Origin of the sequence: Flagellimonas sediminis, from assembly GCF_010500845.1 — a bacterium.
GTDB lineage: Bacteria > Bacteroidota > Bacteroidia > Flavobacteriales > Flavobacteriaceae > Flagellimonas > Flagellimonas sediminis.
In genome coordinates this window covers 633,809-691,479 of sequence record NZ_JAAAMI010000001.1, presented here as the reverse complement: position 1 = coordinate 691,479, position 57,671 = coordinate 633,809, and the positions used below count along the sequence as shown (strand labels likewise).

Annotated in this window: 53 protein-coding genes (2 of these 53 running past the window's edge); 29 read left to right on the top strand and 24 right to left on the bottom strand. The window is 44.7% G+C overall.

Annotation, left to right across the window (positions count from 1 at the left end):
- On the top strand, nt 1-627 hold the final stretch of the coding sequence (locus GTK07_RS03040; protein ID WP_313790665.1) for a tetratricopeptide repeat-containing sensor histidine kinase. The gene continues 1,341 nt to the left of window position 1, outside the view; the window shows 627 of its 1,968 coding nt (coding positions 1,342-1,968); the start codon falls outside the window, past its left edge; the stop codon is at nt 625-627.
- On the opposite strand, the gene GTK07_RS03035 is transcribed toward GTK07_RS03040, so the two are convergent.
- The gene (locus GTK07_RS03035; RefSeq protein ID WP_163632896.1) at nt 620-1,189 is read right to left on the bottom strand and encodes a DUF3109 family protein; all 570 of its coding nucleotides are present in this window, start codon (nt 1,187-1,189) and stop codon (nt 620-622) included. The genes GTK07_RS03040 and GTK07_RS03035 overlap by 8 nt on opposite strands.
- A gap of 121 nt (nt 1,190-1,310) precedes the next feature.
- Here GTK07_RS03035 and GTK07_RS03030 point away from each other — a divergent pair, with 121 nt between their 5' ends.
- Both GTK07_RS03030 and GTK07_RS03025 read left to right on the top strand, forming a co-directional pair.
- Nucleotides 1,311-1,895 (top strand): MarC family protein, encoded by a 585-nt coding sequence (locus GTK07_RS03030; RefSeq protein WP_163632894.1) that lies wholly within the window; start codon nt 1,311-1,313, stop codon nt 1,893-1,895.
- Nucleotides 1,896-1,904: 9 nt separating this feature from the next.
- Nucleotides 1,905-2,102 (top strand): hypothetical protein, encoded by a 198-nt coding sequence (locus GTK07_RS03025; protein ID WP_163632892.1) that lies wholly within the window; start codon nt 1,905-1,907, stop codon nt 2,100-2,102.
- Nucleotides 2,103-2,108: 6 nt separating this feature from the next.
- Here the strand turns inward: GTK07_RS03025 and GTK07_RS03020 are convergent, their stop codons facing one another.
- From GTK07_RS03020 to GTK07_RS03005, 4 genes are all read right to left on the bottom strand, one after another.
- Complete coding sequence (locus tag GTK07_RS03020; protein WP_163632890.1) at nt 2,109-3,737, bottom strand: S41 family peptidase; 1,629 nt, start codon at nt 3,735-3,737, stop codon at nt 2,109-2,111.
- Nucleotides 3,738-3,753: 16 nt separating this feature from the next.
- Complete coding sequence (locus tag GTK07_RS03015; protein WP_163632888.1) at nt 3,754-4,191, bottom strand: deoxycytidylate deaminase; 438 nt, start codon at nt 4,189-4,191, stop codon at nt 3,754-3,756.
- Nucleotides 4,192-4,277: 86 nt separating this feature from the next.
- Nucleotides 4,278-4,862 carry a HupE/UreJ family protein gene (locus GTK07_RS03010; RefSeq protein WP_163632886.1) on the bottom strand — a complete coding sequence of 195 codons (585 nt, stop codon included), beginning with the start codon at nt 4,860-4,862 and terminating at the stop codon, nt 4,278-4,280.
- A gap of 56 nt (nt 4,863-4,918) precedes the next feature.
- A complete protein-coding gene (locus GTK07_RS03005) occupies nt 4,919-5,656 on the bottom strand; it encodes a TerB family tellurite resistance protein (RefSeq protein ID WP_163632884.1) in 738 nt (245 codons plus the stop codon).
- Nucleotides 5,657-5,778: 122 nt separating this feature from the next.
- Between GTK07_RS03005 and GTK07_RS03000 the strand changes: the two genes are divergently transcribed.
- The 4 genes from GTK07_RS03000 to GTK07_RS02985 all read left to right on the top strand — a co-directional run bounded on the left by GTK07_RS03000 (nt 5,779) and on the right by GTK07_RS02985 (nt 9,148).
- Complete coding sequence (locus GTK07_RS03000) at nt 5,779-6,189, top strand: BrxA/BrxB family bacilliredoxin (protein WP_163632882.1); 411 nt, start codon at nt 5,779-5,781, stop codon at nt 6,187-6,189.
- An 84-nt stretch (nt 6,190-6,273) separates the two neighbouring features.
- Entirely contained in the window at nt 6,274-7,011 is a 738-nt protein-coding gene (locus GTK07_RS02995) for a lysophospholipid acyltransferase family protein (RefSeq protein WP_163632881.1), read from the top strand.
- Entirely contained in the window at nt 7,008-7,667 is a 660-nt protein-coding gene (locus GTK07_RS02990; protein ID WP_163632879.1) for an HD domain-containing protein, read from the top strand. Before GTK07_RS02995 ends, GTK07_RS02990 begins: the two co-directional genes overlap by 4 nt.
- A gap of 56 nt (nt 7,668-7,723) precedes the next feature.
- Nucleotides 7,724-9,148 (top strand): Gfo/Idh/MocA family protein, encoded by a 1,425-nt coding sequence (locus tag GTK07_RS02985; RefSeq protein ID WP_163632877.1) that lies wholly within the window; start codon nt 7,724-7,726, stop codon nt 9,146-9,148.
- Nucleotides 9,149-9,411: 263 nt separating this feature from the next.
- Here the strand turns inward: GTK07_RS02985 and GTK07_RS02980 are convergent, their stop codons facing one another.
- The 10 genes from GTK07_RS02980 to GTK07_RS02935 all read right to left on the bottom strand — a co-directional run bounded on the left by GTK07_RS02980 (nt 9,412) and on the right by GTK07_RS02935 (nt 23,562).
- Nucleotides 9,412-10,485, bottom strand: coding sequence for a PA0069 family radical SAM protein (locus tag GTK07_RS02980; protein ID WP_163632875.1), 1,074 nt, complete (start codon nt 10,483-10,485; stop codon nt 9,412-9,414).
- A 99-nt stretch (nt 10,486-10,584) separates the two neighbouring features.
- Nucleotides 10,585-10,815, bottom strand: coding sequence for a hypothetical protein (locus tag GTK07_RS02975; RefSeq protein ID WP_163632873.1), 231 nt, complete (start codon nt 10,813-10,815; stop codon nt 10,585-10,587).
- 231 nt (nt 10,816-11,046) lie between these two features.
- Nucleotides 11,047-11,634 (bottom strand): collagen-like protein, encoded by a 588-nt coding sequence (locus GTK07_RS02970; RefSeq protein WP_163632871.1) that lies wholly within the window; start codon nt 11,632-11,634, stop codon nt 11,047-11,049.
- A 190-nt stretch (nt 11,635-11,824) separates the two neighbouring features.
- Nucleotides 11,825-12,430, bottom strand: a complete 606-nt coding sequence (locus tag GTK07_RS02965; RefSeq protein WP_163632869.1) for a collagen-like protein — start codon at nt 12,428-12,430, stop codon at nt 11,825-11,827.
- 213 nt (nt 12,431-12,643) lie between these two features.
- Nucleotides 12,644-14,197, bottom strand: coding sequence for a hypothetical protein (locus tag GTK07_RS02960; RefSeq protein ID WP_163632867.1), 1,554 nt, complete (start codon nt 14,195-14,197; stop codon nt 12,644-12,646).
- Nucleotides 14,198-14,222: 25 nt separating this feature from the next.
- Nucleotides 14,223-15,005 (bottom strand): enoyl-CoA hydratase/isomerase family protein, encoded by a 783-nt coding sequence (locus tag GTK07_RS02955; RefSeq protein ID WP_163632865.1) that lies wholly within the window; start codon nt 15,003-15,005, stop codon nt 14,223-14,225.
- A 53-nt stretch (nt 15,006-15,058) separates the two neighbouring features.
- Entirely contained in the window at nt 15,059-16,465 is a 1,407-nt protein-coding gene (locus GTK07_RS02950) for a sensor histidine kinase (RefSeq protein WP_163633473.1), read from the bottom strand.
- Nucleotides 16,466-16,683: 218 nt separating this feature from the next.
- The gene (locus tag GTK07_RS02945; RefSeq protein ID WP_163632864.1) at nt 16,684-17,229 is read right to left on the bottom strand and encodes a CopD family protein; all 546 of its coding nucleotides are present in this window, start codon (nt 17,227-17,229) and stop codon (nt 16,684-16,686) included.
- Nucleotides 17,230-17,242: 13 nt separating this feature from the next.
- A complete protein-coding gene (locus GTK07_RS02940; RefSeq protein WP_163632862.1) occupies nt 17,243-20,365 on the bottom strand; it encodes a VPS10 domain-containing protein in 3,123 nt (1,040 codons plus the stop codon).
- 62 nt (nt 20,366-20,427) lie between these two features.
- Nucleotides 20,428-23,562 (bottom strand): WD40/YVTN/BNR-like repeat-containing protein, encoded by a 3,135-nt coding sequence (locus tag GTK07_RS02935; protein ID WP_163632860.1) that lies wholly within the window; start codon nt 23,560-23,562, stop codon nt 20,428-20,430.
- Between the two features lie 108 nt (nt 23,563-23,670).
- Here GTK07_RS02935 and GTK07_RS02930 point away from each other — a divergent pair, with 108 nt between their 5' ends.
- The 6 genes from GTK07_RS02930 (at nt 23,671) to GTK07_RS02905 (ending at nt 30,133) form a co-directional block, all read left to right on the top strand.
- Nucleotides 23,671-24,462, top strand: a complete 792-nt coding sequence (locus GTK07_RS02930; protein ID WP_163632858.1) for a 3-keto-disaccharide hydrolase — start codon at nt 23,671-23,673, stop codon at nt 24,460-24,462.
- Nucleotides 24,463-24,478: 16 nt separating this feature from the next.
- On the top strand, nt 24,479-25,906 hold the full coding sequence (locus tag GTK07_RS02925; protein ID WP_163632856.1) for a Gfo/Idh/MocA family protein: 1,428 nt from the start codon (nt 24,479-24,481) through the stop codon (nt 25,904-25,906).
- Nucleotides 25,907-25,925: 19 nt separating this feature from the next.
- Complete coding sequence (locus GTK07_RS02920) at nt 25,926-26,369, top strand: YybH family protein (protein WP_235932410.1); 444 nt, start codon at nt 25,926-25,928, stop codon at nt 26,367-26,369.
- A 110-nt stretch (nt 26,370-26,479) separates the two neighbouring features.
- A complete protein-coding gene (locus GTK07_RS02915; RefSeq protein WP_235932409.1) occupies nt 26,480-27,625 on the top strand; it encodes a DmpA family aminopeptidase in 1,146 nt (381 codons plus the stop codon).
- Nucleotides 27,626-27,730: 105 nt separating this feature from the next.
- Nucleotides 27,731-28,870, top strand: a complete 1,140-nt coding sequence (locus GTK07_RS02910) for an SPFH domain-containing protein (protein WP_163632854.1) — start codon at nt 27,731-27,733, stop codon at nt 28,868-28,870.
- Nucleotides 28,871-29,038: 168 nt separating this feature from the next.
- Nucleotides 29,039-30,133, top strand: coding sequence for a TFIIB-type zinc ribbon-containing protein (locus tag GTK07_RS02905; RefSeq protein WP_163632852.1), 1,095 nt, complete (start codon nt 29,039-29,041; stop codon nt 30,131-30,133).
- Nucleotides 30,134-30,267: 134 nt separating this feature from the next.
- On the opposite strand, the gene GTK07_RS02900 is transcribed toward GTK07_RS02905, so the two are convergent.
- The 4 genes from GTK07_RS02900 to hemH are packed head-to-tail and all read right to left on the bottom strand — an operon-like array spanning nt 30,268 to nt 34,713.
- Nucleotides 30,268-31,368: a lactonase family protein gene (locus tag GTK07_RS02900; protein ID WP_163632850.1), complete on the bottom strand. Its 1,101-nt coding sequence runs from the start codon at nt 31,366-31,368 to the stop codon at nt 30,268-30,270.
- 51 nt (nt 31,369-31,419) lie between these two features.
- Complete coding sequence (locus GTK07_RS02895; RefSeq protein ID WP_163632848.1) at nt 31,420-32,796, bottom strand: MATE family efflux transporter; 1,377 nt, start codon at nt 32,794-32,796, stop codon at nt 31,420-31,422.
- Nucleotides 32,797-32,852: 56 nt separating this feature from the next.
- Nucleotides 32,853-33,644, bottom strand: coding sequence for a DUF3050 domain-containing protein (locus GTK07_RS02890; protein WP_203583705.1), 792 nt, complete (start codon nt 33,642-33,644; stop codon nt 32,853-32,855).
- Nucleotides 33,645-33,666: 22 nt separating this feature from the next.
- Nucleotides 33,667-34,713, bottom strand: coding sequence for a ferrochelatase (gene hemH, locus GTK07_RS02885; RefSeq protein WP_163632846.1), 1,047 nt, complete (start codon nt 34,711-34,713; stop codon nt 33,667-33,669).
- A gap of 142 nt (nt 34,714-34,855) precedes the next feature.
- On the opposite strand from hemH, the gene GTK07_RS02880 reads away from it, so the two are divergent.
- The gene (locus tag GTK07_RS02880) at nt 34,856-35,914 is read left to right on the top strand and encodes a mechanosensitive ion channel family protein (protein WP_163632844.1); all 1,059 of its coding nucleotides are present in this window, start codon (nt 34,856-34,858) and stop codon (nt 35,912-35,914) included.
- Nucleotides 35,911-36,765, top strand: a complete 855-nt coding sequence (locus GTK07_RS02875) for an N-acetylmuramoyl-L-alanine amidase-like domain-containing protein (RefSeq protein WP_163632842.1) — start codon at nt 35,911-35,913, stop codon at nt 36,763-36,765. The genes GTK07_RS02880 and GTK07_RS02875 overlap by 4 nt, the downstream gene beginning before the upstream one ends.
- On the opposite strand, the gene GTK07_RS02870 is transcribed toward GTK07_RS02875, so the two are convergent.
- Entirely contained in the window at nt 36,751-37,497 is a 747-nt protein-coding gene (locus GTK07_RS02870) for a ThuA domain-containing protein (RefSeq protein WP_163632840.1), read from the bottom strand. The two genes, GTK07_RS02875 and GTK07_RS02870, sit on opposite strands and share 15 nt — an antisense overlap.
- A gap of 10 nt (nt 37,498-37,507) precedes the next feature.
- The gene (locus tag GTK07_RS02865) at nt 37,508-38,386 is read right to left on the bottom strand and encodes a helix-turn-helix domain-containing protein (RefSeq protein WP_119618605.1); all 879 of its coding nucleotides are present in this window, start codon (nt 38,384-38,386) and stop codon (nt 37,508-37,510) included.
- Nucleotides 38,387-38,595: 209 nt separating this feature from the next.
- Here GTK07_RS02865 and hemA point away from each other — a divergent pair, with 209 nt between their 5' ends.
- The 11 genes from hemA to GTK07_RS02810 are packed head-to-tail and all read left to right on the top strand — an operon-like array spanning nt 38,596 to nt 48,524.
- Nucleotides 38,596-39,852, top strand: a complete 1,257-nt coding sequence (gene hemA / locus GTK07_RS02860; RefSeq protein WP_163632838.1) for a glutamyl-tRNA reductase — start codon at nt 38,596-38,598, stop codon at nt 39,850-39,852.
- On the top strand, nt 39,849-40,775 hold the full coding sequence (hemC, locus tag GTK07_RS02855; RefSeq protein WP_163632836.1) for a hydroxymethylbilane synthase: 927 nt from the start codon (nt 39,849-39,851) through the stop codon (nt 40,773-40,775). Before hemA ends, hemC begins: the two co-directional genes overlap by 4 nt.
- Nucleotides 40,753-41,421 (top strand): uroporphyrinogen-III synthase, encoded by a 669-nt coding sequence (locus tag GTK07_RS02850; protein ID WP_163632834.1) that lies wholly within the window; start codon nt 40,753-40,755, stop codon nt 41,419-41,421. Before hemC ends, GTK07_RS02850 begins: the two co-directional genes overlap by 23 nt.
- Nucleotides 41,408-42,433 carry a uroporphyrinogen decarboxylase gene (hemE, locus tag GTK07_RS02845; protein WP_163632832.1) on the top strand — a complete coding sequence of 342 codons (1,026 nt, stop codon included), beginning with the start codon at nt 41,408-41,410 and terminating at the stop codon, nt 42,431-42,433. Before GTK07_RS02850 ends, hemE begins: the two co-directional genes overlap by 14 nt.
- The gene (locus GTK07_RS02840) at nt 42,430-42,921 is read left to right on the top strand and encodes a DUF6973 domain-containing protein (protein ID WP_163632830.1); all 492 of its coding nucleotides are present in this window, start codon (nt 42,430-42,432) and stop codon (nt 42,919-42,921) included. Before hemE ends, GTK07_RS02840 begins: the two co-directional genes overlap by 4 nt.
- A complete protein-coding gene (gene hemF / locus GTK07_RS02835) occupies nt 42,918-43,820 on the top strand; it encodes an oxygen-dependent coproporphyrinogen oxidase (RefSeq protein WP_163632828.1) in 903 nt (300 codons plus the stop codon). Before GTK07_RS02840 ends, hemF begins: the two co-directional genes overlap by 4 nt.
- A gap of 45 nt (nt 43,821-43,865) precedes the next feature.
- A complete protein-coding gene (hemB, locus tag GTK07_RS02830) occupies nt 43,866-44,855 on the top strand; it encodes a porphobilinogen synthase (protein WP_163632826.1) in 990 nt (329 codons plus the stop codon).
- Nucleotides 44,856-44,868: 13 nt separating this feature from the next.
- A complete protein-coding gene (locus GTK07_RS02825) occupies nt 44,869-46,173 on the top strand; it encodes a serine hydrolase domain-containing protein (RefSeq protein WP_163632824.1) in 1,305 nt (434 codons plus the stop codon).
- Nucleotides 46,174-46,209: 36 nt separating this feature from the next.
- A complete protein-coding gene (locus GTK07_RS02820) occupies nt 46,210-47,331 on the top strand; it encodes a CNNM domain-containing protein (protein WP_163632822.1) in 1,122 nt (373 codons plus the stop codon).
- Entirely contained in the window at nt 47,331-47,801 is a 471-nt protein-coding gene (locus GTK07_RS02815) for a methylated-DNA--[protein]-cysteine S-methyltransferase (protein WP_163632820.1), read from the top strand. The genes GTK07_RS02820 and GTK07_RS02815 overlap by 1 nt, the downstream gene beginning before the upstream one ends.
- A 9-nt stretch (nt 47,802-47,810) precedes the next feature.
- Nucleotides 47,811-48,524 (top strand): 3'-5' exonuclease, encoded by a 714-nt coding sequence (locus GTK07_RS02810; RefSeq protein WP_163632818.1) that lies wholly within the window; start codon nt 47,811-47,813, stop codon nt 48,522-48,524.
- Nucleotides 48,525-48,723: 199 nt separating this feature from the next.
- Here GTK07_RS02810 and GTK07_RS02805 read toward each other — a convergent pair whose 3' ends face one another.
- Nucleotides 48,724-50,238, bottom strand: coding sequence for an IPT/TIG domain-containing protein (locus GTK07_RS02805; protein WP_163632816.1), 1,515 nt, complete (start codon nt 50,236-50,238; stop codon nt 48,724-48,726).
- Nucleotides 50,239-50,403: 165 nt separating this feature from the next.
- Nucleotides 50,404-51,972 (bottom strand): Ig-like domain-containing protein, encoded by a 1,569-nt coding sequence (locus GTK07_RS02800; protein ID WP_163632814.1) that lies wholly within the window; start codon nt 51,970-51,972, stop codon nt 50,404-50,406.
- 193 nt (nt 51,973-52,165) lie between these two features.
- Between GTK07_RS02800 and GTK07_RS02795 the strand changes: the two genes are divergently transcribed.
- Entirely contained in the window at nt 52,166-53,098 is a 933-nt protein-coding gene (locus tag GTK07_RS02795; RefSeq protein ID WP_163632812.1) for a DUF3078 domain-containing protein, read from the top strand.
- Nucleotides 53,099-53,361: 263 nt separating this feature from the next.
- On the opposite strand, the gene hflX is transcribed toward GTK07_RS02795, so the two are convergent.
- A complete protein-coding gene (hflX, locus tag GTK07_RS02790) occupies nt 53,362-54,573 on the bottom strand; it encodes a GTPase HflX (protein WP_163632810.1) in 1,212 nt (403 codons plus the stop codon).
- 157 nt (nt 54,574-54,730) lie between these two features.
- Here hflX and GTK07_RS02785 point away from each other — a divergent pair, with 157 nt between their 5' ends.
- Together GTK07_RS02785 and GTK07_RS02780 are read left to right on the top strand one after the other, a co-directional pair.
- On the top strand, nt 54,731-57,460 hold the full coding sequence (locus GTK07_RS02785) for a M14 family metallopeptidase (RefSeq protein ID WP_203583704.1): 2,730 nt from the start codon (nt 54,731-54,733) through the stop codon (nt 57,458-57,460).
- Between the two features lie 56 nt (nt 57,461-57,516).
- Nucleotides 57,517-57,671: the 5' end (the start) of an endonuclease/exonuclease/phosphatase family protein gene (locus tag GTK07_RS02780; protein ID WP_163632806.1), read on the top strand. Its footprint extends 793 nt past the window's final position; 155 of the gene's 948 nt are visible here — the first part of the coding sequence; the start codon lies at nt 57,517-57,519; the stop codon falls past the right edge of the window.

The following is a 57,671-nucleotide window of genomic DNA, read 5'->3' as shown; positions in this document are numbered from 1 at the left end:
CAAAAGATGCTCCGTAGCCAAATGAATCCCCATTTTTTGTTCAACTCCTTGAACTCCATCAAACTTTATATCATAAACAACGAACAGAAGAATGCCGTTCACTACCTGAACAAGTTTTCCAAATTGGTTAGAAAGATCTTGGAGGCTTCTTCCCAAAGGGAAATTTCATTGGCGGAAGAACTGGAGACCGTGGAGCTTTACATGAACATCGAGAACATCCGGTTTTCCAACGAAATCGACTTCAGCATCAATGTAGACAAGGATATTTTTATCGATAATATCAAAATTCCATCCCTCACCTTGCAACCATTCTTGGAAAATTCCCTTTGGCACGGACTATCACCCAAAGAAGGGGAAAAGAAAATCCAAATCCACGTAAAGAGAAGAGATAAAGGCCATGTGACCATAGAGATCATTGACAATGGCGTGGGCCGAACCATGGCCGAAGCCAATAAGGAGAACAGGGTGCTCAAACGAAAATCTGTAGGAATCCACATCACCAAGGAGCGCTTGGCCAACTTCTCCAAAGATTACCAGAACAAATTTGACGTGGATATTGTGGACCTATTTGACGAAAATGGCAACCCCAACGGCACCAAGGTCATTTTGGACATCCCGACTATTTAGGATTGCCTTTTGCCACTTCTTCCAACTCATTGTACCAAGCCTTGCCAAATTTCCGTATCAGGGCATCCTTCACAAATTTATAGATTGGGACCTTTAGCTCCTTTCCCAAACTACAGGCAGGATCACAAATTTCCCATTTATGATAATTGACGGCCGTAAACTCGGAATACTCCCGGGTCCTAATCGGGTATAAATGACAGGAAATGGGTTTTTTCCATTTGGTTACACCATCATTGTAAGCTGCCTCCAGTCCGCATTTGGCAATCCCGTCATTCGAAAAAACCACATAGGCGCACTCGTTATTGTTCACCAAAGGGGTTTCCCATTCACCGTCCTCTCCCTTCACAAAGGCTCCTTGTTCCTCAATGGCCTGAATGCCTTCCGGCCTTAGATAGGGCTTTACATCACTGTACAGGTTTACCAGTTTATCCGTTTCCGAATCCTCAAGTGGGGCTCCATATTCCCCACCTACACAACAGGCTCCTTTGCATGCATTAAGGTTGCAGACAAAATCGTTCTCCAAAATCTCTTCGGAAACTATGGTTTTTCCAATTTGGAACATAGGGTTTACTTTTGGGGCAAAGGTAGTTTAAAACCCAAAATTTGACATTTTATAAACCTTATTATGTCATCCAAAAGGCTTTTTTACACGTACATTTGCAGTCCGAAAAAAATAAGGTGCCATGAATTTCAATTTTAAGGAGATAGCTACAGCGGGAATGATTCTTTTTGCGGTGATCGATATTTTGGGAAGTATCCCCATCATCATATCGCTCAGGAACAAGGTAGGCCATATTCAATCGGAAAAAGCTTCCATAGTGGCGGCCTGTATCATGATTGCCTTTTTGTTCGTTGGGGAAAAGATCCTGAAATTGATTGGGATCGATGTAAATTCCTTTGCCGTGGCGGGGGCTTTTATCATTTTCTTCTTGGCCATTGAGATGATCTTGGGGATTACGTTATACCGGGATGATGTGGCGGAAACCGCTTCCATTGTCCCCATTGCATTTCCCTTGATCGCCGGAGCGGGCACCATGACGTCACTTTTGTCACTCCGTGCAGAATATCATGTGGAGAACATTATCGTTGCCATTATACTAAACATTATCTTTGTATACATCGTTCTTAAATCCAGTGCTAAAATTGAACGGGTGTTGGGCAAGAATGGCCTCAACATTATACGAAAAGTGTTTGGTGTGATCCTAATGGCCATCGCAGTAAAGCTTTTTGCATCCAACATCAATCAGTTGTTCAACCATGGACTTTAAACCAGTGTCATGAACAAAACTCTTAACATTATCATCATTATTTTGGCCATGGGCCTCATCGTTTACAATGTGACCTTGGTAGATTTTGACAATCCGCTTCAAGGGGATAGTACCATAGCCCTGATAGGCATTGTGGCATCCTTATGTGCCATTGTGTTGTTGCTGATCTTTATGGGCTCTAAAAAAATTGAAAAGAAACTGAAGTAGGCAACCCTAAGGTTTAGAACCTGCTGAACCAATTTGTTTTGGATCGATAATCGATTCATCCAGTTCTTTTACCCTTTTCAGCATGGGATCAAAATCGCCCTTGATCTGTGCCGACATGTTAGGAGAGTACAGCTGCTCTGCAATATTGGCCTTAAGATAGGCCTTGATCTTGTCCTCATAAGCGTAGAAATCCAATCGCACTTTTCTATCCAACACAAATTGGATAAAATTGTCGAATAAGATATCATCTACCTTGAATTCGTCCAAAAATTGATTTTGGGTGTAATCCGAATAGCGAGTACGGTCTTCTTCCAAATGCTCAAACACGAACCTAGCGAAGAATTGATAGGTATCGTCCATGCTGTCAATTGCTTCTTCCTCGTTACTGCCAATGGGAACAAAAACATCGGGAATGATACCTCCGCCACCATAGACCACCTTACCTTTTGGGGTAACAAATTTTAAGGAGTCGGCCACCTTAATGCTATCCGCAGAAACAAGCTCACCATTGGTATACCGTTCCATGAATTTTTGGTAATAGTCGTGGTTGCCATTCTTGTATGATTTTTGAATGGAGCGACCTGTTGGGGTATAATAACGACTAACCGTTAACCGAACGGCTGAGCCATCCCCAAGATCCATTTCACGCTGTACCAATCCCTTCCCGAAGGAACGTCTTCCCACAATGGTCCCGATGTCGTTGTCCTGCAAGGCCCCGGCGATAATCTCACTGGCAGAAGCGGAACGCTCATTGATCAATACGTAAACGGGCCTGTCTTCAAAATCGCCTTTACTGGTGGCATAAGCTTTTTTTACCCTCCCCTTTTTGTTCTTAGTGAACAGGATCAATTTGTCCTCCCCCAAAAATTCATCGGCCAGTTTTTCGGCAATGCCCAAATAGCCACCAGGGTTATCCCGAAGGTCCAACACCAATTTTTCTGCCCCCCTCAATTTTAGCTTCTTGAGGGCATCCTTAAATTCATCAAAGGTAGATTCTGCAAAACGATTGATCTTGATGTAACCCATATCCCCTGTCAACATATAGTACGCATCCACACTCCGGATCGGCACACGGTCGCGGGTAACGGACATGTCCAATACTTTGTTCTCCGATTTTCGGAAAACCTTTAGGTTTACCTTGGTCCCGACTTTTCCTTTAAGGGTTGTAACCACATCGTCATTGGGAATCCTTTTGCCATAAAGGGTGTCGTTATCTGCCATTAAAATACGATCACCGGGCTTAATACCACTGATATAACTGGGCCCGTTCTTTATGGTACGGATCACGGTTATAGTATCCCGGAACATATAAAAACTTACACCGATTCCGGCAAAGTCTCCCTTCATATTTTCGGCAACCTCGTTCATTTCACTTTTGGGAATATAGACGGAATGAGGATCTAATTTGCCCAAAATGTTGTTCACGGTCACATCTACAATGCTGTCCGTGTCAATTTCATCCACATACTCATAGTCGATATAATCGATGAGTCTGTTGAGTTTATCCTTTTTGGAATTGGTGGAAAAGAGCTTTTCGGGTGAATCGTTAAAATGGAGTTTGCCCCCAATAAATATGCCGATGGCTACTGCCAGTGCCAACAAGGTGGGCCAAATATATCCGTTGATCTTTTTCATAATAGCATTCTGGTGTTTAGACCATTTCTTCCAAAATGGGCAGGTGGCGCACTTCTACCCCGGCCCGCTCCAGAAATTTCAGCCCGGAGTCATCTTTATAGGCCTGTTGGTAAACCACACGTTTTATGCCAGCCTGATGTACCAACTTGCTACACTCCCTGCATGGGGAAAGTGTAATGTACAAAGTAGCTCCTTCACAGGACTGTGTGGAAGAAGCCACTTTTAATATGGCGTTGGCCTCGGCGTGGAGCACATACCATTTGGTATATCCTTCATCATCCTCGCAAATATTCTCAAAACCTGTTGGGGTACCGTTATAACCGTCTGAAATGATCATTCTATCCTTTACGATGATGGCACCCACCTGTCTTCTCTTGCAATAGGACAGTTTACCCCATTCCTGGGCCATCCTCAAGTATGCCTTATCGTACTTTTCTTGTTTGCTCTCCTTCATAAATCCATGAATAAGCTGATAATTAAATAAATATACCTGCTTTGGAAGACCCTTACAACCTTATTCGATTAAATTTAACGGTGCCCTTAGATGGGAAACGTAGCAATGAGCAAGGGTATTGTAATGGCAATGATCAAAATTGAGGCCACCGCAATAAAAACGTATCGTTTGACCTTCAACAAATCCAATACCACAAAAGCTATGCCCAAAACAATCAGGATGATGGTCACTTGGGACAACTCAATTCCCGTAGCAAAACCCAAAAGTGGTGTGACCTTGTTCTCTTCCTCCGCCATCAACATCTTGAAATAGTTGGAAAAGCCAAAACCGTGGATCAAACCAAAAAATCCAGTGGCCACATAATGCAATAGCTCACCCATATTCACTCCCTCCTTGAACACGTAGGTAAAGTTGAAGATTGCGGTTACCAAAATGGTTACCGGAATCAAGAATTCTATGAGTCCCACATCCACGGCCACCACATCATAAACGGATAGTGCCAGCGATGTACAATGGGCCGCGGTAAAAATGGTCGCCAACACCAATACATGCTTCCAATTTTTGAACGTAAAGGGCACGGCCAAGGCGGAAAGGAACAAAATATGGTCATAGGCCCCAATATCCAACACGTGGTGGAGTCCCATTTTAACGTAGAAAAAAAACTCTTGCATTATCCTGTTTATAAATTAATCATCCTATTCCAACCAACTCCTAACTCCTAACAACATTATGAAATCCCTCGCTCCTTTTGAATGGTCTCGTAGGCCTTTTGTACTTCTTTGAACTTTTCCTCGGCCCCTTTCCTAATAGCCTCGTTTTCGGTCACCACACGATCGGGATGGTATTTTTTGGCCATGGTACGGTACGCTTTTTTCACCTCATCGTCCGTGGCGTTTCTCTCAATTTCCAAAATTCTATAAGCATTGTCCGCAGACTTCACGAACATGGCCATGATGCTTTCAAAATCATGTGCGCCCACCCGCAAATAACCTGCTATCTCTCTCAGTTTTTGAATTTCCAACGGGCTCAATTGTCCATCGGCCTGGGCGATACCGAACAAAAAATGCAGCAACTGCAACCGAACTTCGTAACGGGTTCTCTGAACCATGTAGGTACAGATACGCTCCGCGGATATCTCCCTTTTTTTAATGACCTCGTTAAAAGTTCGGAAAATGGCATTGGCCTTATCCTTTCCGTACGTGCTCAAAAAATACTGCCTTACATAATCGAGCTCGGTTTGGTCCACCTTGCCATCGGCCTTTATGATAATGGAGCACAGGGAAAGAAGGTTCAATTCAAAATCCGCAGGTGAAACGGTTTGGCTGCCTGCGTTCTGGAAAACGGTTCTACCTCCATTATTAGTACTTCCCCAACCATCCAAAAGACTTCCCACGATAAATCCCAGTACTGCTCCCGGAAACCGAAAGACTAAATAACCGATAAAGGCGGCCGCCCATTTGATCATCTTTCAAAATTTAAACCCCAAATATAGGGCATTGCATAGGAAACAAAGCTTTAAGCAATGTTAAGGGTGATGAAAAAAACCATACAATACCGTATCTTTGGATTCTAATTAAAAATAAGCCTATGTATCCCGAAGAATTGGTAAAACCTATGCGAGCGGACTTGGCCAACGCCGGGTTTGAGGAACTACATACAAGTGAGGCAGTAGAAAATGCCCTAAAACAGGAAGGAACCACCTTGGTAGTGGTCAATTCTGTTTGTGGATGTGCCGCTGCCAATGCCAGACCAGCCGCCAAATTAAGCCTGCAAAATGAAAAGACTCCAGACCACTTGGTGACCGTATTCGCCGGGGTGGACATGGAAGCCGTTGCAACGGCCAGAAACCATATGGTCCCTTTTCCTCCATCGTCGCCAAGTATGGCCCTTTTTAAGGATGGGGAGTTGGTTCACATGATCGAGAGACACCATATTGAAGGAAGACCCGCTGAACTGATTGCGGAGAACCTGATGGAAGCATACGACGAATTTTGCTAATGCTTTTGATTATCCAAAAAAGACAGACCACCCTTAAGGGTGGTTTTTTTATTTTTACGCTGAACTAAATATAAAGTCCCTGCCGTGCTTAAATTGCTATCCTATCCATTGACCATCCTATTTTTTATCTGCTTTGGATTGGTTTTGGTCATTTTTCATCCCATCCAATGGTTTTGCTTAAAGATTTTTGGGTATGACGCCCATAAACGGAGCGTTTCCATCCTTAACTGGTTCATCATGGCCAGTACAGGCATCTTGGGAACCCGTTACAAGTTTGAAAACACACACCAGATTCCAACGGACAGGCCTTTGATCATTGTCACCAACCACCAGAGCATGTATGACATTCCGCCCATCATCTGGTTTATGCGCAAGTATCACCCCAAGTTTGTGAGCAAGATCGAACTCGGCAAGGGTATTCCGAGTGTTTCCTTCAACCTAAGAAACAGTGGTTCTGCTTTAATCGACAGGAAGGATCCCAAACAATCCATTGAAGAGCTGCAAAAATTGGGAAAATATATCCAAAAGCATAACCGAAGTGCGGTGATTTTCCCCGAAGGGACCCGAAGTCGAACGGGGGAACCCAAACCTTTTAGGGCAACAGGGTTAAAAGTTTTGATGAAACACGCGCCATCGGCATTGATTATACCCATCAGTATAAACAACTCGTGGAAATTGTTGCGCTATGGTAAATTTCCTATGGGATTAGGTTCTTTTGTACAATTTAAAGTACATGCCCCTATGGAAATTCATGGTAATGCCGATGCCGTTATCGCCGAAGTGGAAAAACAAATTGTATCAGGCATAAACCCCACAAAATGACTCCGGACCAATTGCTACAAAACACCATCCATTTTGTCAAAAAAATGCTCGTTAACGCCGAAGGAGGTCACGATTGGTTTCATATTGAAAGGGTTTACAACACTGCAAATCTCATTTTAAAAAATGAAAAGGCCGATGAGCTCATCGTGAAACTTTCAACCTTGTTACATGATATTGCAGACCCCAAGTTCCATGATGGGGACGAATCAATCGGACCTAAACTAGCCCAAGAATTTTTAAAGGGGCAAAATACATCGGAAGACACAGTGGACCATGTAGTGAAAATCATCCAACACATGTCCTTTAAAAATAGCCTTGACAAAAGCCAAGTTTCATTTATAACAAAAGAAATGGAAATTGTACAGGATGCCGACCGATTGGATGCCATGGGAGCCATCGGTATTGCACGTGCTTTTAATTATGGCGGGTTCAAGAACAGGACGCTCTACGACCCCAATATACCCCCTAAACCAAACATGACCAAGGAAGAATACAAAAGTTCCCATGCGCCTACCATAAACCATTTTTATGAAAAACTGCTATTGCTCAAGGATGGTATGCACACTGAAACTGGTAAAAAAATTGCCTTGGAAAGACATCGGTTTATGTTGGAGTACCTAGATCAGTTTTACAAAGAATGGAATGGATGGGAATAACCATCGATAATCCCTTACATTTTGTATCTTGGTAGAACATAATCAAACTAAACAAAATGCAAAGAAGAAATTTTTTGAAGAATGCCGCTGCTGCATCGGCTGCATTTTCCATTGTACCCAGCTATGTTTTGGGAAAGACCCATGTTCCTCCAAGTGATACCTTATATGTTGCCGGCTTTGGTGTTGGTGGAAGAGGAAACAGTGTAATTCGCGGTTTGCACGAAACCGGTCGTGTCAAATTCGTATCGTTATGTGATGTAGATGCACGTCGTGCCAAGGAAACTTTTGAAATGTTCCCTGATGTACCACGCTACAAAGATTTTAGAAAAGTATATGATGAGCGATTGAGCGACATCGATGCCATTATGGTGGCCACTCCTGACCACATGCATGCTACCATTGCCTTACCTTTTATGCGTGAGAAAAAGCACGCCTATGTTGAAAAACCTCTGACCCATAATATTTATGAGGCCCGTTTGATGACCAAAGTAGCCAAGGAAAACGGAATTGTGACCCAAATGGGAAACCAAGGTGCCTCAAGTGATGATAGCCGAATTGCCCGCGAATGGGTAGAATCTGGCATCATCGGAAAAGTGCATACCATTGATTGTTGGACCAACCGACCTGTTTGGCCACAAGGGGTACCCATGCCTACCCAAAAACAACGAGTGCCCAAGGAATTGGACTGGGATCTTTGGTTGGGCGTAGCCTCCGAAAGGGATTACAACGAAGCCTACCTTCCCTTTAAATGGAGGGGTTTCTGGGATTTTGGTACCGGTGCCTTGGGCGATATGGGCTGCCATATCATGGAAACCCCTTTCAGCGTGCTGGATTTGGGCTATCCTAAAGAAGCGGAAGCCAGTTGTACCACGGTTTGGGTAGGCGATTTTGTGGAAGCCGATTATAGCCATTCCTGTCCTCCATCCTCCAAAATACATTTGAAGTTTGACCATGAAGACCACGGGGAAATTGCCCTCAACTGGTATGATGGGGGCCTTATGCCCGATCTACCGGATGAACTTAAGGATGGTGAGACCATTGGTGATTCTGGAGGTGGAACCGTTATGTATGGGGACAAGGGTATCTTGGTTTGTGACACCTATTCCAGCAACGCACGCTTATTGCCTTCTGATATGATGGATCTTTATAAGGCCCCCGCTCCAAAATATCCGAGGGTACCTGGTAGTGTAGGCGGACATATTGCCAACTTTGTAGATGGCTGCCTGAACGGTACACCGACCTCTTCCAACTTTGAAAAAGCGGGCCGATTGACCGAAACCGTGTTGATGGGCAACCTTGCCGTAAAGGCCTACCAGTACAAAGAATTAAAACCTGGTAAAAAGGTTACTGATTGGGATCCTTACCATTCTCCAGGTAGAAGAAAGCTGATGTGGGACGGTGAGAACATGAAAATCACCAACTACGATAAGGCCAACGATTGGGTAACCCGAGATTATAGAAAAGGATGGGAATTGAAATAATATTCCTCATCATTATAAAAAGCCGCCAAAAGGCGGCTTTTTTATTTGCCCTTGGTGATGTGGGAAGTTCGGAGGATCACTCCCACATTAGATTTCCCTGTCACAAGTTTCCTCGAAGTGATATTGATCCTTGTGTCATTCTGAACAAAGCGAAGAATCCACTTGGATTAAAGCAATAAAAAATATGCCTCAACAGATTTCTCGATTGCAGGCTCCCTCGAAATGACCTCATTCAGATTGTTATTGTAAATTGATGATTTCATCTAAAACAATTTCAATTGGCCATCCTTGTATCGTTGATGGAGCTCCATATTCAATTTGGGGAAAGTCCTCCCTTCAAAATACCTTCTTCTGGCCAACCTAGCCATTTCGTGTATCTGTTCTGCTATTTTCCCTTCTCCTTTGCTCCGAACTCCAAATCGACTATCATTAAGGGAGCCGCCATGACATTCTTGGATCTGGTGCAAAATTTTATCGGCTTTATCCGGTAAGGCCTTTTTTACCCAATCAGAAAACAGTTGTCCAATGGCTCCGTTCAAACGTACTACCGTTAACCCAAAGGAAAGAGCACCGTGTTCTGAAACCGCCTTGGCCAATTGTAGCAATTCGTGACTGTTGATACCCGGAATCATGGGTGCGAGCATGGCATTGACCGGAATCTTGTTTTCAGATAACATTCTGATGGTATCCAATCTCTTTTGGATCGATACCGTTCTTGGTTCCAAAATCCGTCTTGTATTCTCGGAAAGAGAAGTCACCGAAATATTGACCGCAATCAATTGATGGGTATTCAATTCTTTCAAAATATCCAAATCTCTTAATACCAACGCATTTTTGGTAATGATTCCCACAGGGTGACGGTACTTTAAAAATACTTCAAGGCACTTTCTTGTTATCCCGAATTTTTGTTCTGCGGGTTGATAGCAATCCGTGTTGCCCGAAAGCACAATCGTCTGGGCCACCCAGTTTTTGTGCTTTATCTTGGCTTCCAATAAGTGGGGAGCCGATTCTTTCACCAAAATCTTTCGCTCAAAATCCAACCCGGCACTATAACCCCAATATTCATGGGTGTTCCGGGCGTAGCAATAGATACAGCCGTGCTCACACCCTTGGTAGGGGTTCATGGAATACATCATGCCCACATCCGGGCTATCCACTTTGTTTACAATGGTCTTGGGAAAAATGGGAATATATTGGGTCTTATTGCTTTCGGCCTCTTCCCCTTCCAATCTACAGAATTCCAAAAAGTCTTCCCGCATTTCATACATATGCTGAAGAAATTTATTGGGTGTATTCTGTTGGGCGCCCCTTCCCTTTAAAATAGAATCTTTTTCCATAAAATGGATTTATTCCAAATATATGGATTTTATCCATTTTTCAATTGGGTTTCTCAAACAAAAAACCCCTTAAAAAAAGGGGCTTTTTATATACATGTTTTATTGTCCAGCACAGTCTTTGTTATCAACTTTGCCGTCCTTGTTCTTGTCTTCCTCTTGATCTGCGACACCATTTTTGTTCAGGTCCCAGCATTTGACTTCAACTGCTTCTCCCATACTGACAATAATTCCAGAGCCGTTGGTAGGTTCGGTGTCAATTTCTTTGGAGCAAGCCATAAAAAAAATTCCAAGGGCCAACATACCCATGGTAAGCAGGTTAAGTTTTTTCATGATAATGATTTATAATTTGGGCTAAAATAGACCCGCTTGCCATTTATTCTTATAAGTGGTTGACCTATGGCCTTTTAGGGTTGATGGATTCCGAATACCAGTTGATTGGAAAACAATGACTTTCTTAAAAAATACATTTATGATCATATGGTCCGAAAAGAAAAAACTGGGCCAAAGCCCAGTTTTCCGGTAGTGTTTAGGATCCCCGTTTTGGGAAGGGTAATTTAAATGTTATTCAAGGCCAAAGTACTTGGCAACGGCATTATAGTCTGCAATATCAACTCCAGCAGCTTTAAGCTCATCTTTTACACTTGTGTACACTGATTTTGAAGTAGTGTACGGGGTACTTTCTATAAGAACGATCCTCAATGATTCCAAATGATCATTGGCAGTCACAGGATAGCCAGTGCCATCATAGTTGCTAAAATAAATTTGCACCAATTGTGTTTGGGCGTATACTTGGGTTAAAAAATCTGCAGATACAGGCCCTGGAATTGAATAATACTGTGTTCCAGCTAAATCATCTTTGCCCAAGTAATATAGGATGGCATAGTTTGAAATGACCTCCTCTGTCAATTCTGGAACGGTTTGGGCAAAAATGGTTCCCGTATGACCTGTCATGTCCAGAACTACATGGTGAACGTTGGCATTACCATCTTCGCCATCTTTACCATTGGTTCCGTTTACTCCATCTTGGCCATCCACTCCTGCTACCCCTTGGTCACCTTTCGGCCCTTGTTCCCCGTCATCACCTGTACAGGAACCCAAACATAGGCCCACAACAAATAGGGCCATCATCAATACTTTACTCTTTTTCATAGTCTTTATTTTAATGTTTTGAAAGCCAAATGTATTAAGGCATATGAGGGTTTTGGCACTCAATTAACCAGAGGTAGGTTTAAATTGATGTATGCTTACTTAGGATTGACCGGTAAATTTTAAATGTTTCCTTTAAAATTGAAAGGAGCCTCAAAGAGACTCCTTCTTTCATTATATATTCTGCTATATGTTATTCCAGGCCAAAGTATTTTGCCACGGCATGGTAGTCGTTAGTGTCCACCCCATCGGCCTTTAATTGATCCATGGCGTTTGCTTGAGTGGCTTTGGCACCTGTTGTGTTAATCTCAACGGCAATGATTATTAAATTGATGTAGGAACCTGCTGGAACATCAAAACCTACACCATTATAGTCCCTAAATGAAATATATCCACTCGGACTTGTATCGTCGTTAATGTAGTCAACATAGGCCATAAAAGAAGCAAAACCAGAGCCTCCAGGAACCGCATGTATAGCGGTGCTACCCCCAGCTACATATTCCAAGTAGAAAAGGTAGCCATAATTGGCCCTTTCTTGCGCCGCAATAGGCATATCAAAGGGGAAGAAGGTCCCTCCTACCCACTCGGTCATATCCAATTTAAAGGCCTGTACATTGGCATTGCCATCCTCTCCAGGTACACCTTGTTCACCTTGTTCGCCCTGAACACCCTGAATTCCTTGTTCACCTTGAATTCCTTGATCTCCTTTCGGCCCTTGTTCCCCGTCGTCACCTGAACAGGAAACCATACTCATTGCCATAGCTAGTATGGCGATACTCAATAATTTAATTGTCTTCATAATATTTTTATTTGGGTTTTTACCAAGCCAAAAGTAGGCTTAGCCCAAGTGTATTTTTGACCTTAACTAACCAATGCTCCCTGCGGTTTGATGGATGGGGTATGGGAATTGACATCCATTCAAAAATTGTAGTCTTTTTCTTTCTTTTTATGCAATTTGACCTATAAAAAAAGGCTTCCCAAGGGAAGCCTTTTAATTTATTTTTTTGGTGATTTAGTTGAAATCTACTTTTACCAATTGCTTTTTACCTCCACGTTTGGCATAAAAGAGCATTTTGTTCTCTTTTGCGTCCTTTAAGGGCATGGACACCATAAAGGGCAATCTGGCCTCTTGTTGGTCAATAATTTTTTCATAGTCCATGACACCGTTTTCATCCAACGAGATCAAGAACACATTCCGGTTTCGGCTCAGACCCTGTTTAAAGATCAATCGTTCGTTGTTGATCAACTGGGGGTTGTCCGCCGCGGTGCAGATAAAGAAATAAGACTTGCCATCCTTACAATAGGAACTGTAAGAGGCATAGGCCCCATCGCCTTGGGTAACTTCCGTTTTGTTGATATTCCTGGCCCATTCCATGTTGCCATCTGGTGAAAGCTTTACGCTCACAATGTCGTTGTAGTGGTAACGTTCTATTTTGAGGCGTTGTCCTGCCCCTGTGGATTCCATACTCGAAGTGACAAAATATTCTTCGGCATTGAAGAAAATCTCTTCCTTCGGGGTCACTTCCACTCCCTTGAATATCAAGTTTTTGATGTCCTTGTCTTCTTCCCGTCCAAATTTATCGTCCATGAACTGTTGGGAAAAAGGATTATATCGATTGGATCTGATATCCAACGATTGTGCATCCAAATCAAAATAGGCGATACCATTGTACCGATTATCCTTTCTATCCGCATAAAACCCCACACAGACCAGTCTGTTTTTCAATAGGATGGGATACAAGGCTTCTGGATACTTGCCGGGGTCCACAAAAGATTGGGTCTGACTACTATTTTGGGTAAGTTTAATCAATTCATATTGGAACTTGCGTTCATCTACCTGAAATCGTTTCTTTTTGAAATAGGCCTTACCTACAATATAAGCGATCTGCAGGTCTGGAGAGAAGGTAACGTTCTCAAAAGCATAGTTCTTCTCCTCTATTTCGGCGGAAAAATCATACTCAAAGCGTTTTTTCAAAGAAGTGTCATAAAGATGGATGATGTGCTTTTCCTCTTTTCCTTTTTTATGATGGGTACTGATGATGAAGCCCGACTTTTGCTCATTGAACAAAATGGCCGTGGTAAACCCGCTGGAAAAATTCCGGTTGTAATAGTTCTTGTTAACGGGCTCATTTACCTCCTCGGAAGCAATGGAAAGGAGTTTTTCGGTAGTAAAGTTGTAATTGAAAATAGGACTTCTGTGCACCCAATACTCATATTCCCCCCTGTCATAATTATAGTTGAGGAACAAAAGGTTCAATTGGCCATTTTTCAGGAAACCATCCACAAAATCCAATCCCTTGATCTTGTAATTGTATTCGTTTACAAGCTCCAGGTTGCTATTGTAATGTTCAATCAGGTATCCTTTGGGTTTTAGGATCAAACCTTGATAGTAGGCCCGCACCAAAATGTATCCTCCATCACCATCTTCATCAATGGTCATAAGATTGGAATACCGGTAACGGTCATCGTATTTTTCGCCAAATTCATAGCTCACGGGCATTTTTTGGGCGGATGCCAACATCCCCATAAAAGCTATGCAAAGCAAGGCAATCTGTTTTTTAATCATGGTCTGGCTTGGTTAAGGCCAACGGTCATGAACCAGGGAAATCCGCTTTGCGCTTTTCCAAAAAGGCAGAAGTGCCTTCTTTAAAATCGTCGGTACCAAAGCAATGCCCAAAGGCATCGATTTCCACGGCATAGCCATCGGCGTCATACTTAAAACCAGCATTTACCGCTTTTATTGCATGTTTTATGGCCACGGTGGAATTATTCGATATCCTGCTCGCCAATTTGTGGCATAGGGGCAATAATTCCTCAGGGGAAACCACATGGTTCACCAGTCCGTAGGCGAAGGCCTTATCGGCATCGATCATGCTGGCGGTCATAATCAGTTCCAGTGCCCTTCCCTTACCTATCAGTTGGGGCAATCGCTGGGTACCCCCATAACCCGGGATCACTCCAAGGGATACCTCGGGAAGTCCCATTTTGGCATTGGTACTGGCCACCCTAAAATGACAGGCCAGGGCCAGCTCCAATCCGCCACCCAAAGCAAATCCGTTGATGGCGGCAATAACGGGTGTAGAAAGGCCTTCAATTAAATTGAACAGGTTCTTTTGTCCCATGGCTGCCAATTGTCTGCCTTCTTTGGGTGAAAAATGGGCGAATTCTGAAATATCGGCCCCGGCAACGAAGGCTTTTTCCCCACTTCCGGTTATAATGATTACCTTAATGTCGGGGTCTTCGTCCAATTCCTTGAAAGCCACGTTCAATTCCTCAATGGTCCTTTGGTTCAGGGCATTCAATTTGGAAGGACGATCTATGGTGATGGTGGCCCAACTTTTTTCTTCCTCAATGTAGATGTTTTCGTAGTTCATAACTGTTGTTTTGAAATAGGTCTGAATGATCCTTCCTATCACATTTATCTTTTTTATTCCTTGGGAAACCGAATCGTGAACACGGTGCCTTTTCCCAACTTAGAAGTAAAGTTAATGGTTCCTCCATAGTTTTCCACTATGTTCTTGACCATTCCCAGCCCAAGTCCCGTACCGCTCGATTTTGTGGTGAACTTGGGTTCGAAAACCTTTTCGCGGTTCTCATCGGATATGCCAACCCCATTATCGGCCACAGAAATTTTTACCTGGGATCCCTCCGTTGCCACGGTTACCAAAATCCTGGGTGACTCTACTTCGGGCACCGCTTGAATAGCGTTTTTCACCAAATTGGTGATGACCCTAATCAATTGTGTACGATCCAACTTGGCTATGATCTCTTCCTCATCGGTAATAAAATGAATATAGTCCTCATTGAAAATTTCCAAGGCCAATTTTACCACCTTTACCACATTAAGCGTTTCATTCTGCTGTGCGGGCATATCCGCAAAACTGGAAAATGCCGTGGCAATGTTGCTCATGGTATCGATCTGTTGGATCAACGTTTTGGAAAACTCGTTCACCTTCTTTTGTATGTCGGGATCATTGGGGTTGAATTTTCGTTCAAAACTTTGTACCGTAAGTTTCAGCGGTGTCAAAGGGTTTTTGATTTCATGGGCCACTTGTTTGGCCATTTCTCGCCATGCCTGCTCTCTTTCGCTCCTTGCCAATTTTACGGCACTTTCTTCCAATTCGTCGATCATGCGGTTGTAAGAATCCACCAATTTGGCAATCTCATCCCCCGGATTGGCCAAATAGATCTTTTCGTTCTGGCGGGTAAGGTTGGTTCGGTTGATCTTATCTGAAATGGTCTGCAATGATCTGGTAATGTATTTAGAAATGAAATAGGCCAAAACAATGGCAAGTCCGAGCATCAAAAGATAGACCATCCCCAATCGGAAAAGAAACTCCCTGAGCTCCATGTTGTTGAAGGTGTTATCTTCAAAATAGGGCAGGTTCAAAATACCGATAGGCTTAAATTTGAGATCGTTGATATAGGTATACGTCGACTGATAATTGTCCCCCGCGGCCCTTTTCTCCTCCACGAACCTCGACTCCCCGGTTTCTCGAAGATAGTTCAGTACATTGGAATCCAGGCAGTTGGCAATGGAATCTGCCTCAAAACTGGGCCGGGAACTTTTGATCAGGTTACCTTCAAGATCATAAATGTTGAAGTTGACGTTCTCCACATTGGCGATCTTGTATATCTCGTCCCTAAAGATGAGCCCCAGGTTTTCCGTGTTTACAGGATAGGTGGTCTCCTTCAGCGTATACCAAATGCTCTTGAGAATCTGCTCCTCCTTTCGCTGCAGCCTATCGTCATGATAGTCCTTTCCCTGCTCCTTATATTGATAGATGGTAACCCCTGCGATCAACACCGAGGCAATGACCACCAAAGTGATCATGCCAAAGAAAATACGGGACCTTAGGGATAATTTAGTGAACAATACTGCCTGATTTGATGATAAATGTAATCAATTATCGAGTCAACTAAAGACAAGTTACAAGAACCAAACGCAAGTTACAAGTTCAAAGACAAGCCAAAGTACAAAAGCAAGTTTAAGTACATTGATTGGCTAAAAATCCAAATCGTATTTGGATTTGAGACTTTTACTTGCACGTATCAAGAATCTGGGTTTTTCTCCCGATACCGTTTGTACATTTTTATCCCCAACATTAAAAGAGCAACCAAAGCGAACATGCCTATAATGCCATAGATCCAATCGAAGGTGGTCTTCAAAATCACCAGAAACACTACGGCAAATAGGATGATGGTGGCCACCTCGTTCCACATACGCATAAAGTTGGAGGTATATCGGATATCATCGTTTTGCATCTGTTTAAAGATTTGATGACATTTTAAGTGATACACAAAAAGAACCACCACAAAGGCCAATTTTACGTGCATCCAAGGTTGTTGGAGCCAGCCGGGCATCAAGATTAACAGCCAGATAGCGAAAAGGGTGCACAAAATGGCCGAAGGCCATGTGATGATATACCACAATCGCTTGGTCATCAATTTTAATTGTTCCGAAAGGATTTCCTTATCGGGTGAGGGTTTCTGCCATGCCTCAATATGGTAAATGAACAATCTGGGGATGTAGAACAGCCCGGCAAACCAGGTCACCACAAAAATGAGGTGCAACGATTTTATGTAATTGTACAACACGGTCTTCTATATTTTACATTCTGATGGCGCCCACCCCATTTTCCCAAAGTTTTTTGTTGAAGTTGGGAATATCGGTCTTCATCAAGGTCTCTGCTCTCTGTTTCAATCCTACCCACTGGGCATCCAGTTCCTTTCTTCTGTCCTTGGAAGATTGGTTCACCCTGGGCAGGGAACTGTTGCTTTGGTTCATCAAAAATAGGTACTCGGCCGTAAACTTGTTCGGAAAATTCTCCACATCATCATAGGCCTGCGATTTTCGTTGTACCATATCCTCGTCCCAAGCCTTCAACTTATCCAGAAGTGATTGCCCTTCTTTTTTGAGGTCTTCGTTATCCAAATCTTTCAGCAAATCTTTTAATTGGCCCTGCACCTTGAACAACGCGTTCAACTTGTTGTGCATATCCGTGAGATTGGCCTCAAGCTCATTCATAAACCGGTCCTGCTCCTCAAACCGTTCCTGGGTCATATCGGTGTTGGGTGCGGGTACAATCATCCCCTGGGTACTGACCGTTTGCCCATCCGCTTTTAAATTGATGGTATAATTTCCGGGAGGTACTTTGTGTCCTGTAAAATTGGCTTCAATATAAACATTGGGAATCCCGGGCAGAATAGGGGTCTTTAAATCCCAAACAAATCGGTTAAGGCCCTTATCCGTTCCCAAAACAGGAGCAGGGGGTGCACCTCCACCATTATGGGGGATATAGCTTTCATCCTTTTTAGAGCTGAACGTACGGACCACCTTGCCCTGACCGTTCTTGATTTCCATGGTGATTTCGGTGCTATCCATGGCCTTGGGCAAATTATAATAGATGACCATGCCATTGGCGGGGTTTACCCCTTCGTAAGGATTGGTCCCCTCCACCTTTTTGGAACTACTGTTGAGTGGGCTTCCCCAAAAACCATGAACGGTGTCCTCTGGCTTAAACAGTTTCAGTGATGCGGAATCCCCCTTGTATTGAGATAGCGTAGTGATATTGTCCAAAATCCAAAAGGACCTTCCTGAGGTTGCCACGATGAGATCCCCTTGATGCACTTTTAAATCGGTGATCGGGGTCTTGGGCAAATTCAATTGCAAGGGCTCCCAACTTTTTCCATCGTTCCAAGAAACATAAAGCCCCTTTTCGGTTCCAGCATACAAGAGTCCCTTCTGTTCTTGGTCTTCCCTGACCACCCGAGTAAAGGCTCCATAAGGAATACCGTTGCTGATATTCGTCCACGTTTTGCCATAATCCGAACTCTTGTAGAGTGCAGGGGTATAGTCGTTGAATTTGTACCGGGTGGTGGCGATATACACCGTGGCCGAATCGTGGGGAGAAACCTCAATGGCGTTTACCAAACATTCCTTTAACCCCTTTGGGGTTATATTTTCCCAGGTCTCCCCACCGTTTTTGGTAATGTATACCAACCCATCGTCACTACCGGTGTACAACACTCCCTTTTCATGGGGTGATTCGATGATATAAGCCAAGGTTCCATAGTTTTCGGCCCCAACAGCTTCGTTGGTATAAGGTCCGCCGCCGTTGCCTTGTTTATCATCTTGATCCCTGGTCAAATCAGGGGATATTTCCTCCCACGTAAGTCCATTATCACGGGTACGCAATACCAATTGTGCTCCGTGGTAAAAAGTGCCCGGTTCGTGTTGGGACCAAATAATGGGGGCGTTCCAGTTAAAAAGGTACTTCATGTCCCTAGCCTCTCTTCCCAAATATTGAATAGGGGCCGCCATAACATCGGTGGACATTTTGGATTCCATGTCCAATAACTCAATGGTCCCCAAATAACTGCCTCCCATCACATATCTTGGATGATCCGGGTCAAAGGCCAAAAAGGCACTTTCCCCACCTGCGGCATAATGCCAATCTTCTTGACCAATACCCCATCTGCCTACGGAAAGGCTTGCTATTTTCACCGAAGTATTGTCCTGTTGCCCGCCATAAATATTGTAGGGAAAAAGATTGTCGGTGTTGATGCGATAAAACTGTGCCGTGGGCATATTGTACGGAAGGGTCCAGTTTTTTCCATAATCATATGTAATGGTCGCCCCACCATCATCTGCCATGACCATATTTTTGGAGTCATTGGGGTTGATCCAAAGGTTGTGGGTGTCCCCATGGGGCACGGAAATGGATTCCCATGTTTTCCCGCCATCTTCCGAACGGAATATTTCGGCACTGAGCACATAAACGGTATCCTCATCATTGGGGTCCGCAAACACTTCAATATAGTACCAAGCGCGTTGTACCAAGCGGTTATCTCCACTGGCCATGCTCCAGCTTTTGCCCGCATCGTTGGAAACGAACAAACCGCCTTTATCCTGATTGGAGTCGCTCTCGATGATGGCATATACCTTATCCGAATTGGCCGGACTTACTGCAATACCCATCTTTCCTTTTTCTTTGGGAAGGCCTTCGGTCAGTTCCTTCCAAGTATTTCCTCCATCCGTACTTTTATAGAGTCCACTGCCTGGCCCACCACTCATAACGTAATTGGGTTTTCGTTGATGTTCCCACATGGCCGCATACAATACCAACGGATTGTTGGAGTCCATGGAAAGTTCGGCCGCACCCGTGCTTTCATTCACAAATAGAACATTCTCCCAAGTTTTGCCCCCGTCCATGGAACGGTATACCCCTCGTTCCTTGTTCGGGGCAAACAGGGCACCTTGCGCTGCGACATAAACGATATCGGGATTGGTAGGATGTATGATGATCCGTGAAATATGTTGTGTCTGTTCCAATCCCAATTTGATCCAGGTCTTGCCCGCATCGTTGGATCGATACACACCATCTCCATAAGAGGTCATGACCCCACGAGGAGCATGTTCCCCCATACCGCAATACACAATATTTGGGTTGGATTCCGAAACGGAAACAGCCCCAACGGAACCCATTTCAAAAAAGCCATCGGAGATATTGTCCCATTTGCCTCCCGCATTGGTGGTCTTCCAAAGTCCGCCCCCAGTGGTGCCCATGTAATACGTAAGCGGATCACCGACCACACCGCTGGCCGTTACGGAACGCCCTCCGCGGAACGGTCCGATGTTCCTGAATCTCATGGTCTCGAAATATTCATTGGCGGTTTGGGCCATGGCCATTGTACAGGACAACAGTCCCAAAATCAACATTGACTTTTTCATCCTTCTGATTCGTTTGTGTTCTAAAAATAAACCCCTTACCGGATGGCAAGGGGCTTTGACGTTTATTCTTCTATGCTCAAATAATCCAGATTGAGCTTGTTGAACTCTGCGTTGAATGCGGCAACCTCATCATCCACCAATTTATCAAAATCGGCCAATTGTGCCTTTATACCAGCTGACAATTCCTCCTTAACGGCAATATCCTGTTCCGTTGGTGGAAAATCATCCATGGAAACCAGACTGTTCAGGTGACCTAACTTATTGGTCAATCGAATGGGGAAGTTCAAAGGATCTTGTCCACTTCGGTTTTGGGTCTGGTAAAGTTCTTTTTCTATGGTCCCGAATTTTTCCTTCATGGCCTTTGCTTTTGCCACCACATCTTTTGTAGCATCATTGTCTTTGTATTTGGCAACGAACTCATCCAATTTTTTGTTGATGTTCCTAATCTTTTTGATGGATTGGTGAGCCAGGTCAATGGTCTCATTTATTTCTGAAATGAAATCGTACTGCTTTTGCATATCGGCAACGGAAACCTCTGCCCTAGGATCCGGAAGGATCTTGAATTCTTGGGTTTGGGTAGTTCCCATAACATTCAAATGGACTTGGTAAGACCCTGGAACAGCTTTTGGACCATTTAGATTGGCCCACCAAAGGATCATCCCGTCCAAACGTTCGGCGCTTTTTCCACGTGTATCCCAAACATGGGTGTTCCCTCCTTTTTTCACCTCTAGTTTTTTATCCTTCTCTTTGGAATAGGTACTGTAGGTTGCCAAGGTGTCCCCGGAAATGCTGGTGTAGGTCAATGCCACACTATCCTTTTCTGCAAAATCCTTTAAGTAGAAATGGGTAATCACTCCGTTGGCCAAGTTTGTTCCTTCGGTCTTGGAAGGTCTTCTGGCCACATTGCCTTTGGTACGGTAGCTCTCCCTAGGTTTGTACAAGATGGCACTGGCCGATTTTTTGGCATCATCCAATTGGTGAAGTACGGTAAGGTCGTCTATGATCCAAAGGCTTCTACCTTGGGTGGCCACGATCAGATTATCATCCTTAATAGTCAAATCCGTAATGGGCACAATGGGCAGGTTCATTTGGAATTTTTCCCATTTGGCCCCATCATTGAATGAAATGTACATGCCGGTTTCGGTACCGGCATATAACAACCCTTTGCGTTTTGGATCTTCACGCACCACACGGGTAAAATGTTCATCATCAATACCGTTAGTGATCAACGACCACGTTTTGCCATAATCGGTGGTTTTGTACAAATAGGGTTTAAAATCTCCCAATTTGTATCGCGTAGCGGCCACATAGCAAGTGCCTTCATCAAAAGCAGAAGGTTCTATGCTGTTGACCATGTTCCATTCGGGCATGATGGATGGGGTTACGTTCTCCCAAGTTTTGCCACCATCCTTACTTACATGGATCAAACCGTCATCACTACCTACCCAAAGCAAGCCTTCTTTTAAAGGACTTTCATTTGCAGCAAAAATGGTACAATAATATTCTACACTGGTGTTGTCCTGTGTGATGGGTCCACCGCTGGAAACCAATTTTGTAGGGTCGTTTCTGGTTAGGTCACCGCTCAACAATTCCCAGCTCTGCCCTTCATTGGTGGTCATGTGTACATGGTTGGAGAAGGTGTACAGTTTTTTGGGATCGTGCTTACTGAACATGATGGGGAAGTTCCATTGAAAACGATATTTCATCCCTTCGGCTCCATAACCCATAGGGTTATCCGGCCAAACGTTTACTCCCCTGACGGTATTTTTTGCATGGTTGAGGCGAACCAAAAAACCATCATAACTACCGCCATATACAATATCATCATTGGTGGGGTCCACCGCTATATGGGCAGATTCCCCTCCTGCTGTTTCTTCCCAGTCATCTTCACCTATGGCAAAACCATCGCTTCTGTGTTTGATCCTCAAAGTAGAATTATCTTGCTGAGCCACATAGATCCTATATGGGAATGCATTATCGGTAGTCACCCTATAAAATTGCGCGGTGGGTTGGTTGTAATAGGTACTCCATGTTTTACCGCCATCATAGCTTACTTGTGCCCCACCATCATCTGCCATGATCATACGATTGGAATCCTCAGGGGCGATCCAAAGATCATGGTGGTCCCCATGCGGTGCATTGGAAGATTCAAATGTTTTACCGCCATCCGTGCTCTTATGGTAACTCACATTGAGTACATATACCACATTCTCATCTTGGGTGTCGGCATAGACCCTTGTGTAATACCATGCCCTTTGTCTAAGACTTCTATCGCTATTGACAAGCGTCCATTTGTTACCTCCATCATCTGAACGGTACAAACCACCCTTATCCTTGTTCTCTACCATGGCCCAAACGCGGTTGCTGTTTTTAGGAGAAACGGTTACTCCAATAATCCCCAAAGTATCTGATGGGAAACCTTCGTTTTTGGAGATTTCGGTCCAGGTTTCGCCACTATCGGTACTTTTCCAAAGGGCGGAACCTTCACCACCACTGCTTAAACTATAAGGGGTACGTTGCACCCTCCAAGTAGAGGCATATAAAATTCTTGGGTTATTGGGATCAAAGATCAAATCCACGGCACCTGCCAAATCGTTGGCATAAAGCACTTTTTTCCAGGTTTTACCACCATCGGTAGTTTTGTAAACGCCACGATCTTGGGTGGGTTTGTATAAGTTGCCCATAACGGCGGCATACACCGTATTGTAATCGGTTGGGTGAATCCTCATCCGAGAGATATGCCTACTATTTTCCAAGCCTATGGATTGCCACGTTTTTCCGGCATCTTCGGTTTTCCAGGCACCATAACCGGAAGACACGTTCCCACGAACGGTTTCTTCCCCGCCTCCAACGTAAATCACATTATGGTCGCTCTTCGCTACCTCAACGGCACCGATACTTCCACCAAAAAAACCATCAGAAATATTCTCCCAAGTGGTACCTCCATCGGTGGTTCTCCAAACACCTCCTCCGGTTGCTCCAAAATAGAATAGATTGGATTGGCCTTCAACTCCGGCCACCGTACCGGAACGACCACCTCGGAAGGGTCCGATCAATCGGTATTCCAAGCTGGAATACAAGGCTTCCGGATATTCGGGAGCACTCTGGCTTTTCTTATTTCTTTGGGAATGGATCGGGGTAACGAACAAGGTACTAGCCAGCATAAGCAAGCTAATCTTGAAAAAGCAAGTCTTCATTTTTAAAGTGTTGAGTTAGTCAGGCTTAAATGTAATGAAAATGGTGCAAAAAAAGTTAATCAATATTTTGTACTTTAACCCATCAGAATAAATACCAACAACTAAACCATGTCTAAAATTTTAAAGCTTTCCCTTTTTTTATTGCTTGTTATAGCCTGTAAGAATCAATCCAAGCCCGCGGATGAACCTGAAACCACCAATGCAAATACCGAAAAGGAGTCCGAATGGATCTCTCTTTTTGATGGCGGCAGTCTGGAAGGTTGGCGCGGGTACAACATGGATTCCCTTCCACCCGGATGGACCATAAAGGACAGCACCCTCACCTTTGATACGGAACTGGGAATGGAGCAAAACTATACCGGTGGAAAGGACATTATCTACGGGGCGGAAGAGTTCGATAATTTTGAATTGTACCTTGAATGGAAAATTCCCGAAGGAGGAAACAGCGGTATTTTTTACCATGTGAAGGAAGGCTATGACGGTCCGCCTGTTGTGGCCCCAGAATATCAGTTGATCGATGACGAGAACTATGCCAACATCCATGATCTGGTGGGCTACAACTCGCAATTTGGTGCAGAACACCCTGAGTTGCTCCAGGATTGGCAGAAAACCGGTGCCGATTACGCCATGCACGTAGCGGACGAATCGCAAAAGCAGCTGAACCCGGTCATGGAATGGAACACCACCAAGATCGTGTTTACGCCCGAAAAGGTGGAGCATTGGCTCAACGGCAAAAAATTATTGGAATTTGTACCGTGGTCCGAAGAATGGAATGCCAAAAAGGCTTCCGGAAAATGGGATAACGCCCCGGATTATGGCAAATTCAAGACAGGCTATATTGCCCTGCAGGACCATTCGAGTCCTATCTGGTTCCGAAATATCAAAATCAAAAAATTATAAATTACCTGAACAAACCATGAACAAACGCGAATTCATTAAAAAAAGTAGTGTCGGAGCACTGGGAATCATGTTGGCCCCATCCATTTTAAAAGGCTCCATGAACAAAGAAAGATTACGTACGGCCCATATCGGTGTCGGGAATATGGGAGGTGAGGACCTCAAGGCGATTTCATCACATGCCGCCGTAGACGTGGTGGCCCTCTGCGATGTGGATGCCGTTAACCTGGCCGCTGCCCACAAATTACACCCAAAGGCCCGCATCTTTTTTGATTATCGCGCCATGTTGGAAGAAATGGGGCATGAAATTGATGCCGTGATCGTTTCCACACCCGATCATACCCATGCACCAGCCTCCATGATGGCCATGGAAATGAACAAACCCGTGTACTGTCAAAAACCGTTGACCCACTACGTATCCGAGTCACGGGCCATGAAAAAAATGGCCGCCGATAAAGGCTTGGTCACCCAAATGGGAATCCAGGTGCATTCCTTTTACGATTACAAACTAGCGACGTTGCTCATTCAATCCGGCATCATAGGCAAAGTACATACCGTACATGCTTGGTCACCTAAGAACTGGGGATATGATGGCCCGCTTCCACAAGGGGAAGACCCGGTTCCTACCCAATTGGACTGGAACCTGTGGTTGGGCACTTCCAAGGAAAGACCCTATAAAGATGGTATGTACCACCCAGGCAATTGGAGAAAATTGATGGATTACGGTTGTGGCACTTTGGGCGATATGGGCGTTCATATTTTCGATACCCCTTACAATGCCCTGCAATTGGACGTTCCCCGAACCATCACAACGGAATGTAGGCCCAGCAATGGTTTTGGATATCCGGAACACAATACGGTGACCTATGAATTCCCACAAACCCCTTACACCACCGAGACCCTAAAATGGGTCTGGTATGACGGTCCTGGGGCTCCTGCTTTGAGTGAAGACCTTTTGTTACCTGGTATGACCATGGGCAAAGACGGCAAAGTTTCCAAAGAGGAAAGCATGAAGGATAAAATGTCGTTGGATGCCAAGGTTGCCGCCGAAAATGAGCTTCCCGATCAAGGGGCCATGTTTGTCGGTGAAAAAGGACGATTGTTGCTTCCGCACTTTATGCAATTGCCCAAGAAAATCAGAAAGGGCAAATATGTGGATATCTCCAAGGAAATAGCCAAAGTGTCTGCAGCGAATAATCTGGGCGAGCCCATCCGAAACTACGAAACCGAAGGTCCAAAACATTACCACCAATTTGTGGATGCCTGTTTGGGAAAAGGTGAAACCACTGCCCCGTTCGATTATGCGGCACGGTTGACCGAGACCATTCTTTTGGGCACCATTGCAGGTCGATTCCCTGGTGAAACCTTGCATTGGGATGCGGAAGCCGCCAAGTTCAAGGAAGAAAAGGCCAACCAATATTTGGCCGGCGATTACCGGAAGTTTTAAAATTTGAAATAAAGCATCAATGATGAAAAAAGTGTTGTTCCTCCTCTTGGTTCTGCCCTTGTTTGGTATTGCACAGACAACGACAGAACAGGAGGATAGGGCCGCTATAGCGCAAGTGCTATCCACCCAACAAACAGCTTGGAACAATTTTGATATAGAATTGTTCATGGAGACCTATTGGAAATCCGAAGAACTGACCTTTTACGGCAGTGCTGGTGTGGTAAAAGGTTGGCAAAAGACTTTGGAGCGATACCAAAAAAGCTATCCGACCCAAGAACATTTTGGCCATCTGGAATTCGTCACCAACGACATTTCCAAAATCACTGACGGTGCCTATACCGTCATGGGGGAATACCATTTGACCCGACCGGTGGGCGATACCCATGGCATTTTTATGTTGGTGCTTAAAAAAATAGATGGGGCGTGGAAGATTATTGCGGACACTTCGTGTAAAGTGGAGTAACCGCAGTACATTTTCACAAAAATCATATAGGGGCCAAGGCCCCTTTCTTTTTTAATGCCATTGACTTTTGGGTTTCCTTTTTGATGGAGAATAGTTAAATTGAAGGCCATATGCCATCAACCCAAATGACAAGAAAACACCATACCTTATTTTTTATTTTTCTGATCCTATTTCCATTGTTCACCATGTCACAAAACCGACTTAGAGACCACGGAGTAGCCATTGGGGTGCTCCACCCAGGAACCTTCAATGCCATTACCGATGTTCCTGGGGTTCAGGTGGGCCATACAACTTTAATTGAAGGAGATTCCATCAGAACGGGGGTAACCGCCATACTTCCGCACACAGGAAATATATTTCAGGAAAAAGTGCCTGCGGCCATTTATGTGGGAAACGGATTCGGTAAGTTGGCCGGTTATACCCAAGTGAAGGAACTGGGCAATCTGGAAACCCCCATCATTTTGACCAATACGCTGAGTGTCCCCACGGCCGTTAACACAGTCATTGGATACACCTTAAACCAATCCGGGAATGAGGAAGTCCGGTCCGTGAATGCCGTGGTGGGCGAAACCAACGACGGCTACCTCAACGATATTCGGGGGCGACATGTGACCGAAGCTGATGTGCTGCAAGCCATTCAAAATGCTAAGACAGGACCTGTTGCCGAGGGCAACGTGGGTGCAGGCACCGGAACCATTTGTTTTGGTTTTAAGGGAGGTATCGGCACATCTTCTCGAGTCTTGCCGAAACAATCCGGAGGCTACACCGTGGGGGTGCTGGTGCAGACTAATTTTGGCGGGGTATTGCAGGTGGCCGGAGTGGAAGTGGGCAAAAAATTGGGGCTGTATTCCAACAGTTTTAAATATTCCCCAGATGGTTCCTGTATGATGGTGGTATTGACCGATGCGCCTTTGGATGCCCGAAACCTGGAACGCTTGGCCAAAAGGGCCATGCTGGGCCTAGCTCGAACAGGAGGCATTGCCAGTAACGGCAGTGGTGATTATGTGATTGCCGTTTCCACCGCGGAGGAATGCCGTATTCCCTACCAAAGCGAAAACCCGATTCAGACGGTACCTACTTTGCGCAATGAAGCCATGACCCCTTTATTTTTGGCCACCATCGAGGCCACGGAGGAAGCCATTCTCAATTCCCTTTTTGCTGCCGAGACCATGACCGGACGGGATGGACACCAAATCGAAGCCCTTCCCAAGGAAAAAGTGCTGGAAATGTTGAAGGAAGCGGGGAAGATGGATTAGTTTTTTACTTATCCTGTAACATTCCCCCTCAATTTCACACTAACCTAACGGAAACCTTCCACACTTTTTTTAACTTTAAACGTCAATAATCAAAAACACTAGACCATGGATATTTTTGGAAAGATCAAGGAAAAACTCAGTAACGAGTTTATTGATATTATTGAGTGGTTCGACTACACCGACGACACCATCGCGTATCGGTTTGAGCGCTACCAGAACGAGATCAAGAACGGAGCAAAACTGATTGTCCGTGAAGGACAGACCGCCGTTTTTATCAACGAGGGACAACTCGCCGATGTGTTCACCCCCGGCACGTATGACCTCACCACCCAAAACCTGCCTATTTTGTCCACGTTGAAAGGGTGGAAATACGGGTTCAACTCCCCTTTTAAAGCGGAAGTTTACTTTGTGAACACCCATTTGTTCACCGATGAGAAATGGGGCACCAAAAGTCCGATTACGTTGAGCGATGATCGATTCGGACTGGTAGAGATCAGGGCCTTTGGTACATACGCCTATAAAATTTCGGATGCCGGTAAGTTCATCAAGGATATTGTGGGCACCGATAGCAATTTTACCAATTTCGAGATCAACGAGCACCTAAAAAGCTTAATCGCCACCCGCTTTACCGATACTGTGGGCAAGGCCAACCTTCCCATTGAATTATACGCTGCCAACACCACCGAACTTTCCGATACCTGTCGCGAGGTGATGGCCCCCGAATTTCAAACGGTGGGTATCTCCTTGGAGAAATTCTACATCGAGAACGTTTCCATGCCCGAAGAACTCAAAAAAGAGATTTTCGAATACAGCCGAATCGATAAACTGGACCTGGACAAATTGGCCAAGTTCAAGGCTGCCAAAGCCATCGAGGCCGCGGCCCAAAATGAAGGTGGCACCGCTGGTGCCGGTATGGGCATGGGTATGGGCTTTGTGCTTGCCCAACAAATGGGGAACCTGATGGGCGGTGCCACACAAGCGGCACCACAAGCCACAGGACAACCCGCTGCCGGGGCCGTACCTCCACCAATGCCTGCCCAGACCCTATATTATTATGCCACAAATGGCACGCAACATGGTCCTGTAACCTTTGAACAGTTGCAATCCCTTTTTGCATCGCGCACCGTTAACCGCGACAGTTTAATCTGGAAACAGGGCATGGCTGCTTGGACCGCTTTAAAGGAGGTAGAGGAACTGAAATCGTTCTTGGGTGGTAATACTCCACCGCCATTGCCTGGACAATAATTTTACATTGTCATACTGAACGAAGTGAAGTATCTCTTTTCAAACGTAAATAACAGATTCTTCGCTTCGCTCAGAATGACATAGAACCACGTTAAAGGCATCGTATCAAATATAAGCAGCCAGGTATCCAAACAAAAATTAGATTCCCGCTTTCGCGGGAATGACAACATGGAAGAACCTACCATCCAAAAATCGGAACTCAAAAAAACCTGCGTCAACTGCGGGGCGGAACTCACATACAAACCTGGGACCACCAGCATTACCTGTGAGTACTGCGGCCATGAAGAGGCCATTGCCCCAAAAGAAAATGGTTTTGAGGAATTGGAACTGTACCCCTACCTCAAGGAAATGGGGTCGCAGAGGCACAGTGAGGAAATCTCCATGCTGCATTGCAAGAATTGCGGCGCCGACCAACATGTGGAGGAAAACTATAAATCGCTTTATTGTGTGTACTGTGGCCAACCTTTGGTAGTGGAAGATGCCTACAAGGAGAATTGGATCTTGCCCGGGGCCGTGTTGCCGTTTCAAATCGATAAAAACCAGTCGTTCCGCATTTTTAAAAACTGGGTGAAACGGCTGTGGTTTGCCCCAAATAATCTGAAAAAGGCCGCTTTGGACCCTCAATTCACCAAAGGGCTCTATCTACCCTATTGGACCTTTGATGCACAACTGTATGCCTCTTATATCGGTCAGCGGGGAGAATACTATTATGAAACGCGAAGGGTTCGGAATGCAAACGGTAAAATGGTGACCCAACAAGTCCGGAAGACACGTTGGTACCCTGCTTCGGGGGAAGTTTCAGGGTTTGTGGACGATACCTTGATCAAAGCGTCCAAGCAAAAATCAGGGAGGATTCCCGGCAAAATTGCCTATTGGGATTTGAAAAAATTGCAACCGTTCGACAGTGGATATCTATCCGGTTTTGTGACCGAAAAGTATACCATTTCGTTGAACGAAGGTCACCTGCATTCCAAGGAAGTGGCCCGCGATATTGCAACCCGTTGGTGTATGCAGGACATTGGAGGCGATACCCAAAGGGTAACCTCCATGGACATGAAACTGACCGAAGAAACCTTTAAACACATCCTATTGCCCGTTTATGTGAGTGCCTATCGCTACAATGGCAAGGAATACAATTTTTTCATCAACGGGGAAAACGGGAACATTTCAGGTACGCGGCCTTATAGTTTCTGGAAGATTTTCTTTGCCGTGCTGTTGGGCTTGATTGTGATTGGGGTGATTGTTTTACTGGCTAAAAAATAAATATTTTTCTCCTGACCTGAATAATAATCAGTGTAGTTCCTTTACAGCGTTTTTGTCATACTAAGGATTAGGGATGACGAAGTATCTCCTAACTAATCCAGAAATTCTTCGCTTTGCTCAGAATGACAGCGAGACTATTCCTCAAACACCAAACACACCGGATTGGGCAATACGGTCTCGTTCAAATAGGTAAGGGTACCCTTTTCAACATCCCTTTTGAACACCGTAATGTTGCTCGACTTTTGATTGGCCACCAATAAAAATTCCCCAGTGGGATCCATCGAAAAATTACGGGGCCAATCCCCGTGCACGGATTCCCTTCCCACCAAGCTCAAAGTTCCAGATTCAGGATTTACAGCAAAAATCACAATGGTATTTTCTCCCCTGTTGGAACCGTACAAGAATTTCCCGTCGGGGGATAAATGAAGGTCTGCACAGGCATTGTTTCCTTGATAATTGGGGTCTAAGGTTTTTACCACTTGGATTTCTTGGTAATCCCCTTTCGTGTCTTTTTCAAAAACGGAAATGGTGCTGTTCAGTTCGCTGATTACATACAGCATCTTTCCTCCTTCACCAAAGGTGAAATGTCGTGGACCTGCGCCTTCAGCAAAAGGTAACGATGGCTGGGGACCAGGAACAAATTCCCCATTTTCCTCTTTGTATCTTTTAATGGCATCAAGCCCTAAATCCGTCACCATCAATCCATCAGAAGTAAATTGGGCCATATGGGCGTGGGATGTTTTGGTGCTATCCAAAAGTTTGTGATCTATGATCTGGGGATGTTCCCCCAAAGAACCATCATCGTTCAGGTTGAAGAGGGCCACATTGCCACCGGTATAATTGGCCACGGCCAAATGTCCATCCCCGGAAAGCGAAACATGACACGGATGCGCGCCTTGGGTTCCCATGCTATTCTGGATTTCCAATACGCCATTAGTTAGGGAAAAAGCGGTAACCCCACCACCTAAACTATCAAAATCGGCGGTTTCTTGAACAGCATACAAGTTTTTATGGTCTTTGGAAAGGGCCAAATAGGAAGGATTGGCCAATTTGGCCGCCAATTGTTTATTGGTCAACTCGCCCGTTCCAGCATCGAAGGTATAGGTATAAATGCCTTCGCTATCGCCATCGGTATAGGTACCAACAAAAAGGGTGTACATGGGTTTTTCTTCAGGTTTTTCTTTACAGGCCAATACTAAAAGAATTATCAGACTGGCAAAAAGTGCTTTTTTCATGTTTGTTACGTTACGACCTCCAAATTAAACATTCTTTGGGAATGCCATTCTTTAAGTGAGTTCCTTCTTCATCTCTTTACCCAAATAAATGCCCGTGACCACCGTGGCCAATACATCGGCTATCGGAAATGAAATCCACACCCCGGTTTCTTGGAAGAAATGGGGTAACAACAAAATCAATGGGATAAAGAAAAATCCTTGCCGGGTCAAGGTCAGCAATAAGGCCGGAATGGCTTTCCCCACTGCTTGAAAATAAGCTGCCCCGATCAACTGGAGCGCAATGATGGGCGTAGCGGCAAATACCAATCGCATGGCAAATGGTGTGTGCTGCAACACAAATTGATTGGTAGCCAGTTCCTCTGCGGATAGTCCGGGTCTGTTACTCAAGAACAAAGCGGCAAATTCTCCTGGGAAAAGCATCAACACCACAAAAACCAACGTCGCTACCAAGGCGGCATATTTGATTGCCGTAAAGATGGACTCCTTGACACGGTCGTAATAGGCAGCTCCATAGTTGTACCCTGCAATGGGCAAAAAGCCCTGTGTGACGCCAAAAACAGGGAATAAAGCAAACATCAACATACGACCGATAATGGCGTAGACCGCCACCATAGGTTCCCCACCCAAATTGAACAATATATTGTTCATGAGCAGGTAGGTGATACTGGTGACCGCCTGTCTTGCAAGGGTTACAAATCCTAAAGAGCTTATTTCACGAAGAATGGCTGGATCCAACCCAAAATGGGACGGACTTATTTTCAATTCGGAATTTTTGGATAGAAAAAAGTAAAGGATGTACCCAAAACACAACAGGTAACCCACGGTTGTGGCCCATGCTGCGCCTTCCATACCCCAGTCGAAAATGTAGATGAACACATAGTCCATCAAGAGGTTGCCAACGGAAGGAATGATCATGGCAATCATGGCAAACTTGGGTTTCCCTTCGGCACGTATTACCGTGTTTCCCATCATACAAAGGGCCAAAAAGGGCACTCCGTACAAAATGATGGTATAGTAGATTTTTGCAGGCTCAAAAATGGCTCCCTTACCGCCAAATGCCGGAATCAGGTTGTCCACGTAGTACAGTCCAAGGGCCACCATGGTCACGGTGACCAAAAGTGTCAGCGTAATCTGGTTTCCGAACGTCTTTAGAGCCTTTTCATGGTTGTTGGCACCCAGGGCGCGGGAAATGATACTGGAACCCCCAATACCGATGGCCATCCCCAAAGCGGCAATAAAAAAGGAAACGGGCAACACTACGTTGATGGCGGCAATGGCAATGGATCCTATCCAATTCCCTACAAAAATGGAATCGACCAATACGTTCAGCGACATCACCAAAATACCGATGGATGCCGGAACGGCCTGCTTGATCAATAATTTTCCGATGGGTTCCTTCCCGAGTTCTTCAGAGGTAACTTTGGCCATGCCAAGGATTGTTCTTTTGGTGTAAGACTAGCGTGAGCTGAATGGTTCCTTCAAATCTACAACGCATCCACCAAATTATCCTTGTTCTCGGTGAGTTTTTTGGCAATGCTGTCCCAAAGTCCAATTCTGCGCTCCAAAGCTTTTTTGCTATAGGTCAAGACCTCTTCCCATTTCCGCTCATCGGAACCGCACAAAGCCTTGATCATTTTAACCGCCAAGGGTCCATGTTCGTCCCCGTCCAATTCAATATGTCTTTTCAGGTAATAGGAAAGTTTGGTGTATTTGCTTGGGCCATTTTCTCCGGATTGCTCAATGATCCCCAAAAACATATCAGGAATCAAGTCTTCCCTTCCGAAGGTAAAGGCAGCGGCAATTATATGGGGTTGTTGGGTATTGATGGCCTCAAAAGTGAACTGCAAGAAATCTTTCTCCGCTTGGTCCAAGTCCGCATTTTCAATTTGTTCTGCAATTTTCTCCAAATCGGTAAACGTGGAGATGACCTGCAACACTTTGGACGTATCGGCTTCCACTTCACCCATGGCGTCCAAGTACATTTCAAAATGGCTTTTGGCCTCTCCCAATTCATTAAAATCACTTTCCTCCTCCAACACGATTTCGTTGATGAATCGGGCCACGGATGCATCCGAAGCTGGTTTCCAAGGAAGGGAAGTACAGGTCAAGTGTTGCTGCAACGCTTTCAACAACGACATGAAATCCCAAACAGCATACACATGGCTTTCCATGAAGATCTTGATGTCCTCCACCGATTCCAGTTGGGCATACAAGGGATGGCTTTTGAGTTGGTCACGCACCCCTTGTAGGTGGTGCTCCAAGTGTTCCATTTTCATAAGGCAATTTTCTTTTTCAGTATTATTGAATGTGGTATTCGGGCAAGACACCACTTTTCTCCCAAGTGTTGATCCATTCGGCCATCAATTGGGCCCAATCGTCACGGTCGTTCAAACAGGAAATATGGATGTAATCCCCTCCCCCTGCTTCTTGGAATTGGTGTTTACCTTCCATTGCGATTTCTTCCAAGGTTTCCAAACAATCACTCACAAAGGCTGGGGTAATCACCGCCAACTTCTTGACACCTTCCTGGGCCAAGCGTTCAAATTCCTTGTCGGTAAACGGTTGTAGCCAAGGATCACTACCCAAACGGGATTGGAAGGAAGTGCTCACTTTTTCTTCGGGAAGTCCCAGTTGTTTTTTGACCAATTCGGTGGTATCCAAGCATTGATGCTTGTAACAGGTATGGTGGGCAACCGAGTTTGTCTGGCAACATTTGCCATCCAATTTACAGTGCGATTTTGTAGGGTCCGACTTTTTAATGTGGCGTTCCGGAATGCCGTGGTACGAAAACAGGATGTGGTCGAAATCAAAATCCTTTAACCCTTCGGCTATGCTTTTGGATAGGATCTTTATAAAATCCGGATTGCTGTAAAAAGCAGGCAGGGTGGTCATTTGCATTTCGGGGAAAAATTCCGCCTGAACTTCCATCGCCTTTACCACCACCGTCTCATAGGACGACATGGCGTAGTGTGGATACAAGGGCACCAAAAACACTTCATCCACCCCTTTTTCCTTCAGTTCTTGTAAACCTTCCTTGATGGATATGGAACCGTATCGCATTCCCAGTGCAACAGGCAATTGGGTGTGCTTTTGCACTTTTTCCGCAAACCGTTTTGAAATCACTATCAAAGGAGATCCTTCTTCCCACCATATTTTGGAATAGGCCTCGGCCGATTTCTTGGGACGGGTGTTCAGGATAATGCCCCGAACAATGATGTTCCTCAGGATAGGATTCACATCGATGACGCGCTCGTCCATCAAAAATTCATCCAAGTACGGTTTTACATCTTTTGCAGTGGGGCTGTCGGGCGAACCCAAGTTGACCAATAAAACTCCTTTTTGCACGGCTTTCTGTTTTGAGCAGCAAAAATAATACACGGCACCGACTTTGTCCTTTACACATCAAAATACTTTCCTATACTGAAATAATGAATCTCGATTTTGTTCAAGGCCGCATCTATGGGCATTTCTCCCTACTTTTGTGGATATGGAGTCTTTTCAAGAACAAGTTTCCAAAGAATCCCTGATCTATCTGGGTATTGCCCTGGTCGTTTTGGTACTTTTATATTGGGGCACTTCCGTAGTGATGAAACGAATGGGGAAGAACCCTAAATACCTCTTGCCTACAGGTTCCTTTAAAAAACTGGCCACACCTCTATTGTTGATCTTCCTTTCCGTTCTCCTTAGGATGAAGGCTCTTCGCGACGTCCTGAATTTGGAAGAGGCTGGGTTTTGGTTTCGAAAGGCAAGTACCTTATTGTTCATTTTTGCGATGAGCTGGGTGATGATCGCCTTGCTGAAGATCGTTAAACAAATTGTGATCCGAAATTATGATGTGGGGGTCGCGGACAACCTGAAAGCAAGGAAAGTCTACACCCAGTTTACCATTTTGGAGCGGATCTTCATTTTCATCATCATCCTGTTGGCTGTTGGCTTTGCCCTGATGAGTTTCCCCGAAATCCGAGAATTGGGGCTGAGTGTTTTTGCCTCTGCGGGTGTAGCGGGAATCATTATCGGTTTTTCGGCACAAAAATTCATCGGGACCATATTGGCAGGTATCCAGATTGCCATTGCACAGCCCATTAAATTGGACGATGTGGTGATCGTGGAAGGAGAATGGGGCCGAATTGAGGAAATTACCCTGACCTATGTGGTGGTGGCCATTTGGGACAAACGTCGATTGATCGTGCCTACGCCCTATTTTATTGATAAGCCGTTTCAAAACTGGACCAAGACCTCTGCCGATATTTTGGGAACCGTGTTTTTGTATGTAGATTACAATGTGCCTTTTGACAAACTTCGGGAAGAACAGACCCGTATATTGAAAAGCACCGACCTTTGGGATGGCAAGGTGGACGTTTTGCAGGTCACCGATTCCAAACCCACTTGTGTGGAAGTCCGTGCCTTGATGAGTGCCAAAGATTCGCCCACGGCTTGGGACCTTCGGGTGCATGTCCGTGAAAAATTAATCGTTTATTTACAGGAAAATTATCCGGAAAGTATTGCAAGGACAAGGATAAGACTGGATCAAGATCATCAAAAATGAAATCAAAAAATATCTCACTACTGATCCTTTTGTTCGGTTGGCTGGGTCAGGCCCAACAAATTACCTGTTCCCCAAAAGACCGACCCCTTTTTGATACCAAAATGCAGGCTTTGACAACCATTGAAGCTTCCAATTTGGGAGATACCATTGCGTTGGTCGGTCAATCTTTTTTAGGCACACCCTATGTGGAAAAAACATTGGAAGTGGGCGACACCGAAACGCTTGTGGTAAATTTTAGTGGGTTGGATTGTACCACTTTTGTGGAGAATGTGATGGCCTTCACTGCACTTTTGAAAAAACAGCAAAGCGATTTTCAAGATTTTACCTCTGAACTGGAAACCATTCGGTATAGAAATGGAGAGATGAATGGCTATCCATCACGTTTACATTATTTTACGGAATGGATTCGCAACAACGAAAAGAAGGGGCTGGTAAAGGACATCACAGCGGAAATAGGTGGTGTGGAATTGGAAAAATCCATCGATTTTATGGGAACACACCGAGACCTGTACCCGTTTTTGGCCAGTGATGAGAACTTTCAGGCCATGCAGCAAGTGGAAACCGAACTGGCCAAGGAAAAATTGTGTTACGTGCCCCAAGATCAAATTGCAAGCAAGGAACATCTTATCCATTCAGGTGACATTATCGCTTTGGCCACTTCCATCAAGGGGTTGGATGTGACCCATACCGGCATTGCCATCCACCAGCCCGATGGCAGGCTGCATTTGCTTCATGCATCGAGTAAAAATGGAGAAGTGGAAATCAGTGAACTGCCCTTGGCAGACTATCTCAAGAACATCAAAAGCAATATCGGGATCATTGTGGCAAGGCCCACGTTACTTTCGTTTTAAACACCATTCAATGGCGCCCAAAAGGTGCTGGCGGAACTCGGGTTCATCGTACGATGCTTCAGTGTGCCCCAAGCCTGTGTAAAAGACCCTGCCCCCATCATATTCATGGTACCAGGCTATGGGATGGTTGTCTCCATTGATGCCTCCTTTATAACTGGATTCGTCCAATTTTAGAAGCACATGTACATTAGGATTCAGGTCTTTAAAATTGTACCATTCATCAAAATGCATCCAAACATCTTGCAAATGTGCCGTGGATGGATGGGTTTTGTCCAGCACCTCAATTTTGGCCTTCTGTTGCTCTGGGTGGCTCACAAAATAACCTCCTACCAACTTACCGTACCAGGGCCAATCGTATTCGGTATCGGAGGCCGCATGGACACCCAAATAACTTCCCCCATTTTTAATGTACGATTCAAAGGCCTTTTGTTGGGCATCGTTCAGCACATCCATGGTCGTGTTCAAAAAAACGACCAGTTTATAATTTTTCAAATTCTGCGGGGTAAAGTCTTCACCACTTTCTGTTTGCAAAGCAATAAAACCATTTTTTCTGCCCAGTTCGCGAAAGGTTTGCACTCCTTTTTCTATGGATTGATGCCTAAAACCAGTCGTTTTGGTAAAAACGAGGACCAATTCTGGCATTTTGGTTTCTTTGTTTTCTGTTGAAGGCTCTTGAGCATTGATCTGGGTCACCAAAACAAGACTCAACAAGGTGAATAGAATTTGTTTCATGATAGCTTTTTTACACATTTGAAGTTACATATTTTTTGGGCGTGGTGCCGAACTTCTTTTTGAACGAAGCTATAAAATGGCTGGCAGTGCTATATCCTACTTTTAGGCCCACATCGTTTACGTTGTGCTTGCCGGATTCCAACATTTTCCGGGCATATTCCATCTTGTAGTCGAACAAAAAACCATAAACGGAATCCCCATAGATCTGTTTAAACCCTTCCTTCAATTTTTTGAGGCCCAGTCCTACTTCTTCCGAAAGTTCAGGTAACGTTGGAGGTTCCGCCATACGCGAAATGATGATTTCCTTGGCCATTTTAATCCTTCGCACATTATCCTCATCGGCCAGATAGGGACATTGTTCCAAGTCGGCGTCCTCGGTTTTGTTGAAATAGAGGGAAATCAGCTCGAACACCTTTCCTTTCAAATACAATTTTTTGATGGAGGGATGCAGGTTGTAGTTCATCAACTGGCTCAAGACTACGGCAATGGCCGGCGACACCATTTCTTGGGAATAGTATTTCTTTTCCTTGTTATCCTCGCTCAAAAAAGGAATGTAATCCGCTTCATCCGAAAACAACGAATGGAATTTCCGAATCGTCATCACCACGGACAATAACCAGGAGTTGGGCGAAACTACCAAATCCAGCGGAAGGTCCTTTTGAGTGTTGTACAGCAGCAGGGAGTTTTCCTCGTTCACTTCCAAATAATAGCTCCCTTCATTAAAATTGAACCGTGAACGGCCCTTCAAGCAAAAATGGAATTGAATGTAGGAACTGTCAATATCCCTTGTAATGACCTTTGGCTCTTTGGTGTCGTTTTGGATTTTAAGGATGAATATGCCGTCTTCCACAAAAACTTCATCATAGGAACCTTCAGCGATATTTTTCATATGGATTCTTTGAATTGATTTTCAATAAAACTAATTTAGAATGGCTCTAAATTAAACTGCAATCTATCAAATTTATCAATAAAATCAATGCATTAGGAGATTTTAAGTAAAATTTAATCCTTGAATGTCCTCCCTATACCCTTGCAGTTCCGCTAGCGTTATTTTAAAAGATACAACACTGTTAATTTTGTGCTGCGATTATATCCTTTATGAGGAACTACCATATTTCAAAACATAATTCCTTCTACGCCGTTGGGTTAAGTTATAAGAAGGCAGATGCAGAGGTGAGAGGAAAGTTCAGTCTGGATGTTCCTGCTATTGACCAGATTCTGGCCAAGGCAAAAGAAATGGAGATTGATGGCCTTTTGGCAATATCTACCTGCAACCGAACCGAACTCTATGGTTTTGCGCAGCACCCCTACCAACTGATCAAGTTGCTTTGTGATCAAACGCAAGGCACTGTGGAAGAATTTCAGGAAGTGGCCTACGTGTACAAGAATCACGAGGCCATTTCGCATATGTTCAAAGTGGGCACAGGTTTGGACAGTCAGATTTTGGGCGATTTTGAAATCATAAGCCAGATCAAACAAGGTTTTTACCGGGCCAAAAAGCAAGACATGGCCAATCCTTTCTTGGAACGCTTGTGCAATTCGGTAATCCAAGCCAGCAAGCGTATCAAAACAGAGACAGAGCTATCGTCAGGAGCTACATCGGTTGCCTTTGCTTCCGTAAAATATATCTTGGACAACGTTGCCGACATTTCAGAAAAGAATATCCTGTTATTCGGTACGGGAAAAATTGGAAGGAACACTTGCGAAAACCTGATCAAGCATTCCAACAACTCCCATATTACCTTGATCAATCGTACCCGTGAAAAGGCCGAGGACATTGCGGGAAAGTTCCATTTGACGGTAAAGGATTATGGCGATTTGCAGACCGAAATCCGAAAAGCGGACATTTTGGTGGTAGCCACTGGGGCACAGTTACCTACGGTTTCCAAAGCGTTGATCTATCCTAAAAAGCCGCTGTTGATCTTAGATCTATCTGTGCCTAAAAACGTTTCTGATGATGTGCTGGACTTGGAGAACGTTACCTTGGTTCATTTAGACCAGCTTTCTCAAATTACGGATGACACCTTGGCAAAACGAAAAGCATATGTACCCAAGGCTGAGGCCATTATCGAACGGGTAAAGAAAGATTTCCTAAAATGGTTGGAAACCCGAAAGTTTGCTCCGGTCATCAACGCACTCAAGGAAAAGCTCAATACTATGAAAGCCGAAGAAATCGACTTTCATTCCAAAAAAATCAATGACTTCAACCAAGATCAGGCCGAAATGATCTCAGAAAGGATCATTCAAAAGATTACCAAGCAATTTGCCAACCATTTAAAAAGTTCTGAAGTGGACACTGAGGATAGCTTGGAACTGATTCAAAAAGTCTTTCAGTTAGAAATCGATTCCAAATGAGCAAGATCATAAGAATCGGTACCCGCGACAGCGAACTGGCACTGTGGCAAGCTACCACCGTACAAGAAAAACTTGAAAAATTGGGTTATGATACCACTTTGGTGCCCACTAAATCCATGGGAGATCAGGTATTGGACAAACCGTTGTACGAACTTGGCGTAACCGGAATTTTCACCAAAGCTTTGGACGTGGCCATGCTGCAAGGTCAAATCGACATCGCCGTGCACTCCATGAAGGACGTTCCCACACAACTGCCAAAGAGCATTGTCCAGGCAGCTGTTTTGGAACGAGCCATCACCCATGATATCTTGGTCCATAAGGGTTCTTCTTTTTTGGAATCGAGTGGCCCCGCGACCATTGCCACGGGTAGCCTAAGAAGAAAAGCCCAGTGGCTGAACAGATACCCAAACCACCAAGTGGTAGATCTTCGGGGCAATGTGAACACCCGATTGATCAAACTGATCGAGAACGATTGGCAAGGGGCCATTTTTGCACAGGCCGGTTTGGAACGTATCAAGTTGTTGCCCAAAGACGCCATTTATCTGGATTGGATGATACCTGCACCTGCGCAGGGTGCCATGTTGGTGGTTGCCATGGAAAAAGATAAGTTTACCCGTGATGCCCTTGCCAAATTGAACGACCCCAATTCAGAACTGGCCACCAAAATAGAACGGGATTTTTTACGCACCCTTGAAGGTGGTTGTACCGCGCCAATTGGTGCTTTGGCTCAAATTAAAGACCAAAAGGTATTTTTTGAAGGGGTGGTGTTTTCTTTGGACGGAAAACAGAAAATCGATATCAAAAAAGAAGTGAAATTGGCCGAAGCCAAAGGCTTGGGAGAAACATGCGCCAAAGAGGTCTTGGCCAAGGGCGGGGACAAATTGATGCAGCAAATCAGAAATGAAAACAGTGCTCTCCACTAAAATACTCACCCCTTCACAAAAAGAGCTTTTCCTAAATTCCGGGCTAGGACTTGTGGAATACGATGCCTTGAAAATCGAATTCCTCGACACCAAAATACCACTGGACCATCAGAATTATATTTTTACCAGCAGGAACGCCGTACATGCATTTCTCCAACAAACCAAAGGTTTGGACCGTTCGCCCTTCCGTTGTTTTTGTGTTGGGGAAAAGACCAGATCACTTTTGGAATCCAATGGACTGCAGGTGGTACAAATGACCGAATATGCCTCGGATTTAGGTCAATTCATCGTGGAAAACCATCCAAATGAAGCCTTTGTGTTCATTTGTGGGCAGCAACGAAGGGATGATCTTCCTCAAATATTATCAAAAAATAATATTTGGTATAAAGAAATTGTTGTCTACCGGTCGAGCCTGAACCCAAGGGTCTTTTTTACGGATTTTGAGGGGATCTTGTTCTTCAGTCCACGGGGCATTCAAAGCTTTCTTTTGGAAAATACCTTGAAAAACAGCATTTTGTTCTGCATTGGGGAAACCACAGCGATGGAAGCAAAAAAACATTCAGAAAATATTAAAATAGCCAACAAACCAACTGTGGAAAACGTGTTGGTTCAAGCCATAAAAGAATTAAAGTATGATCAAAAATGATTTGTTCCTAAAGGCACTTAAAGGTGAAACCGTGGAACGTCCACCCGTTTGGATGATGCGTCAAGCAGGACGTTATTTGCCCGAATTTATGGAACTCCGTAAAAAATACGATTTCTTTACCCGTTGCCAAACCCCGGAATTGGCATCGGAAATCACGGTGCAGCCCATCAGAAGATATGGCATGGACGCAGCCATATTGTTCAGCGATATTTTGGTCATTCCGCAAGCCATGGATATTGAGGTGGAAATGAAACCCAATTTTGGACCCTATCTCCCCAACCCCATCCGCACCAAAGAAGACTTGGACAAGGTCATTGTTCCCAACATTGAAGATACTCTGGGGTACGTAATGGAGGCCATCACCATAACCAAGGAAAAATTGAACGATGACATTCCATTGATCGGCTTTGCCGGATCACCCTGGACCATTTTGTGCTACTGCGTGGAAGGACAAGGGAGCAAAAGTTTTGACAAGGCCCGTGGTTTTTGTTTCACCCAACCGGAACTGGCGCACCAACTTCTCCAAAAAATCACGGATACCACGATTGCCTATCTTAAAGCGAAGGTAAAAGCGGGAGTAAATGCCGTTCAGGTGTTCGATTCATGGGGAGGGATGCTTTCCCCACAGGATTATCAGGAGTTTTCATGGCCTTATATCCAACAGATTGTTGATGCCCTTAAAGATGAATCCCCTGTGATTGTTTTTGGTAAAGGTTGTTGGTTTGCCCTAAAGGAAATGGCAGCATCCGGAGCTTCGGCAGTGGGTGTGGATTGGACCTGTTCACCACAGAATGCAAGATATTTAACCGGAGGCAAGGTTACACTCCAAGGTAATTTTGATCCTGCAAGATTGTTGTCTCCTCCGGATAAGATCAAAAGTATGGTCCATCAAATGATCCGTGAGTTTGGCAAGGATAAATATGTGGTGAATCTGGGTCATGGTATTTTGCCCAACATACCATTGGAAAATGCGAAGGCGTTCGTTGATGCCGTAAAAGAATATCAGGAGTGAACCTATTTTCAGTATTAAAACGCGTTAGTTTTAAACATATACTGAAAGGTATCTTGTTGGGGTTGAGTAGGCCATTTTTCATCCTTCCAACCCTAAAGGCCACCAAAGATTGCATGAGGATTTCCACGGCCCGTTACGGAAAATTGCACTATAAAAATGGCCCCGCCAATGCGTTCAGACATGCGCTTTGGAACGGCTTGATCGCACAACGCTGTTTTCGTAGAAAAAAGAACGAAGGTGATGTTTTGGATTGGACCAAAAAGGTCACCGATTGGCATGAAGAAGCTTTTCCAAACAAAGCATTGGCCAAGACGATGGATTTACATAACAATGCCGTAGGAAGATTCATTTTTAAAGAAAACATTGAAAAATCGGAAGAAGAAATCATTACCATCCTCCAAAAAATGACCTTGGAATCCGTTAAAATTGAAGGGGATACCAATTTATCCAAACTTAAAGACCGCTTGGTACATATTTTAGAGCAATGAAAGATAAATTTTACGCCTATATCCAAAAACTACAAGATACCATCACCTCAACATTGGAAGAAGTGGATGGCAAGGCCAAGTTCCGGCAAGATTTCTGGGAACGCCCTGAAGGTGGTGGCGGTAGGACCCGCGTGATAGAAAATGGTGCCGTTTTTGAAAAAGGGGGCGTAAATATCTCCAAGGTTTTTGGGGCATTGCCCAAAAGCATGCAAACCTATTTCAGGGTTGAAGAGGCGGATTTTTTTGCTTGTGGACTCAGTTTGGTCATCCACCCAAAAAGTCCCATGGTCCCAACGGTACACGCCAATTGGCGCTATTTTGAAATGTATGACAAACAAGGGAATATAGTGGATCAATGGTTCGGAGGAGGGCAAGACCTTACCCCCTATTATCTTTTTGAGGAAGATGCAGCACATTTTCACCAGATTTGCAAAAAAGCTTGCAATGCCCACAATCCCGAATTTTATCCCAACTATAAAAAGAAATGTGACGACTATTTCTGGAATGCTCATCGTAACGAGGCCAGAGGTGTAGGCGGGCTCTTTTTTGATTATTGCAAGGCAACCGAAACAATGGGTATGGACGATTGGTACAACTTTGTGACTGAGGTAGGCAACAGTTTTTTAGAAGCGTATATACCAATTGTTACAAAAAGAAAGGGACTTCCTTATACCCAAGAGCAACGGGATTGGCAGGAAATACGAAGAGGGCGCTATGTCGAGTTCAATTTGGTACACGATAAGGGCACTCTTTTTGGACTTCGGACCAACGGACGCATCGAAAGTATTTTGATGAGCCTTCCTCCCCATGTGCAATGGCGCTACGACCATCATCCCGAAAAAGGAAGTGATGAAGAAAAATTGATCGAAGTACTGCAAAACCCGAAAAATTGGGTTTAATATGTAGTTTTGTTCCAACTCCCATAATAATTAAAAATCCAAGATATGTACCCACTCATACGAACCCGAAGACTCCGTGCCTCCGAATCCATCCGAAGGTTGGTCCGTGAGACCGTTGTCACACCTGATGATTTCTTGGTTCCCCTTTTCGTGACCGAAGGCAAAGGCGTCAAGGAAGAAATTCCCTCCATGCCCAACTATTTTCGTCTGAGCCTGGACCAGTTGGAAAAAGAAGTAAAAGAGTTGTGGAAAATGGGATTGTGTTCCGTTTTGCTTTTTGTAAAGGTTGATGACAAACTGAAGGACAACAAAGGAACCGAAGCACTCAACCCAAATGGCTTGATGCAACGTGCCATAAAAACCGTCAAAAATGCCTGCCCGCAGATGTTGGTAATGACCGATGTGGCCCTAGATCCCTTTTCTTCCTATGGACATGACGGCATTGTGGCCGAAGGACAGATCTTAAATGATGAAACCGCCGAGGTTTTGTCCGAAATGAGTGTGTCCCATGCACAAGCAGGAGCCGATTTTGTAGCACCCAGTGATATGATGGACGGACGAATCCTCACTATTCGCGAAGCCTTGGAAGACGAGGGCTTTATCAATACGGGCATTATGGCCTATTCCGCTAAATACGCCAGTGCTTTTTATGGTCCGTTCCGGGATGCTTTGGATTCCGCTCCTGTGGATATGGCAAATGTGCCCAAGGACAAAAAAACATATCAAATGGATTATGCCAATCGGTATGAAGCTATACGTGAAACCCAGTTGGACATTGATGAAGGTGCCGATATCGTAATGGTAAAACCTGGATTATGCTATTTGGACATCGTTCGCGAAATCCGCAACGAGGTAGATGTGCCCGTTGCCGTCTATCAAGTTTCCGGGGAATACGCCATGGTGAAGGCGGCCGCCGAAAAAGGTTGGTTGGACCACGATGCCGTGATGTTGGAACAATTGACCGCCATCAAAAGAGCCGGGGCCAATATCATAGCCAGCTATTTTGCCAAGGATTTTATCCGTACTTTGGGTTAAAGCTGCCAGAAGCATGAAAAGAAGTTTTGTATCATTATTGCTCATCATTTTGATGACCAACAGTGGATTTTCCCAACGAGAACTTATCCACGCCCTTCCAGCATCTTTAGGATTGGATGAAGCCTACATCGACCAAAAAGTGGATTCCATTATGAACATGGGTATCGACAGCTTGGCATTTCCTGGGGCCCAATTGTTGGTCGCCATCAACGATACCGTCATTTTTCACAAAGCCTACGGATACCATACCTATGATCGCATCGAGCCCGTAAAACTGAACGACCTTTACGATCTGGCTTCGGTAACCAAGATTTCAGGTCCCTTGCCCGCCTTGATGAAATTGATGGATGAGGGCAAACTCGATTTGGATGTTCCTTTCAGCACCTACTGGGAACCTTGGAGGCATCAAAAGGACAAAAAGGATTTGACATTACGTGAAATCCTGGCCCACCAAGCGGGGCTCGTTCCTTATATCGTTTTTTTACAGAAAGTGATGCGGAACGGGAAACTCAAAAAACGATTTATCCATCACGGATCTGGTAAAAAATTCCAAAAACAGGCATACGATGACCTTTTCGTCAACGACCGATTTGAGCGTAAAATAGACCGAATCATTAATCGCTCCAAGGTATCCGAAGAAAAAAAGTATAACTACTCCGGCCTTACTTTTTTGATATTTCCTAGGTTGATCGAGCAAATCACCCAAACGGATTATCAAACGTACCTCAACGATAATTTTTATCAACCGTTGGGCTGCCATACCTTGGGATATTTGCCCAGCACCAAGCATTTTGTGAATGCAATCGTTCCCACGGAAATTGATACGTTATACCGCAAAACCTTGGTGAAAGGTTGGGTTCATGATGAAAATGCTTCGCTGTTCGGTGGGGTTTCCGGCAACGCGGGGCTCTTCGGAACGGCGGATGATCTGGCCAAGCTTATGTTGTTCTATCAGCATTATGGCAATGTGGATGGCAAACAACTCATCTCCCAGAAAACGGTAAAAGAATTTGCCAAAGTGCAATATCCTGAAAACGAAAACCGCCGTGGACTTGGTTTTGACAAACCTTTGTTGAAAAATGCCGAGCTTCCTTTGGAAGAAGCCTACCCCTCCCCTTTGGCCAGCGCAGATAGTTTTGGTCACTCAGGTTTTACAGGAACTTTTGTTTGGGCCGACCCTGAAAAGCACCTCACCTTTATCTTCTTGTCCAACAGGGTGTACCCCACACGCGAACATCGTGCCCTTTACGATCTGAACATCAGGACGGCCCTAATGGATGTTTTTTATAAAGCCTTGGACAACAGCGTTAAAAATTAGTTCCGTTTCGCTATCTTGCCATTCAAGATCTAGCCTATGGGACTACTAATATTTTACGCCCTTATTTCCATTTTCTTCTCCTTTCTCTGCTCTATCCTGGAAGCGGTATTGTTGAGTATCACACCAACATTCCTCAATCTAAAAAAGCAGGAAGGCAAGGAATATGCAGCTACTTTGGAATCTCTTAAAAAGGATGTGGACAAACCCTTGATCGCCATCCTTACCCTGAACACCGTTGCCCACACCGTGGGTGCCATTTTGGTCGGGGTACAGGCAAAGGTTGCCTATGCGGAAATGTATGGGACCACGGAACGTTCCATTTTGAGCTTCAGGCTCACGGAAGATCTCATGGTGGGTATTGTGTCCACCCTTATGACGATTTTGATCCTAGTGGCCTCCGAAATCATTCCAAAGACCATTGGGGCCACTTATTGGAAACAACTGGCAAACTTTACGGCCAAATCCTTGACTATAATGGTTTTTTTCCTAAAATGGACCGGACTTTTATGGCTATTACAGTTGTTCACTAAACTGATTGGTAAAAAAGGGCATCACGGCAGTGTATTGAGTAGGGAAGATTTTACGGCAATGACGGACATAGCCCACAAAGAAGGTGTGTTCCACGAATCGGAATCCAAGGTCATCAAAAACCTGTTGAAGTTTGATGAAATATTGGCCAAAGATGTAATGACTCCCAGAACCGTCATGAAAATTGCCTCAGAGGACATGACAATCAAAGAATTTTTTGATGCCAACCGGCCCCTACGCTTTTCGCGAATTCCACTTTACAAAGATCGGATGGACAACATTACTGGCTTTTTTCTGAAAGATGAACTGTTGGAAGCCATCATCAATAAAAAAGGTTCCAAAACCCTTTCCGAATTGAAAAGGGAAATGCTGGTGACCAACCGAACCAAACCCATTCCCGAACTTTTTGACAAGTTTGTAAAGCAACGTGAACATGTTTCCTTGGTGGTCGATGAGTACGGTTCCGTAAGTGGATTGGTTACCATGGAAGATGTCATTGAAACCTTGCTCGGACTGGAAATCATGGATGAAAGTGACAATGTGGAAGACCTTCAATCCTTGGCTAGAAAGAACTGGCACCAACGCGCACAGCGTTTAGGAATCATTGAAGATGAAAGTGAAGTAGAGTAATGGAAACTGCTTATTTACAAACTCCTATCGGAATTGCAGAGTTCAAAGGCGATGAAAATGGAGTGACATCCATCACGGTTTTAGATGATAAAAAACCAATTGGTACAATTCCTGTCGTTTTAGCAGACGCCATATCGCAACTCAAGGAATATTTTGATGGTAACCGGACTGATTTTACCTTCAAACTGAATCCTTCCGGCACCGAGTTCCAAAAGAGAGTTTGGGATGCCCTGCTCGAAATTCCATTTGGAAAAACCATTTCTTATTTAGACCTTTCCAAAAGATTGGGCGATGTAAAGGCCATTCGTGCAGTAGCCTCAGCCAATGGCAAAAATCCACTTTGGATCGTAGTACCCTGCCATCGCGTAATCGGAACCAACGGAGACCTCACAGGCTATGCGGGCGGACTGCATAGAAAAAAATGGTTATTGGAACACGAGAGCCCTGCAAAGCAGACCGCTCTTTTTTAAATTTTTGCCATGCTTTATAAACTTAACCTGGAGCATATCCTCTTTTTGGATATTGAGACCGTACCCCAAAAACAACATTTTTCCGATTTGGATGAAACTTCCCAAACGCTTTGGGAACAAAAATCGCAGTACCAACGTAAGGACGAAATCACTGCCGAGGATTTTTATGAACGGGCGGGCATTTGGGCCGAGTTCGGCAAAATTATTTGCATTTCGGTGGGATATTTTAGCATGAAAGGGGAACAGCGCAATTTTCGGGTCACCTCTTTCCACGGGGAGGAAATCCACATCCTGAGGCAATTCAAACAACTGCTCAAGGACCATTTTAGCCAGACCAAACACCTGCTCTGTGCCCATAACGGCAAGGAATTCGATTTCCCCTACATTGCCCGGAGAATGGTCATCAACGGGCTCAACTTGCCCTATAAATTGGACCTTTTTGGAAAAAAACCTTGGGAAGTACCCCATTTGGACACCATGGAACTTTGGAAGTTCGGGGATTTCAAGCATTATACCTCCCTCAAGCTTTTGGCCCATGTGCTGGGCATCCCTTCACCCAAAGAAGACATGGATGGCAGTATGGTAAAAGATGTATTCTACGAAGAGAATGACCTAGATCGAGTCATTACCTATTGCGAACTGGATGTGGTGACCACAGCGCAGGTATTCTTGCGCATGCGCAACGAAGACTTACTATCCGATGAAGAAATCAAAAAAGTATGATGGGTGTAATGCTAAGCTACTACTTTCCATAAGAATGGCGCTTAAGCATTGTATATATCTGAGCTCGGACGCCGACTACCGGTATCCGAATCTGATCACTGGTATATGACCTTCTGATTACTTGCCTCTTGCAGAAATCATGAACAAAAAAAGCCCCGCAGTACTGCAGGGCCCCTTTAGGCGGGTTTTGAACTTCAATTTATTTTACGAATATTCCACGGGCCACTGCAATTTTGGTTCCATCGGATAGTTCTTGTGGCGAATTGTTTTTCCAGATGGTAGCAACGTTAATGTTGTTTGCATTTTTAACGTCCCCTGCAACATAAATATCAACACCATCCAAATAGATGCTAAAGGCTCTTGATGAAGTGGTTCCATCACCGAGGAGCTGGGAAGTAGTATTTTTCCATAGGGTGGCTACGGAAAGATCGTTGGCGTTGATCGTGTTCCCTGCGGCATACACATCCCCATTATGGACGGTCAAGGATACGATCTCTGTATGGTTCAGTCCATTGGAAAGTTCTTGAAGCTCCCCATTTTTCCAAATAGCCGCTACAGAAATGTTGTTTGCATTCTTGTAACTACCTCCCAAATACACATCATTGCCTTCCACATATACTGAATTAGCAACGGATCTTGGGAGTTGGCCCGCTAAATTTTGTACGACTCCATTTTTCCAAAGGGTCACTACCGGCAGATCGTTGGCATTATTAATATATCCTGCTACATATACATCCCCTCCAGAAACAAATACAGAAAGGGCTGCCGAATCGGCACTGCCGTCGGTCAGAGCCTCAAAACCTCCGTTGGTCCATAAGGTCGCCATGGTGCTCGTCCCAGAATCGATATACCCTGCCACAAATACATCTTGTCCATCGATATATATAGATGATGGAAAGGAGTTGAAAAGTCCACTGGCCAAGTCTTCAGTGTTGCCATTCTTCCAAATTATGGGCAAGTATATAAAATCATCATTCGCCGTGCTTCCAGTTAGGTATACATCCGAACCATCCACAAAAATGGCCCTTGCAGCAGATGAATTGGCATTCAGTGTTAGTTGCTGCTCCTCACCATTTTTCCAGTAGGCAGCTGAAGAAACCTTGTCTGAGTTGGTCGTGAACCCTGCCACATACACATTGGGATTCACCGTTACGGTACAAATGGCTTCATCGCCTTCAACAGCGGCTGTGATGGTAGCGGTACCCGACCCAGTGGCGGTCACGTTGCCATTTTCATCCACTGTGGCCACATTTTCATTATCGGAACTCCAAGTAATCGCCAAATTGGCTTCACTTACCGATGCATTCAAGACCGCTTCGTCCAAAGTGAACAGGTTCAACGAATTTTTATCGAGGGTAATGGCAGTGGTAACCGTAAAGTCTGAGTCGCTTGTGGCGGTTTCCCCATCCACGGTTACACTTATTTTCCCTGAAATGGCCCCTTCAGGAACCGTAACGATAATTTTTGTACTGCTAGCAATGGCAACCTCTGCCATGACATTGCCAAATTTTACCAAGTTCTCTGCGGGGGAAGCATTAAAATGATTTCCATTAAGGGTAACTTGGGAGCCTACTGGCCCAGAGGCAGGCACAAAATTAGTGATGGTCGGTGGAGAGGTTTGGGGCACAGGATCATCATCCTTTCCACATGACCAAATAATAATGGATACTGTCAACAAGAACAGCACTTTTGCAAATATTTCTTTTCTTTTCATGATTACCGTTTTTAAGGGTACAAGAAAGGACATTATGTACCCAAAAGTGGAGGTCAATTGGTGTGTGCCTATTGTGACTTGATAAATGGGTAAATTGGATATATGGGCCATAAAAAAAGCCCCCATAAATTGAGGGCCTTATAGGAAACAAGGAAATGGATGGGATTATTTGACAAAAATATCTCTCAAATAACCATAAACATGGGTTGCAAGTTTGGTGGGAACCTCATTTTTCCATATGATAAAATCATAGTCTTGATCGGAATGTCGTGTATACCCAGCTATGTAAACATCTTCTCCATCCAAATTCAAAGAGGTTGCAATCGAATATACGGTCCCATCCCAAAGCTCGGTGGGGACTCCGTTTTTCCAAAGCATGGCCACAGGGGTATCACTGGCATTGCTTTGATAGCCACATACATAGACATCGGAACTATCTGCAACCACTGAGATTGCATTGCAATTTTTACTTCCATTGGACAGTTCCTGTAGCACCCCATTTTTCCAAAGGGTCGCCGCATATACCTCTTCACCGATATTCGACATAAATCCGGCACCATATACATTGGAGCCTTCCACATATACCGAGTTTATCCTAGTGCTCTTATTGGCCAAGGGAAACTCAATGGGAAATCCATTCTTCCAGACCATACCCAAAATATGGGTTGTTTTATTTATGTATCCAGATACATATACATCTTCTCCATCAACAAATAAGGAAAGTGCTTCGGCATGGCTGCTCCCATCGGTGAGAATAGTGGGAACCCCGTTCTTCCAAAGAACCACCATCCAATAACCAGTATCGTAATTCCAAGTTTGTCCTGCCACGAACACATCATCACCTTGTACGGATACATCCCATGCAACAGCAGAACTATTAGGCCCTGTAAGTTCTTGGGCCACCCCATTTTTCCAAAGGGTGGCTACATATTTGTCGTTGGCATTTTTAACATATCCGGCAACATACACATTGGCCCCGTCCACAAAGATTGATCTGGCTTCTGCATCGCTGGTTCCATCGGACAGTTCCTGGGCAATTCCATTCTTCCATAGGGTTGCTACCTTAAACCCCAAGTCGTTGATAATAAAACTGGAGACATACACATTGGGAATTACGCTTACGGTACAGGTAGTCGCGGTCTTGCCTAACTTGGCCGTGATGTTAGCGGTGCCCGATCCCGAAGCGGTTACTGTGCCGTTTTCGTCCACGGTGGCCACTTCCTCATTGTCCGAGGTCCAGACAATCTCAAGACCTTCTGCATTGGTCACGGTGGCCGTTAGGGTTTCGGTATCCATGGTATAGAGCTCCAGAGATTCCTTGTTCAGGGTAATGGTAGGGGAATCCGGTTCTGGCTCCACATCTTCCACGGCTATGGTAACTTTGGCATAGCGTCCCACAATGCCATCATGGGCCATAATGGTAATGGTATGTTCTTCGGCAGTCTCAAAATCGAGGTGTTTCCCTGGGGCCAAGCTCAAATTACCCGAAGGCGAGATCTCGAAAAGGTCATCATCATTGGAGCGGATGCTAAAGGTGATTTTGTCATGGTCCACCTCATCTTTGGCGGTTACAGTGCCAACAATCTGAGTGTCTGAAATGTCTTCCTTGACACTGAAGCTGTGGTCCTTGACCACCGGGGCGGTATTTACATAGGTTGATACAGGCTCGTTGGGGTCACAAGACCATAATACGGTTACGGCCAGGGCACCCCATAAAAGTTTTCTAATTTTCATTTTTCTGAATTTTTGATATTAAGGCACAACAAGATGTACTATTAACATGGAATTGGAAGAGAAGATCTTACCTATACCCCTTTTGGATTGATGGATGGAGGGCGATTTCCAATACACCCTCCTTTGCTGAAAGAAATCGAATTAAAAATGTGACATTTCTTACTTTTGAGGTCTAAACAGTAAACTCCATACTATGAAAAAATTATTATTGACCGCTATGGCCTCATTCGTGCTGGTAGTCGCTTCGGCACAGACCGCGGAAGAACTGAAGGCCCAGATCGCCCCCAAGAAAGATTCCATTGCCGCTATACAAGGACGCGTAAATGCACTGCAGGCCCAACTGGATGCCCTTCCGGGTTGGAAAATTGGTGCATTTGGGACCATTGGCGGAAGCCTTTCCCAATTCAATAACTGGTTTGCCCAAGGAATCCCGAACAACTCATCCGGGAACATTGGGTTTACCGTGAATGCCTTTGCCAACCTTCAAGAAGAAAAATTCTTTTGGAGAAATGCCGCCAACGTGAACTTGGCCTGGGTAAAGTTGGATGACAAGGACGATCCGAATGATGATGATAGTTTCCGTCAGGCAACGGATGTCTTCAATATTTCATCCTTGTACGGTAGAAAATTGAGTGAGCATTTGGCCATATCCGCCCTAACAGAATACAGGACTACCCTATTGAGCAATTTTAACGACCCTGGATATCTTGATCTTGGTGTGGGTGCCACGTGGACCCCGATTCCTGATTTGATCGTGGTAATCCACCCGCTCAACTACAATTTTGTGTTCAGTAAGGAGGATACCATTTTCGAATCCTCCATGGGAGCCAAGATCGTGGCGGACTATACCAAACAAATCGGTGCCGTGAGTTTTAAAAGTAACCTGTCCATGTTCCAGAGCTACAAGAGCAGTGATCTGAGCAACTGGACCTGGACCAACTCGTTCTCCTACACTTTATGGAAGATGATAGGCGTTGGTTTTGATTTTGGTCTGCGAAACAACAAACAAGAGACCCTGAACTATATTGTGAACCGTGCCCCAACACCTGATCCGACTGCAACTTTCGACACCATTGACAACGAACTGCAAACGTATTGGACCCTAGGGTTAAGCTATAAGTTCTAAGAACATTGGAAAATAAAAAAAAGCCCTCGTTTCTGAGGGCTTTTTTGTGGGGTATCAGATGATTTTTCAAGTTTTAAACCATGGTCTAAGTAGGTTAAGATCAATGAAGATCGTGGGGTCGACACTAAATGACTTAAAAACAATATGAAAGTAGTCCTAATGTAGTTATTGCCTAAACTTTTGTTGTGAACTCGCTAAAAGTTGTGGTAGGCTTATCCAAAAAGACAAGTCATCGTAAAAATTGGGCGGTTAATCTTTAAGATTTAAAGTTCATCCAAATGTTCTGGATATAGAAAGTTGTTGTATGGGAATCGGGTCACATGGATGTCCCTCACTTCGTCATACACCCTTTTTCGGAATTCTTCCAGATTTTCCTTGTTCAAGGCGGAAATAAAAAGGGCCCTGTCCCCAATCTTGTTGAACCAGGTATTCTTCCATTCCTCCAAAGTAAAATGGGCAGAGGTGCGTTCGGTGACCAAATCGTCCTCTTCAATGGTCTCAGGATGGTACTGGTCTATTTTGTTGAAGACCATGATGGTCTTCTTTTCGGCACAGCCTATTTCACCCAAAATTTGGTTTACCGAAGCGATGTGTTCCTCAAAATTGGGATGGGAAATATCCACTACGTGCAACAACAAATCGGCTTCCCGGACCTCATCCAACGTACTTTTAAAACTTTCCACCAGTTGGGTAGGCAACTTTCGGATGAATCCTACCGTATCACTCAACAGAAAGGGCAAATTGCCGATAACGACTTTCCTGACCGTAGTGTCCAAAGTGGCAAACAGCTTGTTTTCGGCGAACACTTCACTTTTACTGATCACGTTCATCAAAGTGGACTTGCCCACGTTGGTATAACCGACCAATGCCACACGCACCAAGGCACCACGGTTGCCACGCTGGGTCTCCATTTGGCGGTCGATCTTCATCAGTTTCTTTTTTAAAAGGGCAATACGGTCTCGAACAATCCTTCTATCCGTTTCAATTTCCGTTTCCCCAGGTCCACGCATACCGATACCCCCACGTTGACGCTCCAAGTGCGTCCAAAGTCCCGTCAATCTGGGTAAAAGGTATTCGTATTGGGCCAGTTCTACTTGGGTCCGGGCATAGCTGGTCTCTGCCCTTTGGGCAAATATGTCGAGGATAAGACCGGTCCTGTCCAAGATCTTACATCGCAGGATTTTTTCAATGTTTTTCTGCTGCGCCGGGGTCAATTCGTCGTCAAAAATGACGGAACCAATTTCGTTTTCATTCACGAAATGTTCCACCTCTTCCATCTTACCGCTACCGATATAGGTCTTGGGATTGGGCACGTCAATTCGCTGCACAAAGCGTTTCTTCACTTCGCCCCCCGCCGTGTAGGTCAAAAACTCCAGTTCGTCCAGATACTCATTTACTTTGGTCTCATCCTGTGTTTGGGTAATGACCCCTACGAGTATCGCCTTTTCATAATCAATCGACTTCTTTTCTAGCATCAAAAGGAATTAAAGTACAAATCTACACAATGTTTTGGAAGCTGATTTTGGTTCTTGGGCTTTTAAAGGGTGGTGAACACGGAAAAACACTATAATTTGAACGCATTGTTTCCTATCTTGAGGACTTAATTCAACCTAACTCAAAATGATGCTCCAGATGGATTCTGCCCAAAGCGGAGGAAACTGTCGTTTTTCTTCCCCCGTCCTGACGATTTTTCTATTTTTCACCTTGATTTTTAGCGGTCTTCAAGCCCAAAATACAGCCATCCCGAAACCGGAGGAGGTCATTGGTTTCAAAGTAGGTTCCGATTTTCATTTGGCCACGTATGAACAGTCCATCGAGTATTTCAAAAAACTGGATGCCGCCAGTGATTTGGTCGAAATGCGTGAAACCGGAAAAACGTCCGAAGGCCGTACTTGGTATTATGTACTGATTTCCTCCAAAGCAAATTTGGACAAAGTAGAGCATTACAAAGAAATCTCCAAAGCCTTGGCCCATCCCAAAGGGATAACCAAGGAACTGGCAAGACAATTGGCTGCTGAAGGAAAGGCCATAGTGGATCTTAGTGGTGGACTTCATGCTTCGGAAGTGGCCGGGGCGCAACACATTATCACCTTGGCGCATCAAATTATAAGTGAGGCGGATACCCCAAAGTTCAAAGCCATATTGGACAATGTAATCTTGGTGCTTTGGCCGTCCCTGAACCCCGATGGGCAGGATATCATCTCCAATTGGTATATGGGCAATGTGGGAACGCCTTACGAAACGGCCAGGACACCATGGCTTTATCAAAAATATGTGGGGCATGACAACAACCGTGACGCCTATATGTTGAATATGTTGGAATCGCGTGTGGTAGGCCGCACTTGGAGGGAATGGGAGCCTAATATCATCCATGTACACCATCAATCCTCACCGTTCCCAACACGGATTTGGCTACCACCATTTGCCGAACCGGTAGCTCCGCAAACACCTCCGTTAATGGCCAGGGAAGTAAACATGATCGGGATGGCCATGGCACGGGATTTAGAATCGGAAGGTTTGCCCGGTGCAGTTCATATGGGTCAAGGTTTTGATGCCTGGTATCCTGGGTATATCGATTACTTGCCTATGATGCAGAACATCCCATCGTTTTGGACGGAAACGGCTCTGTATCGATATGCCACACCTTATTTTTATACGTTGAGCGATTTTCCAAAAGACCGTCGCGATCTTCGGGTTGAATCGCTTTACAGTAGTCCATGGAAAGGCGGTTGGTGGCGGTTGGCCGATGCCATGCAGTACATGCAAGTAGCATCTGTTGCGGTGTTGGATTATGCCGCGAAATACAAGGAAATGCTACTCTTCAACAAGTATCAGTCTGGAATCAATACCATAGAAAAATATAAGAACGAGCCGCCGTTTGCCTATATAGTTCCCCAAAAGCAACGGGATCCTGTTCGGCCTGTGGAACTGTTGAAAAGATTGGCCTTCAATGGGATTCAAATTTCACAGTTGGAAAAACCGATGGAATATTCGGGGGTGACGTATCCCAAAGGAACTTGGGTAATTCCCATGGACCAGGAATTTGCCGAAATGACCCGTCAGGTTTTGGACGTGCAGGTATATCCCGATCTAAGGGAATCTCCTGATGGCCCATTGGAACAACCTTATGATGCTGCCGGTTGGACCCTCCCCTTTCAAATGGAAGTGAATGTAATCACCGGTATGGTGCCTTTGTCCGATGATTTCCGAAATGCCTTAAAACCCGTGGAAGGCACGCCTTTGCAAACCACTGATGATGAAAACAAGGATATGAGCAAGGTTGACTTTGCTCCCGGAGCAGGTTTCGATACGGATAAAGTAGCTGCTGGCATCAAACCCTTGCCTGGAACACTCCGCGGTAGCGGCAGTACCCTTTGGCTGGACCCAGCGGAAAACAATAGCTTTAGGGTCATTGCCGAAGCCATGAACTCTGGATCCTCCGTGGTGTATGACGCCAAATCCAAAAAATACGGAATTCAAGGTGTAAGTCGAGGCAAAATGCAACAATGGGTAAACGACTATGCCATCAACGGAGTTTTAGGTTCCGGTTCGGGCTCATCCAAAGTAAAAACACGGATTGGCGTGTACCGACCCTGGACCGCCAGTATGGATATGGGATGGACCCGTTGGTTGCTGGACAATTTTGGCTTTGGATATGCCTCACTTCGCAATTCGGATTTTATGTTGGACAATCTAAAAGAACGTTTTGATGTGATCGTGATGGCATCCGAATGGCCTGGATCCATAGAAAATGGACTGCAACCAGGTTCCGCACCTCCTCAATATGCCGGAGGATTGGGAGAATTAGGTGCCCGGAACCTCAATACTTTTGTAAAACAAGGAGGGACACTGGTCACCTTGAACCGAAGCTCCGATTTTGCCATTCAGGCGTTGCACCTGCCAGTTAAAAATGTGGTGGATCATGTGGACAGGGCCAAGTTCTTTACCGGTGGTTCCATCATGCAAGTGGAAACCAATCCAAGTCATCCGGTTATGGCAGGAATGATGGACAAGGCCAATGTATTTGTGTATAGTAGCCCTGTTTTCAGTACCGAGGAAGGTTTTGAAGGAGAAGTGTTGGCCAAATACCAGGCACAAGGTTCCCCATTAATGTCAGGCTACCTCGTCGGAGAAAATTTCATGAACGGGAATGCGGCAGCTTTGGACGTAAAACATGGAAAAGGGCATGTGTTGTTGTTCGGGTTTCAACCGCAATGGCGAGGACAACCCATGGGCACGTACCGAACTTTGTTCAATGCGTTGTTGTATGCGAACCAATTGCCCCATGCCAAACGGGAAACCCCTGATGGATGGGAAAGCATAAAAGGAAAGGCAACAGAACCTAAACCGGAAAAGGAGTAAGGAATCTATTCGATTTTGTACTTTGCAATGGATGAACTTCTAAAGGCAAAAGCAAATTGTACAGTTCCAAAGACAAGTACACGGTAGCGTTTTACAACCTCGAAAATTTTTTTGATACCACGGACGACCCCTATTCCTTGGATGATGACTTTACACCTAAGGGTTTTAGGCGATGGACCGAGTCCAAGTTCAGGAAAAAGGTAAGTAAGAT

Bases quoted from the DNA above. Each gene is read 5' to 3' on its own strand.
- GTK07_RS03035 (WP_163632896.1), bottom strand. From the start codon at position 1,189: ATGTTCCAAATTGGAAAAACCATAGTTTCCGAAGAGATTTTGGAGAAC.
- GTK07_RS03030 (WP_163632894.1), top strand. From the start codon at position 1,311: ATGAATTTCAATTTTAAGGAGATAGCTACAGCGGGAATGATTCTTTTT.
- GTK07_RS03025 (WP_163632892.1), top strand. From the start codon at position 1,905: ATGAACAAAACTCTTAACATTATCATCATTATTTTGGCCATGGGCCTC.
- GTK07_RS03020 (WP_163632890.1), bottom strand. From the start codon at position 3,737: ATGAAAAAGATCAACGGATATATTTGGCCCACCTTGTTGGCACTGGCA.
- GTK07_RS03015 (WP_163632888.1), bottom strand. From the start codon at position 4,191: ATGAAGGAGAGCAAACAAGAAAAGTACGATAAGGCATACTTGAGGATG.
- GTK07_RS03010 (WP_163632886.1), bottom strand. From the start codon at position 4,862: ATGCAAGAGTTTTTTTTCTACGTTAAAATGGGACTCCACCACGTGTTG.
- GTK07_RS03005 (WP_163632884.1), bottom strand. From the start codon at position 5,656: ATGATCAAATGGGCGGCCGCCTTTATCGGTTATTTAGTCTTTCGGTTT.
- GTK07_RS03000 (WP_163632882.1), top strand. From the start codon at position 5,779: ATGTATCCCGAAGAATTGGTAAAACCTATGCGAGCGGACTTGGCCAAC.
- GTK07_RS02990 (WP_163632879.1), top strand. From the start codon at position 7,008: ATGACTCCGGACCAATTGCTACAAAACACCATCCATTTTGTCAAAAAA.
- GTK07_RS02985 (WP_163632877.1), top strand. From the start codon at position 7,724: ATGCAAAGAAGAAATTTTTTGAAGAATGCCGCTGCTGCATCGGCTGCA.
- GTK07_RS02980 (WP_163632875.1), bottom strand. From the start codon at position 10,485: ATGGAAAAAGATTCTATTTTAAAGGGAAGGGGCGCCCAACAGAATACA.
- GTK07_RS02975 (WP_163632873.1), bottom strand. From the start codon at position 10,815: ATGAAAAAACTTAACCTGCTTACCATGGGTATGTTGGCCCTTGGAATT.
- GTK07_RS02970 (WP_163632871.1), bottom strand. From the start codon at position 11,634: ATGAAAAAGAGTAAAGTATTGATGATGGCCCTATTTGTTGTGGGCCTA.
- GTK07_RS02965 (WP_163632869.1), bottom strand. From the start codon at position 12,430: ATGAAGACAATTAAATTATTGAGTATCGCCATACTAGCTATGGCAATG.
- GTK07_RS02960 (WP_163632867.1), bottom strand. From the start codon at position 14,197: ATGATTAAAAAACAGATTGCCTTGCTTTGCATAGCTTTTATGGGGATG.
- GTK07_RS02955 (WP_163632865.1), bottom strand. From the start codon at position 15,005: ATGAACTACGAAAACATCTACATTGAGGAAGAAAAAAGTTGGGCCACC.
- GTK07_RS02950 (WP_163633473.1), bottom strand. From the start codon at position 16,465: ATGATCACTTTGGTGGTCATTGCCTCGGTGTTGATCGCAGGGGTTACC.
- GTK07_RS02940 (WP_163632862.1), bottom strand. From the start codon at position 20,365: ATGAAAAAGTCAATGTTGATTTTGGGACTGTTGTCCTGTACAATGGCC.
- GTK07_RS02935 (WP_163632860.1), bottom strand. From the start codon at position 23,562: ATGAAGACTTGCTTTTTCAAGATTAGCTTGCTTATGCTGGCTAGTACC.
- GTK07_RS02930 (WP_163632858.1), top strand. From the start codon at position 23,671: ATGTCTAAAATTTTAAAGCTTTCCCTTTTTTTATTGCTTGTTATAGCC.
- GTK07_RS02925 (WP_163632856.1), top strand. From the start codon at position 24,479: ATGAACAAACGCGAATTCATTAAAAAAAGTAGTGTCGGAGCACTGGGA.
- GTK07_RS02920 (WP_235932410.1), top strand. From the start codon at position 25,926: ATGATGAAAAAAGTGTTGTTCCTCCTCTTGGTTCTGCCCTTGTTTGGT.
- GTK07_RS02915 (WP_235932409.1), top strand. From the start codon at position 26,480: ATGCCATCAACCCAAATGACAAGAAAACACCATACCTTATTTTTTATT.
- GTK07_RS02910 (WP_163632854.1), top strand. From the start codon at position 27,731: ATGGATATTTTTGGAAAGATCAAGGAAAAACTCAGTAACGAGTTTATT.
- GTK07_RS02905 (WP_163632852.1), top strand. From the start codon at position 29,039: ATGGAAGAACCTACCATCCAAAAATCGGAACTCAAAAAAACCTGCGTC.
- GTK07_RS02900 (WP_163632850.1), bottom strand. From the start codon at position 31,368: ATGAAAAAAGCACTTTTTGCCAGTCTGATAATTCTTTTAGTATTGGCC.
- GTK07_RS02895 (WP_163632848.1), bottom strand. From the start codon at position 32,796: ATGGCCAAAGTTACCTCTGAAGAACTCGGGAAGGAACCCATCGGAAAA.
- GTK07_RS02890 (WP_203583705.1), bottom strand. From the start codon at position 33,644: ATGAAAATGGAACACTTGGAGCACCACCTACAAGGGGTGCGTGACCAA.
- GTK07_RS02880 (WP_163632844.1), top strand. From the start codon at position 34,856: ATGGAGTCTTTTCAAGAACAAGTTTCCAAAGAATCCCTGATCTATCTG.
- GTK07_RS02875 (WP_163632842.1), top strand. From the start codon at position 35,911: ATGAAATCAAAAAATATCTCACTACTGATCCTTTTGTTCGGTTGGCTG.
- GTK07_RS02870 (WP_163632840.1), bottom strand. From the start codon at position 37,497: ATGAAACAAATTCTATTCACCTTGTTGAGTCTTGTTTTGGTGACCCAG.
- GTK07_RS02865 (WP_119618605.1), bottom strand. From the start codon at position 38,386: ATGAAAAATATCGCTGAAGGTTCCTATGATGAAGTTTTTGTGGAAGAC.
- hemA (WP_163632838.1), top strand. From the start codon at position 38,596: ATGAGGAACTACCATATTTCAAAACATAATTCCTTCTACGCCGTTGGG.
- hemC (WP_163632836.1), top strand. From the start codon at position 39,849: ATGAGCAAGATCATAAGAATCGGTACCCGCGACAGCGAACTGGCACTG.
- GTK07_RS02850 (WP_163632834.1), top strand. From the start codon at position 40,753: ATGAAAACAGTGCTCTCCACTAAAATACTCACCCCTTCACAAAAAGAG.
- hemE (WP_163632832.1), top strand. From the start codon at position 41,408: ATGATCAAAAATGATTTGTTCCTAAAGGCACTTAAAGGTGAAACCGTG.
- hemF (WP_163632828.1), top strand. From the start codon at position 42,918: ATGAAAGATAAATTTTACGCCTATATCCAAAAACTACAAGATACCATC.
- hemB (WP_163632826.1), top strand. From the start codon at position 43,866: ATGTACCCACTCATACGAACCCGAAGACTCCGTGCCTCCGAATCCATC.
- GTK07_RS02825 (WP_163632824.1), top strand. From the start codon at position 44,869: ATGAAAAGAAGTTTTGTATCATTATTGCTCATCATTTTGATGACCAAC.
- GTK07_RS02820 (WP_163632822.1), top strand. From the start codon at position 46,210: ATGGGACTACTAATATTTTACGCCCTTATTTCCATTTTCTTCTCCTTT.
- GTK07_RS02815 (WP_163632820.1), top strand. From the start codon at position 47,331: ATGGAAACTGCTTATTTACAAACTCCTATCGGAATTGCAGAGTTCAAA.
- GTK07_RS02810 (WP_163632818.1), top strand. From the start codon at position 47,811: ATGCTTTATAAACTTAACCTGGAGCATATCCTCTTTTTGGATATTGAG.
- GTK07_RS02805 (WP_163632816.1), bottom strand. From the start codon at position 50,238: ATGAAAAGAAAAGAAATATTTGCAAAAGTGCTGTTCTTGTTGACAGTA.
- GTK07_RS02800 (WP_163632814.1), bottom strand. From the start codon at position 51,972: ATGAAAATTAGAAAACTTTTATGGGGTGCCCTGGCCGTAACCGTATTA.
- GTK07_RS02795 (WP_163632812.1), top strand. From the start codon at position 52,166: ATGAAAAAATTATTATTGACCGCTATGGCCTCATTCGTGCTGGTAGTC.
- hflX (WP_163632810.1), bottom strand. From the start codon at position 54,573: ATGCTAGAAAAGAAGTCGATTGATTATGAAAAGGCGATACTCGTAGGG.
- GTK07_RS02785 (WP_203583704.1), top strand. From the start codon at position 54,731: ATGGATTCTGCCCAAAGCGGAGGAAACTGTCGTTTTTCTTCCCCCGTC.